The sequence below is a fragment of the Vulgatibacter sp. genome (assembly GCF_041687135.1).
Lineage (GTDB): Bacteria > Myxococcota > Myxococcia > Myxococcales > Vulgatibacteraceae > JAWLCN01.
The window spans coordinates 114,545-172,215 of the sequence record NZ_JAWLCN010000009.1 but is presented as its reverse complement, the minus strand read 5'-3'; the positions used below and the strand labels follow the sequence as shown (position 1 = coordinate 172,215).

At 72.0% G+C, this 57,671-nt stretch carries 41 protein-coding genes and 1 pseudogene (1 of these 42 cut by a window edge); 16 read left to right on the top strand and 26 right to left on the bottom strand.

All coding sequences use genetic code 11. The annotated features are described in order from the left end of the window. Positions 1-50 precede the first annotated feature (50 nt). Positions 51-1,502, top strand: a complete 1,452-nt coding sequence (locus ACESMR_RS18815; protein ID WP_373048653.1) for a hypothetical protein — start codon at positions 51-53, stop codon at positions 1,500-1,502. 51 nt (positions 1,503-1,553) lie between these two features. Here ACESMR_RS18815 and ACESMR_RS18810 read toward each other — a convergent pair whose 3' ends face one another. Then, positions 1,554-3,059, bottom strand: coding sequence for a carboxypeptidase M32 (locus ACESMR_RS18810; protein WP_373048652.1), 1,506 nt, complete (start codon positions 3,057-3,059; stop codon positions 1,554-1,556). A 154-nt stretch (positions 3,060-3,213) separates the two neighbouring features. On the opposite strand from ACESMR_RS18810, the gene ACESMR_RS18805 reads away from it, so the two are divergent. Further along, positions 3,214-5,682: a hypothetical protein gene (locus tag ACESMR_RS18805; RefSeq protein WP_373048651.1), complete on the top strand. Its 2,469-nt coding sequence runs from the start codon at positions 3,214-3,216 to the stop codon at positions 5,680-5,682. A gap of 77 nt (positions 5,683-5,759) precedes the next feature. On the opposite strand, the gene ACESMR_RS18800 is transcribed toward ACESMR_RS18805, so the two are convergent. Beyond that, a complete protein-coding gene (locus ACESMR_RS18800; RefSeq protein ID WP_373048650.1) occupies positions 5,760-6,734 on the bottom strand; it encodes an FKBP-type peptidyl-prolyl cis-trans isomerase in 975 nt (324 codons plus the stop codon). Positions 6,735-6,855: 121 nt separating this feature from the next. Between ACESMR_RS18800 and ACESMR_RS18795 the strand changes: the two genes are divergently transcribed. After that, the gene (locus ACESMR_RS18795) at positions 6,856-7,683 is read left to right on the top strand and encodes a flagellar motor protein MotB (protein ID WP_373048649.1); all 828 of its coding nucleotides are present in this window, start codon (positions 6,856-6,858) and stop codon (positions 7,681-7,683) included. Between the two features lie 51 nt (positions 7,684-7,734). On the opposite strand, the gene ACESMR_RS18790 is transcribed toward ACESMR_RS18795, so the two are convergent. Continuing rightward, the gene (locus tag ACESMR_RS18790) at positions 7,735-8,355 is read right to left on the bottom strand and encodes a hypothetical protein (RefSeq protein ID WP_373048648.1); all 621 of its coding nucleotides are present in this window, start codon (positions 8,353-8,355) and stop codon (positions 7,735-7,737) included. 20 nt (positions 8,356-8,375) lie between these two features. Then, a complete protein-coding gene (locus ACESMR_RS18785; RefSeq protein WP_373048647.1) occupies positions 8,376-9,563 on the bottom strand; it encodes a sigma-54 interaction domain-containing protein in 1,188 nt (395 codons plus the stop codon). Positions 9,564-9,750: 187 nt separating this feature from the next. Between ACESMR_RS18785 and ACESMR_RS18780 the strand changes: the two genes are divergently transcribed. The 3 genes from ACESMR_RS18780 to mobB are packed head-to-tail and all read left to right on the top strand — an operon-like array spanning position 9,751 to position 13,183. Continuing rightward, entirely contained in the window at positions 9,751-10,737 is a 987-nt protein-coding gene (locus ACESMR_RS18780; RefSeq protein WP_373048646.1) for a diaminopimelate dehydrogenase, read from the top strand. Between the two features lie 41 nt (positions 10,738-10,778). Continuing rightward, the gene (gene bla / locus ACESMR_RS18775) at positions 10,779-11,549 is read left to right on the top strand and encodes a subclass B1 metallo-beta-lactamase (protein ID WP_373048645.1); all 771 of its coding nucleotides are present in this window, start codon (positions 10,779-10,781) and stop codon (positions 11,547-11,549) included. Next, entirely contained in the window at positions 11,546-13,183 is a 1,638-nt protein-coding gene (mobB, locus tag ACESMR_RS18770; protein ID WP_373048644.1) for a molybdopterin-guanine dinucleotide biosynthesis protein B, read from the top strand. Before bla ends, mobB begins: the two co-directional genes overlap by 4 nt. 28 nt (positions 13,184-13,211) lie before the next feature. On the opposite strand, the gene ACESMR_RS18765 is transcribed toward mobB, so the two are convergent. Then, positions 13,212-13,865, bottom strand: coding sequence for a transposase (locus tag ACESMR_RS18765; RefSeq protein ID WP_373048643.1), 654 nt, complete (start codon positions 13,863-13,865; stop codon positions 13,212-13,214). A 404-nt stretch (positions 13,866-14,269) separates the two neighbouring features. Continuing rightward, positions 14,270-16,570 (bottom strand): FdhF/YdeP family oxidoreductase, encoded by a 2,301-nt coding sequence (locus tag ACESMR_RS18760; protein ID WP_373048642.1) that lies wholly within the window; start codon positions 16,568-16,570, stop codon positions 14,270-14,272. Positions 16,571-16,696: 126 nt separating this feature from the next. On the opposite strand from ACESMR_RS18760, the pseudogene fdhD reads away from it, so the two are divergent. Continuing rightward, positions 16,697-17,545 (top strand): annotated as a pseudogene (gene fdhD / locus ACESMR_RS18755) (formate dehydrogenase accessory sulfurtransferase FdhD); the annotation flags it as partial. Positions 17,546-18,365: 820 nt separating this feature from the next. Beyond that, on the top strand, positions 18,366-18,935 hold the full coding sequence (locus tag ACESMR_RS18750) for a molybdenum cofactor guanylyltransferase (RefSeq protein ID WP_373048641.1): 570 nt from the start codon (positions 18,366-18,368) through the stop codon (positions 18,933-18,935). Here the strand turns inward: ACESMR_RS18750 and ACESMR_RS18745 are convergent, their stop codons facing one another. From ACESMR_RS18745 to ACESMR_RS18735, 3 genes are all read right to left on the bottom strand, one after another. Further along, entirely contained in the window at positions 18,936-19,907 is a 972-nt protein-coding gene (locus tag ACESMR_RS18745; RefSeq protein WP_373048640.1) for a hypothetical protein, read from the bottom strand. Positions 19,908-19,938: 31 nt separating this feature from the next. Continuing rightward, entirely contained in the window at positions 19,939-22,257 is a 2,319-nt protein-coding gene (locus ACESMR_RS18740) for a DUF4215 domain-containing protein (protein WP_373048639.1), read from the bottom strand. 287 nt (positions 22,258-22,544) lie between these two features. Further along, a complete protein-coding gene (locus ACESMR_RS18735) occupies positions 22,545-24,395 on the bottom strand; it encodes an OPT family oligopeptide transporter (protein ID WP_373048638.1) in 1,851 nt (616 codons plus the stop codon). 163 nt (positions 24,396-24,558) lie between these two features. Here ACESMR_RS18735 and ACESMR_RS18730 point away from each other — a divergent pair, with 163 nt between their 5' ends. The 3 genes from ACESMR_RS18730 to ACESMR_RS18720 all read left to right on the top strand — a co-directional run bounded on the left by ACESMR_RS18730 (position 24,559) and on the right by ACESMR_RS18720 (position 27,558). Then, positions 24,559-25,428 (top strand): ChaN family lipoprotein, encoded by an 870-nt coding sequence (locus tag ACESMR_RS18730; RefSeq protein WP_373048637.1) that lies wholly within the window; start codon positions 24,559-24,561, stop codon positions 25,426-25,428. Further along, positions 25,428-26,675, top strand: coding sequence for an NAD(P)/FAD-dependent oxidoreductase (locus ACESMR_RS18725; RefSeq protein ID WP_373048636.1), 1,248 nt, complete (start codon positions 25,428-25,430; stop codon positions 26,673-26,675). Before ACESMR_RS18730 ends, ACESMR_RS18725 begins: the two co-directional genes overlap by 1 nt. A 205-nt stretch (positions 26,676-26,880) precedes the next feature. Further along, entirely contained in the window at positions 26,881-27,558 is a 678-nt protein-coding gene (locus ACESMR_RS18720) for a DUF2461 domain-containing protein (protein WP_373048635.1), read from the top strand. Positions 27,559-27,619: 61 nt separating this feature from the next. Here ACESMR_RS18720 and ACESMR_RS18715 read toward each other — a convergent pair whose 3' ends face one another. From ACESMR_RS18715 to ACESMR_RS18680, 8 genes are all read right to left on the bottom strand, one after another. Then, positions 27,620-28,330, bottom strand: coding sequence for a transposase (locus ACESMR_RS18715; protein WP_373048634.1), 711 nt, complete (start codon positions 28,328-28,330; stop codon positions 27,620-27,622). Positions 28,331-28,547: 217 nt separating this feature from the next. Continuing rightward, a complete protein-coding gene (locus ACESMR_RS18710) occupies positions 28,548-30,581 on the bottom strand; it encodes a CRTAC1 family protein (RefSeq protein ID WP_373048633.1) in 2,034 nt (677 codons plus the stop codon). Between the two features lie 117 nt (positions 30,582-30,698). Then, a complete protein-coding gene (locus ACESMR_RS18705) occupies positions 30,699-31,649 on the bottom strand; it encodes a hypothetical protein (protein ID WP_373048632.1) in 951 nt (316 codons plus the stop codon). A gap of 185 nt (positions 31,650-31,834) precedes the next feature. Next, the gene (locus tag ACESMR_RS18700) at positions 31,835-32,743 is read right to left on the bottom strand and encodes a hypothetical protein (protein WP_373048631.1); all 909 of its coding nucleotides are present in this window, start codon (positions 32,741-32,743) and stop codon (positions 31,835-31,837) included. Then, positions 32,740-34,251 carry a caspase domain-containing protein gene (locus tag ACESMR_RS18695; RefSeq protein ID WP_373048630.1) on the bottom strand — a complete coding sequence of 504 codons (1,512 nt, stop codon included), beginning with the start codon at positions 34,249-34,251 and terminating at the stop codon, positions 32,740-32,742. Before ACESMR_RS18695 ends, ACESMR_RS18700 begins: the two co-directional genes overlap by 4 nt. Beyond that, a complete protein-coding gene (locus ACESMR_RS18690; RefSeq protein WP_373048629.1) occupies positions 34,248-35,015 on the bottom strand; it encodes a hypothetical protein in 768 nt (255 codons plus the stop codon). Before ACESMR_RS18690 ends, ACESMR_RS18695 begins: the two co-directional genes overlap by 4 nt. Beyond that, the gene (locus ACESMR_RS18685; RefSeq protein WP_373048628.1) at positions 35,012-35,509 is read right to left on the bottom strand and encodes an RNA polymerase sigma factor; all 498 of its coding nucleotides are present in this window, start codon (positions 35,507-35,509) and stop codon (positions 35,012-35,014) included. Before ACESMR_RS18685 ends, ACESMR_RS18690 begins: the two co-directional genes overlap by 4 nt. 86 nt (positions 35,510-35,595) lie before the next feature. After that, positions 35,596-37,620 carry an AAA family ATPase gene (locus ACESMR_RS18680; RefSeq protein ID WP_373048627.1) on the bottom strand — a complete coding sequence of 675 codons (2,025 nt, stop codon included), beginning with the start codon at positions 37,618-37,620 and terminating at the stop codon, positions 35,596-35,598. A gap of 106 nt (positions 37,621-37,726) precedes the next feature. Here ACESMR_RS18680 and ACESMR_RS18675 point away from each other — a divergent pair, with 106 nt between their 5' ends. Together ACESMR_RS18675 and ACESMR_RS18670 are read left to right on the top strand one after the other, a co-directional pair. Further along, on the top strand, positions 37,727-38,848 hold the full coding sequence (locus ACESMR_RS18675) for a hypothetical protein (RefSeq protein ID WP_373048626.1): 1,122 nt from the start codon (positions 37,727-37,729) through the stop codon (positions 38,846-38,848). A gap of 86 nt (positions 38,849-38,934) precedes the next feature. Then, positions 38,935-39,525 (top strand): hypothetical protein, encoded by a 591-nt coding sequence (locus ACESMR_RS18670; protein ID WP_373048625.1) that lies wholly within the window; start codon positions 38,935-38,937, stop codon positions 39,523-39,525. A gap of 74 nt (positions 39,526-39,599) precedes the next feature. On the opposite strand, the gene ACESMR_RS18665 is transcribed toward ACESMR_RS18670, so the two are convergent. The 7 genes from ACESMR_RS18665 to ACESMR_RS18635 form a co-directional block, all read right to left on the bottom strand. Further along, the gene (locus ACESMR_RS18665; protein WP_373048624.1) at positions 39,600-39,995 is read right to left on the bottom strand and encodes a nuclear transport factor 2 family protein; all 396 of its coding nucleotides are present in this window, start codon (positions 39,993-39,995) and stop codon (positions 39,600-39,602) included. Between the two features lie 31 nt (positions 39,996-40,026). Next, positions 40,027-40,656, bottom strand: coding sequence for a hypothetical protein (locus ACESMR_RS18660; protein ID WP_373048623.1), 630 nt, complete (start codon positions 40,654-40,656; stop codon positions 40,027-40,029). A gap of 80 nt (positions 40,657-40,736) precedes the next feature. Next, on the bottom strand, positions 40,737-41,627 hold the full coding sequence (locus ACESMR_RS18655; protein ID WP_373048622.1) for a hypothetical protein: 891 nt from the start codon (positions 41,625-41,627) through the stop codon (positions 40,737-40,739). A 28-nt stretch (positions 41,628-41,655) separates the two neighbouring features. Beyond that, positions 41,656-43,677 carry a choice-of-anchor D domain-containing protein gene (locus tag ACESMR_RS18650; RefSeq protein ID WP_373048621.1) on the bottom strand — a complete coding sequence of 674 codons (2,022 nt, stop codon included), beginning with the start codon at positions 43,675-43,677 and terminating at the stop codon, positions 41,656-41,658. A gap of 73 nt (positions 43,678-43,750) precedes the next feature. After that, entirely contained in the window at positions 43,751-44,908 is a 1,158-nt protein-coding gene (locus ACESMR_RS18645; protein ID WP_373048620.1) for a hypothetical protein, read from the bottom strand. Between the two features lie 89 nt (positions 44,909-44,997). Then, a complete protein-coding gene (locus tag ACESMR_RS18640; protein ID WP_373048619.1) occupies positions 44,998-47,163 on the bottom strand; it encodes a DUF4215 domain-containing protein in 2,166 nt (721 codons plus the stop codon). A gap of 14 nt (positions 47,164-47,177) precedes the next feature. After that, entirely contained in the window at positions 47,178-50,171 is a 2,994-nt protein-coding gene (locus ACESMR_RS18635; protein ID WP_373048618.1) for a choice-of-anchor D domain-containing protein, read from the bottom strand. A 173-nt stretch (positions 50,172-50,344) separates the two neighbouring features. Between ACESMR_RS18635 and ACESMR_RS18630 the strand changes: the two genes are divergently transcribed. Further along, positions 50,345-53,035, top strand: coding sequence for a sigma 54-interacting transcriptional regulator (locus tag ACESMR_RS18630; RefSeq protein ID WP_373048617.1), 2,691 nt, complete (start codon positions 50,345-50,347; stop codon positions 53,033-53,035). 1 nt (position 53,036) lies between these two features. Here ACESMR_RS18630 and uvsE read toward each other — a convergent pair whose 3' ends face one another. Continuing rightward, entirely contained in the window at positions 53,037-53,969 is a 933-nt protein-coding gene (gene uvsE, locus ACESMR_RS18625; protein ID WP_373048616.1) for a UV DNA damage repair endonuclease UvsE, read from the bottom strand. 67 nt (positions 53,970-54,036) lie between these two features. Between uvsE and ACESMR_RS18620 the strand changes: the two genes are divergently transcribed. Next, positions 54,037-55,098 (top strand): hypothetical protein, encoded by a 1,062-nt coding sequence (locus ACESMR_RS18620; RefSeq protein WP_373048615.1) that lies wholly within the window; start codon positions 54,037-54,039, stop codon positions 55,096-55,098. 63 nt (positions 55,099-55,161) lie between these two features. Here ACESMR_RS18620 and ACESMR_RS18615 read toward each other — a convergent pair whose 3' ends face one another. Then, positions 55,162-55,884, bottom strand: coding sequence for a transposase (locus tag ACESMR_RS18615; RefSeq protein WP_373048614.1), 723 nt, complete (start codon positions 55,882-55,884; stop codon positions 55,162-55,164). Positions 55,885-56,371: 487 nt separating this feature from the next. On the opposite strand from ACESMR_RS18615, the gene ACESMR_RS18610 reads away from it, so the two are divergent. Continuing rightward, positions 56,372-57,671 carry the 5' portion of an MASE1 domain-containing protein gene (locus ACESMR_RS18610; protein ID WP_373048613.1) on the top strand. The gene runs 689 nt beyond the window's last position, so only the first 1,300 of its 1,989 coding nucleotides appear in the window; the start codon lies at positions 56,372-56,374; the stop codon falls past the right edge of the window.

Sequence of the window (57,671 nt, the reverse complement as noted above, 5' to 3'; positions counted from 1 at the left end):
CTTGCTCGCTGCGGGCCGAGTCCCGGCGCCCATGCCGGGAGGAGGCAACCATGCAGCACCTCAAGCCCGCCCGCGCGCTCCTGCCGCTCGCTCTGGCCCTCGGCGCCTGCGGTGAAGAGGCCCCGAGCCCGCTCGACGCCCGCACCGCGGCGCTCACCGCAGACGCCAACTTCCGGCGGGTCGCGGTGGAGCTGGCGGACTCCGCAGCCTTCCTCGCCGAATCCCGCACCTTCGGCGGCCTGGCAGGCTGCGACGAGGCCCCCGCGCTGGACGTACCCACCGAGCCCTGCGAGCCCCTCGACCCCGAGGCGACCGCAGCGGCCCTCGCCGACTTCCTCTCCACCCGGATCTTCACCCAGGCCAACGTCGAGGCGGAGAGTGGCACCAGCGTCACCTTCCGTCTCCGCCCCGAGGTGGTCTGCGACGCAGGCGACGCTGCCTGCGCCGACCTCCTGACCGAGCTGCCGGTGCGCCTGCAGGTCACCTCCGACGAACCCGGCGATCTCGACGTCGCCGTCCTCGTCGGCGAGCCGGCGGTCCACCCCCTCGACATCGGCCTCCACCAGGACGAGCTCGAGGTGCAGGCCGACCTCGCGGCGATCCGCGCCCTCCTGCTCCAGCTCGGCGCCCCGGCGGAGGAGCTCCCGGCGGTGATGGAGGGGCGCGTCGCCCTCGGGATCGCCCGCCATGCAGCCGGCGATTTCACCGCGAGCCTCTCCGTCCTCGAGCGGGTGGCGGTGCACAGCGCCCTCGGCGGCCCCTGGCAGTTCGAGCTGGCTGCGGCGCTGCCCGCTGCCGCCGCACGGATCGACGCGGCCTCCCGGCAGATCTCGGTGCGACTCGGCCTCGCGGCGCTCTCGCTCCGCGGCCCCCTCGAATTCTTCTTCGGCGAGGAGGAGGCGGCGTGCGATCTGCCCGACTGCTCCACCTTCGCCGTGGCGCCGCCGGAAGGAACCGTCGGCCTGCACCTCGCCGGCCTCACCGGCGAGACCGTATTCGAGAGCCTCGGCGGCGACGTAGACGTGCTCCGCTTCCGCTCCATCGGCCTCGGGAACGACACCTCGGTCCTCGACATGGACGGCGCGCCGATCCTCACCGTGGACCTCAACCCGCTGGCGGGCAGGGCCTTCGATCTGGTGGCGACCGCAGACGATCACGGGACCGAGCTGCAATTCGCCCCCTCCTTCGACCTCGGCCTGGGCTTCTACTTCGCCAACGCCGCCGATCAGATCGAGGTGCCCGACTGGGCGCTGGAGGAGATGCTTCACATCCGCGTCGACGGCGCTGCGGCGCCGCGGATCCGCCTCATCGAAGAGGCTTCTGCCGCCGAGGGCACGCAGCGCGTACTCGCCCAGGTGCTCGACGGCGCCCTCACCCTCGCATCCGATTCGCTCGCCACGGTGCAGGTCGAGGCGGGGATGTGCCTGCTCAGCCTGCCGGTGGACGAGACCATGCCCGAGCATCCCTTCACCGGGCTCGAGGCAGGCAGCTGCGTGCAGTAGATCGATCGAGAAGCGGGCGCCGGCAGGAAGTGCCGGCGCCCGTCTTCTTTTTCAGAGCGCGACGCCGTAGAGCGCGCCGTACTTCGCTTCGAGGTAGCGCAGGAACGGCGCCGCCGAGAGCTTCTCGCCGGTGGCCCTGGCGACGATCTCCTCCGCATCCCAGCGATGCCCGACGCCGTGGACCTTCTCCGCGAGCCAGTCACGCACCGCGTGCAGGCGCCCCGCCTCGATCACCTGCGCGACCCCGCCAAGATCACGCTCGAGCCGCTCGTGGAGAATCGCCGCGTAGAGGTTGCCGAGGGTGTAGGTCGGGAAGTAGCCGAACTCCGCCCAGGCCCAGTGGATGTCCTGGAGCACGCCCTCACGATCGCCCTTCGGCTCGATGCCGACGTCCTTGCGCATCCGCTCGTTCCAGGCGGCGGGCAGGTCCGCAACCGTCAGGTCGCCGCGGAGCAGCGCCAGCTCGAGCTGGAAGCGGAGCAGGATGTGGAGGTTGTAGGTGACCTCGTCGGCCTCGACGCGGATGGGCGAGCGCTCCACCCGGTTCACCGCAGCGTAGATCGCCTCGGGGGAGACGCCCTCCAGCTGCGCCGGGAAGAGCCGCCGCAGCGCCGGCAGCTGCCTGCGCCAGAAGGGCAGGGAGCGGCCGATCATGTTCTCCCAGAGCCGCGACTGCGACTCGTGCAGGCCCATCGAGGCGGCGCTGCCCACCGGCGTGCGCACGTGCGCCCGGGGGAGGTTCTGCTCGTAGAGGCCGTGGCCGCCCTCGTGGATCGTGGAGAAGAAGGCCTGGAAGGGATTCTCCTCGGTGAGCCGGGTGGTGAGGCGCACGTCGTCGACGTGGATCCCGTCGGTGAAGGGATGGGTGCTGCGGTCCTGCCTGCCCCGGGTGAGATCGAAGCCCATCTCCTCGAGCAGCCCGATGGTGAAATCCCACTGCGCGTCGACGGGGAAGCGCTGGCTGGCGTAGTTCCAGCGCGCGGGCTGCGGCGCAGCGGTGATCGTCTCGACGATCGGCACCAGGGCCTTCTCCAGCTCGGCGAAGAGGGGCTCGAGGCGGCTCACCCGCATCCCCGGCTCGTGACCCTCGAGCAGGGCGTCGTAGCGCTCGCCCGCATGCCCGATCGCGTCGGCCTGCGCGCGGCGCAGCTCCACCAGCCGCTCGAGGTGGGGCTGGAAGATCGAGAAGCGCTCCTCCGCGCGGGCCGCCCGCCAGGCCTCCACCGCCCGGGACTGCGCCTGTGCCAGCTCGCGCACCAGCGCAGGCGGCACCTTCACCGCCCGGTCGCGCTCGCGCCCGAGGTTGCGCACCATCGCCGCGCGATCCTCGTCGAGGCCGCCGTCCGCGGCGGCGGCGACGAGCAGCTCGCCGAGCCTGGGATCCACCACCCGCTCGTGGATCAGCGCCTGCATCGCGGCGAGCTGCGCCGCGCGTCCGTCGGCGCTCCGCTGCGGCATGAAGGTCTCCTGATCCCAGGTGAGGAGACCGACCACGCCGCCGAAATCGCGCAATTCGCCCATCCGGCGCAACAGCTCGTCCCAGGCCACCTGCTCCATGAAAGCTCCTTCACTCGGGTTGCTGCCCGAAGGGCCGTCGAAGCCCGCTGGGCATGAGGACCTCACCCGATAGCACGCCGGCGCCAGCAAGGCATGGAAGCTGACCGGGTTCGGGGTAGACTCCCGCCCATCGTTCGACACCAAGGAGCCCCGCATGAACCGCCACGCGTTCCTGCCCGCGCTGCTGCTCCTCGCCGGAGGCTGCAGCGAAGCAGGCGAGGATGCGCCCGCCCGCACGCCGCACCAGCTGGTGTGCCCGGGCCCCGTCGTCGTCGACGCCTTCGTCCTGGAGGAGGGCAGCGCCGTCCTCACCTGCGACGTGGAGTGGGGCACCGCGGAACGGCCGCTGGCCCTGATCGGGGTCGAGGCGGAGGGTCCCTTCAGCGCGACGCTGATCGGCGCCGGCGAGGGAGGCGGTCCCCTGGTCGAGGTGAAATACCGGCCGATCGAGGGCGGCACCCACCAGGGCCTGCTCCGCGTTCACTACGGCAGCGCCGGCAGGGTCTTCGTGGCGGAGAGCGCCCTCGAGGGAAAGGCACAGGACCTGCCCGCGTTCTGGGACGACGAGCCGCTCCCCGGCCTCTGCCGCGCGGAGGGCGAGGCGCCGCTCCTCGACCAGGCCCTCGCGCTCACCGGGCTCAACCGCGACACGTTCACATGGAACGTCGACCTGAAGGCGATCGAGATCCTGGACGATCCCTTCCGCCTCTCCTGGTTCGACGAGCTCCGCGCCTCGCCTGCACGGGCGGGCTGCTTCGAGGGCCAGGTGGCAGGCGGCATCGACCACGCCGTGCGGCAGCAGCACAAGGTCGCCGGCGCGATCCGCCAGGCGGCGGCGCTCCTCGATCGGATCCCCGACTACGGCGAGCCGCTCCGCCGCGGCAGCTTCGACGAGGCCCTCGCCGCGCTCTGCGCGCAGACGAGCTGCGAGGAGGCGACCGGCGAGCTGCCGGCGGACCTGCGCTACGCGCTGGCGCCGATCCTCTTCGCCATCACCGAAGGGCTCGAGGCCCGGGCGCAGATGGACGCGGAGCTCACCGACACCGCCCCCGCGTTCTGGCACCTGAGCGGCGGCAACCACAACCTCGGCTCCCGCCCCGTTCCCGACGCGCTCGACGAGGAATCCCGCGCCTATCTCCTCGGCGAGAACGGCCGCAAGGCGCTCTACCGGGCGGCGGCGAAGATCGCCTTCGCGGTGGAGAACGCGCCCTGGTTCCGCTTCGAGGGGCGCGAAGGGATCCGCTTCGATCTGCGCACCGGCGCCGGCTGGATCCGCGTGCGGGATGCGGCAGGCGAGACCTACGCCGACGACGGCGAGGCGCAGCTCCTCTTCCTCGATCTCGGCGGAGACGACGTCCACCTCGATCCGATCGCCGCCAACCGCAGCGCCGAGAACGCGGTGAGCCTCGCCATCGATCTCGCCGGCGACGATCGCTACGGCTACGAGCCGGTGGCCAACCCCAACGACCGCGAGGGGCTCCTCCCCAGCGACGAGGGCGGCAGGTCCCGGGCAGGCGCCTCGGCTTCCCATGTCTCGCGGCAGGGCGGCGCCCGCAACGGCATCGCGATGCTCTTCGATCTCGGCCTCGGCTCCGATCGCTACGAATCGCTGCGGGCGAGCCAGGGCTACGCGCACCTGGGCGTGGGCGTGCTCTACGACGGCGGCGGCAACGACGTCTACCTGGGCGAGGCGCTGGTGCAGGGCGCCGCGCAATTCGGCATCGGTCTCGCCATCGACGACGGCAGCGGCGCCGATGAATACACGGCCTTCAGCCTCGCGCAGGGCTTCGGCTACGTCGGGGGTGCCGGCTTCCTCTTCGACGGCGGCGGCCCCGACCGCTACCGCTGCGACAACGGCGATCCCGCCCACGGCGGCATCCCCGGCGTCTACCCGTCGCCGCAGCTCCCCGAGACCGGCAACACCTCGATGTGCCAGGGCGCCGGCTTCGGCCTGCGGCAGGACGCGCGGGAGCTCTTCCTCTCGGGGGGCCTCGGCGTGCTCCGGGACCGGGACGGCGACGACGTCTACGAGGCCTCGGTCTTCGCCCAGGGCACCGGCTATTGGCAGGGCACCGGGCTCCTCTCGGACGGCGCCGGCGCCGACACCTACGACGCCTTCTGGTACGTGCAGGGCGGCGCCGCCCACTTCGCCGTGGGGATCCTCGCGGACGGCGGCCCGCTGGGCGACGTCTTCTCCGGCAGGCTCCCGACCCGCAACATGAGCCACGGCGCAGGCCACGACTTCAGCACCGGCGTGCTCATCAACGATCAGGGCGACGACGTCTACCACTTCGGCACGCTCGCCGGCGGCGCCTCCAACTGCAACGGCATGGGGCTCTTCGTCGACAACGCCGGCGACGACACCTACGTGGCGAGCAGCGACTACGGCTCGGGCATGGGCAACGTCAGCGGCGAGTGCATCGACACCAGGCCGGAGCCGGTGAGCATCGGCGTGATGATCGACGCCGGCGGCAGCGACACCTACGACTACCCGGCGAGCAGCTTCCCGATCCCGAGCGACGGGGGCACCTGGGGCCACGCGCGCAACGATCTGTCCTCGGAGCACGGGGCCGGCCTCGATGCGGAAGGCGAGAGCGGCGTGCATCCCGAAACGCTGCTCTGATCGAAGGGCGCCGACGCAAAAAGGCCCGCGCTGCTCGAAGCGGCGCGGGCCTTTTTCGTCCTGCGTTGCGCTGCCGATTACTTCGGCGCGGGCGCCTTGGGCTTGGTGGTGCCCGCGGGAGGCGGCGCCGAGGGCTGCGGGCGCGGGCTCGGGGTGCTCGGCGCCACGATGTCGAGGAGCTCGACGTCGAAGACGAGCATGCCCTGCGGCGCGCCGGGGCGGCCCTTGTAGGCGAGCTCCTCGGGGATCCAGATCCGGGCCTTCTCGCCCTTCACCATCTCCTGCAGCGCCTGGGTCCAGCCGGGGATCACCGCGCCGAGGGGGAAGGTGGCGGGGCGGCCGCGGACCACCGAGCTGTCGAACATCTTCCCGTCGGTGGTCCAGCCCGTGTAGTGGACCTCGACCTTGTCGGTGGCCTTGGGCTTCTGGGTGCCGGTGCCCTTCTGCAGCGTCTTGATCGCCACGCCGGAGGGGAGCTTGCGCGCGTCCCTGGGCGGCGCCTTCACGTCCTCGGGTGCGGGGATCGGCTTGGGCGCTTCCTTGATCGCGACGAGTTCCACGTCGAAGACCAGCGTGCCCTGCGGACCGGGGCGGCCCTTGTAGGCGAGCTCCTCGGGGATCCAGAAGCGGCGCTTCTCGCCCACGGTCATCAGCTGCAGGCCCTCGGTCCAGCCGGGGATGACGCGGTTGAGCGGGAAGTTCGCGGGCTGGCCGCGGGTGACCGAGCTGTCGAACATCTTCCCGTCGGTGGTCCAGCCCGTGTAGTGCACGGTGACCACGTCCTCGGGGCCGGGCTTCTTGTCGCCGGTGCCGGGCTGCAGGACCTTCGACGCGAGACCGGACTCGGTCTTCTGCGCGTCGGCGGGCGCCGCGGCGACGTCGGGCGGCGCCGGCAGCTCCTTCGGCTGCTGCGCCTCCGCGCCTGCGGTGGGGGTCGCCTTCTCCGGCTGCTGCTGCTCTGCAGCAGGAGCGGTCTCGGCGGGCTTGTTTTCGTTGCAGGCGGTGACGAAGAGTGCCAGCGCCACTGCGGTCAGGATGCGGATCTGGTTCATGGCCGGCGACGAGAGCACAACCGGATCGGAGCGTCAAAAGATCCGTCTGTTGGACAATTTTTATTTTACGTCCTAGCTTTCGTCGTCGGGCGGAAGCGGGGGGCCGCCAGGAGGACGAACGATGACGAAGACGTGGATGCTGCTTCCCCTCGTACTCGCCGCGGGCTGCGTGTCGCAGGGCAAGTACGACGAGCTGCAGAAGAACTTCGACGAGCAGGCGGCGACGCTGCAGGAGCGCGAGGCGCGGATCGTCTCCCTCGAGGAGGCCCTCGCTGCCGAGGAGCGCAAGAGCGCCGAGCAGGCGAAGACCATCGAGCAGCTCCAGGGGCAGCTCGCGTCGCTGCAGCGCGATCAGGCCAACCTGCTCAAGGATCGCGCGAGCCTCGCCGCCTCGGTGGAGGAGATGCAGGACGCCCTCGCCGAGGCCAACCGTCGCAAGGCCGAGGCGGACGCGCGCATCGCCGAGTACCGCAACCTCCTCGCCCGCTTCCAGCCGCTCATCGACGCCGGCAAGCTCCGGGTGAAGATCGTCGACGGCCGCATGGTGGTGGAGCTGCCCACCGACGTGCTCTTCGCCTCGGGCTCCGCGCGCCTCGCGCAGGAGGGCCAGCAGGCGGTGGCGGAGGTGAGCCGCGTGCTCGCCGAGATCCCCGACCGGCAGTTCATGGTCGAGGGGCACACGGACGACGTGCCGATCAAGACCGCGCAGTACCCGTCGAACTGGGAGCTCGCTGCGGCGCGCGCGATCACCGTGGCCAAGACGATGATCGACGCGGGCATGCAGCCCGAGCGCCTCAGCGCTGCGAGCTTCGGCGAGTTCAAGCCGGCGCAGTCGAACGAGTCGAAGGAAGGCCGCACCGCGAACCGGCGGATCGAGATCGTGGTGGTGCCGGATCTCTCCAGCCTCCCCGGCTTCGAGGAGCTGCAGCGGGCAGCGGGCGAGAGCTGATCGTGGGTCCGGGCAGGGCGTGAAGGCTGCGCCCTGCCCTGCTTTGGCGCCTCAGGTGATCGCGCGGATCTGCACCAGATCGGCAGGGGGATCGAGGAGCGCCTCGCGCACCAGCCCCTGCCAGCGCTCCACGAAGGCGCGGTGCTCCTCGGGGCTGGCCTCGCCGGCGAGGAGCCGGGGCAGGAGGAGCGGCGAGGGGCCGGCGCCCTGCAATTTCTCCGGGTGGTAGGTGGCGAGGATCGCGCCGCGCCCGTCGAGGCGGCGCAGCTCGAAGCCGTTGGCGACGAAGCGATCCGGCGCGAAGCGGAGCAGGCCGCGCCTGCGGTGCGCGCCCCAGAGGCCGCCGAAACCCGCCTCGCCCTCCGCGCCGGCGATGGCGCCGATCACCATCGCCATCGGACCGAAGGCCAGCTCCTCCGGCGCCCCCAGGGCGACCACCTCCACCGCGCCGCGCACGGGAAGGCCGCCCTCGAAGAGCGCCGGGAGCGCACGGGCGGCGATGGCCCACGCGCCTGCGACTGCGAGGCAGGAGTGGCCGGCGAGGCGCACGCAATCCTCGTAGCGGTATTCGAAGACGGCGCCGGGCTGCACCACGCCGAGGAGCTCCGCGAGCGGGTCGCTCATCCGCAGCGGCGCCACGCTGTCGAAGAAGGGCAAGGCAAACGAGGTCATCGTCGGCTCCGGGAAAGCGGTCAGTCCTGCCGCCCGGTTCGGTTGCAAGCGCCGCGCCCACCCTTGAGCCAGCGCCACAGCGTGTTGCGCCCCACGCCGAGGAGGCGGGCGGCGGCGGCGCGGTTCCCGTCGCAAGCATCGACGGCTGCGCGGACGTGGGCGCGGACCACGTCGTCGAGGGGCGCGGTCGGCTCGAAGGCGTCGAGGTGGTGCTGCGACCGCTGCTGCTGCTGCTGCTGCTGCTGCTGCGGGACGAGCACGGGCTGGGGCAAGGCGATCGTCTGCACCGGCGGCGGGGCGGGACGGTCCTCGGGGCGGCCTGCGCCGATCCACAGGGGATCGATGGCAGCCTCGCGCTGCGGCGGCGGGGGTGGCGCGTGGGCGGCGCCCGCTGCGACCTCGGGGGGCAGATCCCCCGGCATCACCAGCGCGCCCTCGGCGAGGACGGCGCCGTGGCGGACGGCGTTGCGCAGCTCGCGGACATTGCCGGGCCAGGGCCAGGCGGCGAGCGCGACCTCCGCCTCGGCGGAGAAGCGCAGCCCCTCGCGCTCGGTGGCGAGGAAGGCCCGGGCCATGGGGAGCACGTCCTCGCGGCGGGCGCGGAGCGGCGGCAGCTCGAGGGAGAAGACCTTGAGGCGGTAGTAGAGATCCTCGCGGAATTGCTTTTTCGCCACCAGCTCGGGGAGGTTGCAGTTGGTGGCGGCGATGATCCGCACGTCGACGAGGACCGACTCGTTCTCGCCGACCCTTCGCACCTCGCCCTCCTGCAGGGCGCGGAGCAGCTTGGCCTGCAGGCCAGCGGGGAGCTCGCCGATCTCGTCGAGGAAGAGCGTGCCGCCGTGGGCCTCCTCGAAGAGGCCGCGGCGGGCGCCGGCTGCGCCGGAGAAGGCGCCGCGGGCGTGGCCGAAGAGCTCGCTCTCGAGGAGATCGGGCGGGAGCGCGGCGCAGTTGATGGCAACGAAGCGTTTCGTGGCGCGGGCGCTGGCGTCGTGGATGGCGCGGGCGACCACCTCCTTGCCGGTGCCGCTCTCGCCGGCGAGGAGGACGCCTGCGTCGGTGGGGGCGATCCGGGCCACCCGCCGCAGCACCTGCTGCATGCTGGGGCTCTCGGCGACGATCCGGATGGCGTTGCGGCCGAAGGTGAGATCCTGCGAGAGGCCGCAGACCGTGCAGAGGCCGTCGTCCATCGTCGGGAGTGCTTCGGGCATGGCGTTCCTCCTCGCGCAGCTTCGCGCACCGGGGGAGTAACCCCGCTCCGTGCTGGAACAAGTCCCCAGTTCCATTCGGGAGCGCTCGGGGCTCCACCCTCCGGGCGGGCGAGCAGGGGGCGGGCCGCGCCGGGAGGCGGCGCTCGTGATAGGGAGAGCCCCGGAACCCCGAGAAGAAGGTGTGTGGATGAGCGAAGCGATCAGGATCGGAATCGTCGGCTACGGGAACCTCGGACGCGGCGTCGAGCAGGCCCTCGCGCAGAACCCCGACATGCGGCTGGAGGGGATCTTCACCCGCCGTGCGCCCGCGTCGATCGCCCCGCTGCAGGCAGGCACGAAGGTCCACCGGATGGAGGCGCTCGACGGCCTGCGCGACGCCATCGACGTCCTCGTCCTCTGCGGCGGCTCCCGCGACGACCTGCCGGTGCAGGCGCCGGCGCTGGCTTCCCGCTTCTGCGTCGTCGACAGCTTCGACACCCACGCGCGGATCCCCGAGCATTTCGCCGCCGTCGACGCCGCCGCCCGCGGGGGCGGGACGACCGCGGTGATCGCAGTGGGCTGGGATCCGGGCCTCTTCTCCCTCGGCCGCCTCTACGGCGAGGCCTTCCTCCCCGCAGGCGCCACCCACACCTTCTGGGGCCCGGGCCTGAGCCAGGGCCACTCGGACGCGATCCGGCGCGTGCCGGGGGTGAAGATGGGCGTGCAGTACACCCTGCCCGCAGAGGCGGCGATGGAGCGGGTGCGCGCCGGCGAGCGGCCGTCGTTCGTCACCCGGGAGATGCACACCCGCGCCTGTTACGTCGTCCTCGAGGAGGGCGCGGATCCCAGCGAGGTGGAGCGCGCGATCCAGACGATGCCCCACTACTTCGCCGACTACGACACCACGGTGGCCTTCATCGACGAGGAGGAGTTCCGCCGGTCGCACGGGAAGATGCCGCACGGCGGCTTCGTGATCCGCACCGGGGAGACGGGGCAGCAGAGCAAGCAGCTCTTCGAGCTCCGCCTCGCCCTCGACAGCAACCCGGAGTTCACGGCGAGCGTGCTCGTGGCCTACGCCCGCGCCTGCCACCGGCTGCGCCAGCGCGGCGAGGTGGGCGCGAAGACGGTCTTCGACATCGCGCCGGGGCTGCTCTCGCCGCGGGAGCCTGCCGAGCTGCGGCGGGAGATGCTCTGAAGAACTTCGCAGGAGCCAGAACGATGGGACGGAACGATCGAATGAAGTGTGTTGGGCTCATCGCCTTCGCGCTGCTGCTCGCCGCCTGCGCCGGCAGCAACGCGGCGCGGGTGGCGCCTGCCGTCGAGCACGTCGACCTCGGCGACGACCTCGAGCTGCGCGAGCTCGCGGACGGTCTGTGGCTCCACGTGTCGTCGAAGGAGATGCCCGGCTACGGCAAGGTGCCGTCGAATGGCCTGGTGGTGCTCGGGCCCGACGGCGCGCTCCTCGTCGACACGCCGTGGACGCCTTCGCAGACGCAGGCGCTGGTCGCGTGGATCGAGCAGGTGCAGCGGAGCCGGCTGGTGGACGTGGTCGTCACCCACGCGCACGAGGACCGGACGGGCGGCGTCGCGGCGCTCGCCGACGAGGTGCGCATCCACGCTCTCGCGGAGACCGCGGCGCTCTCCGCCGGGCTCGGCAGGCCGTTCACGCCGGTGGAGCTGCCGCCTACTGCGTCGCTCGATCTGGCGGGCGGGAAGATCGAGACCTTCTTCCCCGGCGCAGGCCACGCCCCCGACAACATCGTGGTGTGGCTGCCCGAGCGGCAGCTGCTCTTCGGCGGCTGCTTCGTGAAGGCGGGCGCCGCCGGCAACCTTGGCAACGTGGCGGACGCGGATCTGGCCAGCTGGGGCGGCGCGGTGGAGCGGGTGCGGGAGCGTTACCCGGATGCCGACGTGGTGGTGCCGGGGCACGGTCCCCTGGGCGGCCCTGAGCTGCTGGTCCACACCGGCGCGCTGATCGAGGCTGCCGGCGGGGAGCAGGCGCGTTGATCCGCTACGACGAGGCCCTGGCGCGGATCCGCACGGGCATCGCACCGCTGGAGGCGGTGGAGCTGCCGCCGCTCCGCGCCCTCGGCTGCCATCTCGCCGCGCCGCTGGTGGCGCCCGTGGCGCTGCCGCCCTGCGACGACAGCGCGATGGACGGCTTCGCGATCCGGGCCGCGTCGTGTGTTGGGGCGTCCCGGGAGGCGCCAGCCCTGCTGCCGATCGGCGACGGGGCGGAGCCGATCGCCACCGGGGATCCGCTGCCTGCGTGGGCGGACGCGGTGGCGCCGATCGAGTGGGTGCGGATCGAGGGGGAGCGGATCGCCGTGCTCCGGGCGGTGGAGCCCGGGGCGAACGTCCGGCGCCGCGGGGAGGACGTGGAGCCTGGGGACGTGGTGGCGCCTGCAGGGGCGCGGGTGGATGCGGGGATCGTGCTCGCCGCTGCATCGCTGGGGCTCGCGCGGATTCGCGTGGTGCGGCGGGTGCGGGTGGCGGTGCTGCCGGTCGGGCACCACCTGGCGGCGGGGCGCCCCGACGCCACGGGGCCTGCGGTGGTGGCGGCGGTGCGGGCGTGGGGGGCGCTGGCGCGGCTGCTGCCGCCGGCGACCGGCGATGTTTGCGCCGTGGCGGAGCGGATCGAGTCCGCGCTGCGCTCGGCCGATCTGCTGATCACCGCGGGGGCCGCGTCGGTGGGCGAGAGCGACGTGGTGCCTGCAACGGTGGAGCGCATGGGCGCGGAGCTGCTCTTCCACGGCGTGTCGATCAAGCCGGGCAAGCCCATCGGCGTGGCGCGGCACGAGGGGCGCACGCTGCTGCTCGTGCCCGGCAGCCCCACCGCGGCGCTCGCTGGGCTGGAGGGGATCGGACGGCAGGTGCACGCGTGCCTCGCGGGGGATCCCGTCGGCGTGGCGCCGGTGGCGACACGGCTCGGCGCGCCGCTCGACCGCCGCAAGGGCAAGACCGGCCTGCTCCGCGGCAAGGTGCACGCTGCTGGCGGTGGCCTGGTCTTCACCGCAGCGAAGAAGCAGGGCCCCGCGCAGATCGCGGCGGTGGCGGGCACCAACGCCCTCGCGGTGATCCCGCCGGATGTCGAAGCGATCGATGCGGGCAACGACCTGCCCGTCCTTCTCCTCGATCGCCCCGAGGTCAGGGCGGAGGCGGCACGCGTCGTCGCCGTGTGCGGCTACTCCGGCGCGGGAAAGACCTGGGTGGTGGAGCAGCTCGTCGCCCGCCTCACCGCACGCGGCCTGCGCGTGGCCACCGTGAAACACGACGGCTGCGGAGGAGCCACCGAGGAGTCGGACTCCGACACGGCCAAGCACCGCGCCGCCGGCGCCTTCGCCACCACCCTCGTCGACGACGCCGGGACGGTGGTGCGCAGCGGCCCCCTGCCCCTCGCGCGGATCGCCGCCGATCACCTGGCACGCGGCGCCGATCTCGTGATCGCCGAGGGCTTCAAGACCGACCGTGCCGTGCCGAAGATCGAGGTCGCCGCCCGGGGGCGAGAGCGCGTGCACGCGGCCCCGCTGCTCGCGTACGCGACGGACGGAGAGCCGGAGATGAGTGCGCCCAGCTTCGCGCCCGACGCGGCGGGAATGGACGCCCTCGCGCAGCTGATCCTCGAGCGCACCGGCTTCTAGCGGCGCGTCCACCACCGCCGCGCCGCGATCAAAACGGGACGTCGAGGGCAGCGCGTGGCGCCGGCGCTCTCGTCCACCCCACCCGCAGCAGCCAGGTCCGCGGCGCCTCGAGACCCGGGCGATCCTGCCCGGGCCCGGCAGCGAAGGGATCGGCTGCCGGCAGCGTGATCCAGAGGCCCATGCGCTCCGCGTGTTTGCGCGAGTTGCCCAGCACGTAGGCGATCGCGTGCCGCACTTCGCGTGGCGTCTTCAGCAGCCGCGACCAGAAGCGATCGGCAAAGACCTTCCCGGTGCGCTTCGCCAGCCGGTTGATGGCGCGGGCGAGACGAATGCAGAGTCCCTGCATGCCGCGGGAGAGCGCGCTGCCGTTCTCGGCCTCGACAATGAGGTGCAGGTGGTTCCCCTGCACCGAATAGTGGGTGACGCGAAAGTCGTCCCGCCGTGCTGCAGCCGCCTCGAAGGCCTTCTCCACCGCAGCGAACGCCTTTCGGCGCTGGAGATCCGGCAGCCCTCGCTGCAGACGAAGGCCCACGTGCACCGGCTCGCGCCCGTTCACGTGGCTGCGCGCCAGGTGCGAGACGCCGGCGCGCTCGCCCTTCGGCTTCCGCCCCGCCCCATCACGCTTGCCACCCCGGAACCTGTAGGGCAGCTCGCCCTGCTCCGGCTCGCGTTCCTTGCCCATGCGCCGCCCCCCTTCGTTTGAATTAGCATATATCCGTGCTGGGACCATTTCCACGCCCCGGAAGGGACCAAGAAGCATGGGTCCAAACCGGGTACATCTCTGACGCTTCGGACCAGGGACACGCCTGACACTCGTCTTCGCTGGCCGGGTCCCGACGGAGCTGATCGATTCACTCGTCGTGGCGGTCGGGCAGAGCTCGCCGTCCAGAAAGGCGCCGGCGGCTCTCGGGTGCGAAGCCGCGTAGCGCGCGACGCGGCACGTCGCCCGTATTTCCCGGGGCCAGCGTTGCTGTGCGCGATGGACAAGCGCCCCGGCGCAAGTTGGAGCCAGGCAAGGGGAGCCGCACCGACGCCCAGGTGCGTCGGTGGAGCAGCGAGGCGAAGAAGGCGGGCGCCGGCGTGAGGCTACGCCGCCTCGTCCGGTGCGCCGCGCTTCGGCGCAGGAGCGAGGGCGCCCACCTTGTCGATCCGCACCCAGGCGTTGTAGTCGGGGACGCCGGAGCCGGGATCGACCACGCGGTCGCCGATGAGGACGTTGGCCTCGGGCCAGTGGGCCTGCAGGGAGCCGGGGGCGATCTCGGCGAGGAAGACGCGGCCCTGCATCTCGCCGTGCGCCGAGCGGAGCACGATGGGCTCGTCGGCGCGGAGGCCGAGGCGGCGCGCGTCCTCCGGGGCGACGAAGACGTGGTCGCGCGCGGCGCCGGTGAGCGCGTCGACGTCCTTCTGCACCATCGAGTTGAACTGCTTGCCGCGGCGGGTGCCGAGGAAGAAGGCGCCCTCGGGTCGCTCGAAGCTGGGCGGCGCGATCTTCACGAAGCGGGCCTTGCCGCCTGGGAGCGGGAAGACGCCGCCCGGGGCGAGGTGGGGGCCGCCCCACTGGAATTGGTCGCCCTGCTTCGATAGCCCGGCGATCTCCGCGTAGGCGGGGATGGTGGCGGCGATGTCGCGACGGATGGCGGCGGCATCCGTGAAGGCGAGCTGCTCTGCGCGCTCGGGCGCGATGGCGCGGGCGAGCTCCACCACCGGCCACCACTCCTCCTTCGCCTCGGGGATCTCGTGGCCCGGCACATGGGGCGAGAAGATGACCCGCCGCTCGGTGGTGGTCTCGGTGATGCCGCCGCGGTGCTCGTAGCGGGTCCGCGCCGGCAGCACGTAGACCACCTCCGCCGGGTCCACGAGCATCTGCTTCGTGAGCACGATGTCCTGGTGGATGCGCACCGGCACCCTGGCCAGCGCCTCCTCCACCCGCTGCGGCTGGGGCATGGTCTCGAGGAAGTTGCCGCCGATGGTGAAGAAGGCCTCGAGGCCGCCGCGGGCTGCCGCCTCGATCATCGCCACCGTGTCCATGCCGACGCGATCCGGCGGGCGGAAGCCCCACAGCCCCTCGAGCCTGTCGGCCTCCTCGGGCGTCACGGCCTTGCTGCCGGGGAAGGCGGTGGCGTAGGCGCCCATCTCCGCGCCGCCCTGCACGCCGGAGTGGCCGCGGATCGGCATCAGCCCGCACTTCTCGCGGCCGATGAAATTCTTGAGGAGCCCCACGCCGAGCAGCGCCTGCACCGTGGCGGTGCCGTGGGCGTGCTGGGTGAGGCCCATGCTCCAGACGAAGACGCCGGTCTTCGCCGGGCCGAGCACCGAGAGGAGCAGCTCCACGTCGGCGGCGCTCGCCCCGCTCTGCCGCACCAGATCGTCGAAGGAGAAGCCGTCGAGGTGGGCCCTCCACTCGTCGAAATTCTCGACCCGCTCGGCGAGGAAGGCGTGGTCGATCTGGCCGCGCTCGATCAGGCGCTTCTGCACCGCGAGGAGGAGCGCGAGATCACCGCCAGGCGAGACACGCACGTGTTTGTCGGCGATCCGCGAGCCAAGCACCGCCGAGTCGAGGTTCGAGGGGACCCAATATTTGTTGAGCCCCGGCTCCTCGTAGGTGTTGACGCTGATCACCACCGTGCCGCGCTTCTTCGCCTCGAGCAGATATTTGAGCGAGACCGGCTGGTCGTTGGCCACGTTGGAGCCGAAGAGCACGATGACGTCGGTGCCGTACCAATCCTTGTAGGAGCAGGTGCTGGCGGAGAGCCCGAGCATGCTCTTCATCGCGGTGGTGGAGGGGCTGTGGCAGAGCCGCGCGGCGTTCTCGACGTGGGGTGAGCCGAGGAAGCGCCACGCCTTCTGCGCCGCGTAGTAGACCTCGTTCCCGATGCCGCGGGAGGTGAGGTAGAGCGCCAGCCGATCGGGATCGACGCCACGCAGGCGCGCCCCCAGCTCGGAGAGGGCCTCCTCCCAGCCGATGGCGGTGAAGCCCGCCTCGCCCTTGCGGCGGCGGAGCACCTTCGGGATCCGGCCGAGATCCCGCAGCTCCCTGCTGTCGAGCCGGCGCAAGCCGTCGACGTCGCCAGCAAGCGCCGCGTCGAAGGCATCCATCGTGTTGAGCTTGAGGAGGTTGAGGCGCACCAGGCACAGGTGGGTGCCGTCGATGGTCCAGTCGGAGAGGCCGCTTGTGCCCAGGGCGCAGCCGTCGCAGACGCCGCGGGAGAGTACCTTCCAGGCGTAGTACGGATGGCGCCGGTTCTCCCAGGCGATCCGGAACATCTCGCGGAAATGCTGCGGCTTCTGCTGGCCGAGGCCGAAAGGCACGAGGCCCGCGGGCCGGCGATCGGCGCGGAGCGGAACGAGGCCCGTGCCCCCGGACGGAGCGAGTTCCTTGTTTTTCATGTGGCAGCGAGCGTAGCCCGCGGTGGAAACCACAGCAACGAGCGCTTCCACCTGCTGCGGAGGCGGTACATCATCCGATATCGTCGTGGTAGGCAGAGGTAGGAGTTCCCCGGGGGCGAAGACGCGGTGAAGCGGCCGATCGATCCAGCAGGCGTGGCACGCCGGAAGGTGGAGCGGATCGGGGAGCGTCCCGGCGGCGCCACCGACGAGCTCGACGCCGTGGTGGCCGAGGAGCCGCTGGAGATCCGCGTCGACGGCGAGACCATCGGCGTCACCATGCGGACCCCCGGCGACGACGCCCGCCTCGCCCTCGGCTTCCTCTTCGGCGAGGGGATCATCTCCTCCCTGCAGGACGTGGGGACGGTGAGCCATTGCGGCAGGCCCGGCCAGGACGGCTGGGGCAACGTGATGGAGGTCCGCTCCGGTCCCGGGGTGAGCCTCGACGCCGACCGGATCCTCGAGGGGCGGCGCTTCGTCCCCACCTCGTCGGCCTGCGGCGTCTGCGGCAGGCAGACCATCGACGATCTCATCGCCCGCTGCGGCACCCTCGAGGGCGGCGCCGTGCTGCAGGCCGATCTGGTGCTGCGTGCGGTGGACCGCATGCGCGCCGCGCAGATCCGCTTCGAGCGCACCGGCGGCCTCCACGCCGCGGCGGCCTTCGATGCCGCTGGCGAGATGCTCTGCTGCCACGAGGACGTGGGGCGGCACAACGCGGTGGACAAGGTGGTGGGCGAGCTCCTGCGCTTCGGCCTCGTGGGCGCGGAGCGGCGGGGCAGCCCGCCGGCGCTGCTGGTGGTGAGCGGCAGAGCCGGCTTCGAGATCGTGCAGAAGGCGGCGGTGGCGAAGATCCCGATCGTCGCCTCGGTCTCGGCGACCACCTCGCTGGCGATCGATCTCGCCCAGTCCACCGGGCTCACCCTGGCCGGCTTCGCCCGCAACGGTTCGCTCAACGTCTACACACACCCGTGGCGGATCACCGCCGGCGACGGCCGCGGCAGGTTGCGCGCGGTGCCCGACGTGACGACGCCGGGGCCTGGTCCGGCGCAGCAAAGCGGCGCCACCGGCGGGACGATCCCGGGCAGCGGCAGGGATGGCGGCACCAGCGCCAGGCTCGGCGGCTACGCCACGGGCAGCCGCGTTGCTGCGGCGGGCGGCTACACCCGCGGCTTCTCGATGGCGGCGCAGGCGGCGCCGCTGCTCCACCCCGACGTCGACGAGACCGTCGCCTGGTTCGACCTGGACGATCCCGAGCTCTTCTCGCCGCCCCAGCCCGGCCCGGTAGCCGAGGACGAGGAGCGGCGCCGTCTCCTCGAGGCGATGCGGCAGGCCGAGGAGCGCAAACTGCACGAGGCGGTCCGCAGGGACGAGGAGGCGCGTTTGCGCTACCACGCGGAGAAGCCGCTCGCCGTGCAGGATGCGGCAGCGGAGGCCGACGAGGCTGCGGCACGGGAGCGGCGGCGGAGCCTCGCTGCGGAGCTCGTCGCCAGGACCGATCGGATGATCGCCCAGCGCCGTGCGGCAGGCAGGCGGATGGCGCCGGAGGACGGCGACGAGGCGCTCTCGTTCGACGGGGGCGGGATCCGCGAGGAGGTCGAGGAGATCCGCGCCGGTGCGGACGCCCTCGAGGCGGCGCTGCAGCGCTGGAGCGAGCCGCCCCCGAAGCCGAGGCCTGCCGCTCCCCAGCGCCCTGCGGACGTTGCGCCTGCCGACCAGAAGCCGGTTTTGATCGACGATCGCGATCCCGGCAACCCTTCGCTGGTCTTCTGGCCCGGTGGCAACGGCTGGAGCACCGGCCGTGTCCGTTAGGCCGGTCGCCGGACTCTTCGTCGGCGGCGGCTCCACACGCATGGGCGGCGCGCCGAAGGGGCTGCTCGTTGCACCCGGGGGCGGAACGATCCTCGGGCGGCTCGTGCGGATCTGCACGGAGGCCAAGCTCGAGCCGGTGCTGGTCGGTCGCAACGAGGCGGTGGAGGCGGCGTTTCCCGCCCTGCAGGCCCTCGACGATCGACCGGGCGGGATCGGGCCGATCGGCGGCCTCGCTGCCCTGCTCCACCACGCAGGCGACGAGGCTTTTCTGCTCGCGTGTGATCTGCCGGCGATCGAGGCAGCGCTGATCCACCGGCTTCGCGCGCACGCGCCCGGCGCAGCCGTGGTGGCGCCGCGCGATCCGGAAGGCCGCTGGCAGCCCTTCTTCTCGCGCTGGCGGGCAGGCGTGATGCGCGACCCTGTCGACGCAGCGATCGCCGGCGGTGAGCGCTCGATGCAGCGGCTCCTCTCGGCCCACGCCGCGGAGCTGCCGCTCTCGGGCGAGGCGTGGCGCAAACTCCGCGACTGGGACACGCCGGGCGACGTCGCCGCCGGCTGATCAGCGCTTCTTGCGAAGCCGCGCCGCCCGGGCCTCTGCTGCGTCGAGCCGCTTCCGCAGCCCCGCTTCCGCGCGCTCCGCCTCGGCCAGCGCACGCGCTGCATCCTCTGCAGCGGAGGCAGCTTCGGATAACTTCTCCCGCAGCCGCTCCAGCGTGCGCGCCGCCGCCTCGACCTCGGCTTCCGTGCGCTCGTGGCGCTGCTGCGCCTGCTCCGCATGCCGCTGCGCCTGCGTCGTCTGCCGGGAGGCCACCGCCGCTTCGGTGCGCAGCGCCCGCGCCTCGCGCTCCGCTTCGTGCACCTCGTCCCGCCGCGCCTCGGCAGCGGAAGCCTTGCGCAGCGTCTCGGACTTCGCCTTCGTCGTAGGCTCCACGGCCGGAGCCTCCGCCCGCTTCTGCTTCCCGGGCGCACGCTTCTCCGACGCCTGCCGCAGCGCGCCGCCCTCGATCCCCAGCGCGGCGAAGGCCTGCTCGAATCCGCCCGGCTCGATCTCCGCGGTGAGCGTCCCGCGACGCAGCCGCTCCCGCTCCTCGTCCGAGGCCCCCGCCGCAGCACGCAGGTTCGCCCGCACGCGTTCGAGGTTGGTCTCGCTCGCGGCGTGGCCACCTGCCTCCAGGATCGCCGCCGCCCGCTCGGTGAGCCTCGCCACCAGCTTGCGATCGCTCTCCCGCGCCGCGCGGAACGCCTCGGGGTCCGAGGCCTGCGCCACCCGCAGCGTCTCCCCCGCCTCGAGGAAGCGCTCCACCTCGGCGCGGTGGCGCCGGGCCAGCTGGTTGAGCGCCCAGAGCGCGACGGTGGGCTTGCGGCGCGAAGCGATCGCCTTCGCCCCCGCCGCATCGCCGCCTGCTTTGAGCGACTTCGCCAGCGCGTTGCGCGTGGCGACGAAGTCCTCGAGCGGCGCCCCGTAGAGCTCGCCTTCCGCCTCCTCGAGTGCCGGGGCCGCCGCCGGGTCGCCGCTGCGCCGCTTGGTCATCCGGACAGCTTACGCACGACTTCGGAACCGCTCACCGCGCGTCTGCGGAGATGAGGTAGCCAAGTGCCGTGTCGTTCACGATCAGGCCGTTCCAGGTGCGGATCGGAGAGTTGGTGGTGACCTCGATGTAGACCGTGCCGTCCGTCGGGGCAGTCCAGCTGACACGTGAGCAGAGGTCGTCGACCGAGATGTCGTCGTTCTCAGCGAGAAGAGCGCCCGTCGTGTCCAGGAGGCGGATGTGCGTGTCGGCTTCGAAAAGGCAGCTGCCATCGAACCGGTTGCGGGTCCAGACGTCGTAGGTGACACCTTGCGCCGCCGGGAAACTCCACATGTCGACGTTGACCGCGGGCAGGAAAGGGAGCGAACCACGACCGATCTGGTTCACCTCCAACGCATGGGCGGACGCAAGCGAGTCATTGGGTTCCAGCTCTCGCACCCCCTCGAACAAGCAGGTAGACGAGCAGCCGTCGCCGTCGAGCAGGTTGCCGTCATCGCACTGCTCCAGCATCTCATGCACGCCGTCGCCACAGATCGCGGGGGCGGCAGCAAGCGCGAACCAGCCCCATTCGTCATCGACCGCCGAATGCCCGTCGACGACAAGGTAGACGACCTGGCCTGCCACCATCTGGAGGTAGATATATTCCTGCGCGTTGAGTCGGTCGCGCGGAACGGTGTTGTACAAGTTGCTGCATGCCAGCTCGGGAGCGGTCTGGCCACACGCGCCGTCCCAAATGAAGAGAGACGCATCAAAGTTGCCGGCCAGCCAGAAACTGTACTCGCCCGTCGAAGGCGCTTCGAAACGTGCGACCCCATCACGTGCTGCCGTCGAAGCGCAGCTCCCCGAGAAGTCCGGCCAGAATCGACGAGTACTGCCTCGCCAAACCCTGACACCGGGTTCCTCCTCGGCAAGGAGCTGCATGTCGACCGCATCGCTGCAGTTGTCCCCCTCCCACCGGCACACCGGGCTGCAGCCGTCACCCGCGACGACGTTCCCGTCGTCGCACTGCTCCCAGCCTTCGATCACCCCGTCGTTGCAATGGACCTGCTTGGCGGTGACCCGGAAGTCGCCGACGCTCGGCACACCTTCCGGTAGCGTCGCCAGGCCGGTGATCGCGAAGTAGGCGGACTCGCCCGCATCGAGCTCCACCTCGATGCCCTCCCCTCCGCCGGCGCCCTCCTCGTTCATGCAGCGCAGCGCGTCGGTGCCGCCGCAAGCGCCCCGCCAGCCGAAGAAGACCACGTCCCAGGCGGCCTCCACCTCGACGTAGTAGCGGCCGTCGGCAGGCGCGGTGAACGAGACGACGGAATCGGGGACGCCGGTCGTCTCCGCGCAGGTGGCGCCGTAGTCGAAGAGCCGTCCCGTCGTCGTGCCGTCCACCGCCCACTCACCCGTCACCGGATCGAGAACGAGTGCCCAGGGGCTGCCGCAGTGGTCCCCCTCGATGAAGCAGTTGTCGTCGCACCCATCGCCCAACACGAGGTTGCCGTCGTCGCAGTCCTCCTCGCCGTCCTGGAAGCCGTCCCCGCAGGTGGCATAGCGACAGGCGCTCGTGTCGAACTCGCAAGAGGAGCTGCAGGCGAGCGAGCCTCCGTCGAAGCCGAGGTCGACACACGACTGCAGCAATGCCCCGTCGCAGGCCTCTCCCTGCTGCACGACGCCGTTGCCGCAGTGCGGGCATTCGGGGAGCATCGAGCAGTCGGAGTCCTCACAATCCACCCGGCCGTCGCGATCCTCGTCCTCTCCCGATCCGCAGATCTCCGGGTCGCCGCACATACTCGTGTCGAAGGTGCATGTGTCGGTGCAGCCGACGTAGCCGAGCGAGTATCCGAACTGTGAGCAGCGTCCGTCGTTGTCCGAGCCGTCGCACTCCTCGCTCTGCTGGTTGACGCGGCCATCACCGCAGTGCGGGCAAGAAGCGGTCGTCGCGCAGTCCGGGTCGTCGCAATCGACGAGCCCATCGCCGTCCTCATCGCGGCCCGAATCGCATTCCTCGGTGCTCGTGCAGGCGCTCGTGTCGTACTCGCACGCCTCGGAGCAGCCCAGGCTGCCACCCTCGAAGTCCAGCGATGCGCAGGTCTCGCCTGCGAGGTCGGCGCCGTCGCACGCTTCGGCGCCTTCGACCACCCCGTCGCCGCAGTAAGCGAGGGCACCGCCTGCGCCGCCAGCCCCACCCGAACCGCCCGTGCCGCCGGCACCGCCAGCGGAGCTGCCTCCCGTGCCTCCGCCGCCCCCTGCACCACCTCCGCCAGCTCCGCCGGTTGCGGTCGCCGGGGGCTGACGGCGTTCCTCCCAGCAAGCGGTGACGAGGAGCGAGGCGGTCAGGCCCAGAAGAATGGCGATGCGCTTCACGGCGGCCTCCCTTGCAGCAGTCCGCGGCACTCCACCGAAAGGCCACCGACGACGTCGCCGGTCCGGCAGCGTGGCTGACGCGTTGCGGGTCGGTGTCCCCGTGCCAAGGGCGAGCGCAGGATGAGTACGAGTCGCGTTCGACAGCTGCACACGCCCAGTCCGCGTGACCACGCACGGTGAGTGCGTCTCTCCACCGACAGGGAGGAGACGGTTCGCCACCCAACACGTAAAACGCCCCCGCCCCCAGCAGAGGGGACGAGGGCGCAACTCGCGAAGCGAGCACTCGCTTACGGGAAGAGCATCTTCTGCAGCGCCACACCCACACCCGCCAGCGACTCGCCGGCGATGAGGCCCGAGGCGATGATCACGAGGAAGCGCGCCGTCCACGAGGGCGCCACGCGGCCGAGCACCAGCGAGATCGCGCCGCCGAGGAACATCGCGATGGAGTAGTAGGCCGGGATGACGAAGGCGAGGCCGAGGCTCGCGGGGCTGGGCACCCAGGTGCGGATCCCCTTGGGCAGCACCTTCTCGAGGATGGCGAGCACGATGCCCGCCGCGCCTGCGATCGCCATGGCGGGCACCACGCCCTGGGGCATCGCCTCGATCCCCTTCATGAAGACCTCGGCCACCGCCTTCCACGCAGCCGCTGCGGGCGCCGGCCACTCCTCGGTGAGGAGCTGGTTCTTCGGATCGGGGATGAGGACCAGGTAGGCGGCGGAGCCCACCACCGCGCCGCCGAGGGCGCCGAGGAGCTGCGCCGCAGCCTGGAGCCTGGCGGTGGCGCCGAGGATGTGGCCGCACTTCATGTCGTGGAGCAGGTCGGCGCACTGGCTCGCGGCGCCGCCGGTGACGTTCGCGGACATGAGGTTCGCAGCGGGCTGGCCGGGGGCGATCACGCCGAACATCAGCTGGGTGACCTTGCCCATCGCGCCCACCGGCGTGATCGAGGTCTCGCCGGAGACGCGGCCCGCCACCACGGCGAGGCCGAAGGTGAGGAGCACACCGAGCGCCGCCACGAAGACTGCGATGTCGAAGAGCACGACCTGGAGGAGAACCGAGGCGACCAGCGCCACGGCGAGGCCGCCGAGGAACCAGGTGCGGCTCACCTCGCCGGTGTCCTTCTTCTCGGCGCCGGCGTCCTTCACCTTCCCCGCGCCGCGGATGCCGTTCCAGATCGAGCGCCAGGAGAAGGCGAACGAGGTGAGCGAGGCGGTGACCATCATCGCCACGCCGGGCCAGAGCAGCCACTGGAGGAGCGGCCCGGACCACATCGCGTCCGCGGCGCCCGACTTCGCCCAGCCGTTGTCGATGACCACGGTGGCGAGCCAGCCCCAGCCCACCACCGCGCCCAACAGCAGCGAGGCGCCGGCGCGGAAGCCGATGATGCCGCCGACGCCGATCATCAGCAGCGACGGCTCGAGGGCGAAGGTGAGATTGTAGAGGCTCGCCTTGGCGCCGCTCGCCAGCGACACCGCGCCGGGCATCGCCAGCTTGGGGATGGCGACGAGGCTCTCCACCACCTTGAGCACCGCGGCGAGGATGCCCGAGCCCACCAGCGTCTTGACGCGGGTCATCGCCTCCTTGCCCTTGGCGTACATCTCGTTGAGCGTCTGCGCCGAGGCGATGCCGCTGGGGAAGGGGAGCTTGTCCACCTCGATCATCTGCTTGCGCAGGCCCACCGCCACGGTGATGCCGACGAGGCAGACCGAGAAGCACCAGATCGCCAGCAGCGGATAGGAGAGCGTCTCGCCGGTGAGCATGGTGAGCGCCGGGATCGGCGCGACCAGGCCCGCGGAGGAGATCGACGCAGCCGAGGAGGCCGCGGTCTGGTTGATGTTGTTCTCGAGGATCCCGAACTGCGGCGCGCCGGTGGCCTTGCGGGTGAGGCCGAAGAAACCGAAGGCGAGCAGCGCCGCGGTGATCGACATGTTGAAGCCCCAGCCGATCTTGAGGCCGCTGTAGATGTTGCACAGCGAGAGCGCCGAGCCGATCACCATGCCACTGGCGATGGCGCGGAAGGTGAGCTCCCGCACCGGCGTGGCCACCTGCGGGACCGCCGCCAAACCGGGCGCGGCGATCCCTTCGACCGGGGTCTTCTCCTCGAGCTGCTCTGCTTCCGTCCGCTTGCCAGTCGTCACGGCCATTCCCCTCGGGCCGCCGTTGCAGCCCGTCTACGGCGCCCTCGATCCCGGGCGGCTGGTTGCGTGGAGAGGCGAAAATCACCCGTGTAGGGGCGGTCTGTAAAGCAGAAGCGGCCCCTCCGGCGAGCGGCCACCTGCCCCCGTGGCTATGCTCGGGGCCATGCGCCTGCTCGCCTCTCTCCTCCTGTCCGCCCTCTTCCTCACCGCCTGTGCAGGTCCCGGCGGGACCGCGCGAAAGCTCGAACCCGCGGCGGAGCTGGAGCCGGGCACGCTCCTCACCCCTGCAGGCGAGGCCCTCGGGCCCGATCAACTCGCCGCAGCTGTAGCGGACGCACGCTACGTACTCGTGGGAGAGGGCCACGATTCCGCCTGCGACCACCGGGTGCAGGCAGCGATCGTGCGAGCGCTCTCTGCCCGCGCGCCGGTGGTGGGGCTCGAGATGGTCTCCACCGAGCGCCAGGACGTGCTCGACCGCTTCCACGCCGGCGAGGTAACGGTCGAAGAGCTCGACGGCGCCCTCGGCTGGGAAAAGAAGTGGGGCGTGCCCTTCGCCCTCTACCGGCCAATCTTCGACGAGGCCGCGGCGGCACAGCTGCCCGTCGCCGCCCTGAACGTGCCGGCGGAGGTGGTCCGCCAGGTGAGCCGCGAGGGAGAGAGCGCCCTGCCCCCCGAGGTGCCGGCGCTCCTGCCCCCGCCGCCCGAGCAGGAGGAGATGCTGCGCACCGCCTACGAATCCCACGCCCACGGCGCCCAGCCGTCCGAGGAGGGCTTCGCCCGCTTCCTCCGGGTGCAGTCGCTCTGGGATACGGCGATGGCCGGCGCGGCGAAGACGTGGAGCCGCAGGCTCGATCGCCCCGTGGTGGTGCTGGCGGGCGCCGGCCACGTGTCGCACGGATGGGGGATCGGCCACCGCCTCGCGCAGCTCGATCCCGGGGCGGGAATCGTCGAGGTCGTTCCCTGGCGCGGCGCCGAGGCGATCGATCCGGCCGCAGGTGATTTCTTCTTCTACTGCCCGCGCGAGGAGCGGTGATGGCGAGCGGCGAGGTGATCGTGGTGGGCGCAGGGGTCTCGGGGCTCTGCTGCGCCCTCTGGCTCCAGGAGCACGGCGTGCGTCCGCTGGTGCTCGAGGCCTCGGACGGCGTCGGCGGGCGCGCGCGCACCGACGAGCACGAGGGCTTCCTCCTCGACCGCGGCTTCCAGGTGCTGCTCACCGCCTACCCCGAGGTGCGGCGGGTGCTCAACTACGATGCCCTCGATCTGCGCGCCTTCTACCCGGGCGCCAAGGTCCACGCCGAGGGCGAGTTCTTCCGCGTGGCCGATCCCTTTCGCCGGCCGGTGGGCGGGCTCGTCACCCTGCTCACGCCGGTGGGATCGCTGGCCGACAAGCTGCGTGTGGGCAGGCTCCGCCTCGAGGTGATGCGCGACTCGGTGGAGGAGACGCTGCGCGCGCCGGACGAGAGCACCGCGTGGTTCCTCGCCTCGCGCGGCTTCTCGCCGCGGATGGTGGAGCGCTTCTTCCGGCCCTTCTTCGGCGGCGTCTTCCTCGAGGACGAGCTCTCCACTTCCGCGCGCCTCTTCCGCTTCCTCTACAAGATGTTCGGCGAGGGGAAGATCGCCCTGCCCAACCGCGGCATGGGGCAGATCCCGGTGCAGCTCGCGCGGCGCCTCCAGGACGGCGGGATCCGCCTCGGCGCGCTGGTGCGCGAGGTGCGCGACGGCGGCGTGGTGCTGGAGAGCGGCGAGGAGCTGCGCGCGAATGCGGTGGTGGTAGCCACCGAGGCGCCGGTAGCAGGCCGGCTGCTGGGAAGGCAAATCCCTGCTGCGGCCCACGGCACCACCTGTCTCTATTTTTCCGCGCCGGAGCCGCCGGAGCGGGAGCCGATCCTGCTCCTCGAGGGCGAGGGCCGCGGGCCGGTGAACAACGTGGCGGTGCCGAGCCAGGTGGCGCCGGGCTACGCGCCGAAGGGCGAGGCGCTGATCGCGGCCACGGTGCTCGGCGTGCCGCGCGCGGCCGACGCCGAGCTGGAGCAAGCGGTGCGCACCCAGCTCACCGGCTGGTTCGGCACGGCGGTGCGCGGGTGGCGCCATCTGCGGACCTACCGCATCCCCTACGCCCTGCCCGCCCAGCCCCCGGGAGCGCTCGAGCCGGTGGAGAAGCCGGTGCACGTGCGCGGCCGCATCTTCACCTGCGGCGACCACCGCGGCACCGCCTCGCTCAACGGCGCCATGCTCGCCGGCAGGCGCGCGGCGGAGGCGGTGCTCCAGGCGATCGGCTGAGACCCCACGGGTCTCAAACGCAAAGGCGTCTTGCGCGCGCAGCGCGCCACGTTGTCCGCTGGCCCGGCGCCAGCGGGGCGAGTGGGCAACGTACAAGGGATCCGCGAATCTGCCAGCGTCGTGACGCGTGGCCGGATAGCGGCACGGCATGGTTGAATCGGTTCCCTCCCCCGACCGGTGTCGGAGGCCTGGAGCCGAGGTGGCCATGTTTCCCGCGGATGGCGTGCAGTTGCTCAAAGAGCTCACCGAGAAGAACGACAAGCGCTTCTTCGAGGCCAACAAGGCGCGGTACGAAAACACGGTGAAGCTGCCGATGGCGGCCATCGTGGAGTCGCTGAACGCCAAGCTGGAGGGGTTTGCGCCGGCGTACGTGACGCCGCCGAAGAAGGCCATGCCGCGCATCCACCGGGACACGCGCTTCAGCGCGGACAAGTCGCCGTACAAGACGGAGGCCGCTGCGATCTTCCCGTGCCAGGGGAAGGAGAAGCAGGAGGCGGCGGGCTACTTCTTCCGCGTGACGACGACCGGCGCAGATTTGCTCGGGGGCGTCTACATGCCCGGCCCCGAGCAACTCGCGCGGATCCGGGCAGCGATCGCTGCGAAGCCGGCGGCGTTCCGCAAGCTGATCGGGGGCAAGAAGCTGCAGGATCTCTTCGGGCCAATGCAGGGCGAGAAGCTCGTGCGGGTGCCGAAGGGCTTCGATGCCGACCACCCTGCGGCCGAGCTGCTCAAGCACAAGCAGTTCTACTTCGCCACGTCGCTGCCACTCGAGGTGGCGACGAGCAACGAGCTCGTGCCGGAAGTGGCCGCTCGGTTCAAGGTGCTGGCACCCTTCGTCCAGTGGCTCGACGCCGCCCTCGGCAACGACGCCGCTGCTCGATGATTGCTCCGTATCCGTCGCGCGACGCATTCGACCGGGTTGCCCCGTCGCGGAGCTGCGCTCGCTATGCCGGGAACGCGAATGCCGGCACGCCGCGGCGAGGTTTCGCACGGCGCCAGCCCTGCTCGAGGAGCCAGCTCTTCGGCTTGGTGACGGGCGGGCTGCCGTCGTCGAAGGTCCGCCACCACGCGGCGTCGTCGGCCAGCTGCAAGTGGGACGCGGCGAATCGGTCGGGGCCTGGGGCGGTGCTGCGCCCCTGCCGCTCCGCATGGATGCGTGCGTTGCCCAGAACGTAGTCGATGGCGTTGCGTGCCTCGGTGGGTGAGCCGAGTGCATGCGCGTGAAAACGATCGGCGAAGACCTTCCCGGCGCGGCCCATCAGCTTGTTGAGGCCCCGGGCGATCCGTACGCCGAGTCCCTGCATCGCGGTGGAGAGGGCGGGCGCGCCGCTCGCCTCGACGATGAGGTGCAGGTGGTTGCCCTGCACCGAGAAGTGGGTGATGCGCGCGCCGAAGCGCTCGACGGCGGGGCGGAAGGCGCGCAGCAGGCGCCGGAAACCGCGCTTGCTGCGCATGTTCCAGACGTGGTCGAGCACCCGCCAGGTGACCAGCACGGGATGGTCGTCGCCGAGCTGCGGGCGGGTGCGGTGCTTCACCTGCGGCAGCGGCGCGATCCGCTTCCGCCCTGCCCGCTTTCGCTCGCCGCCGTGACCGAAGCGCTTCTTCAGCGGCAGCGGCAACTGGCCCTTCTTTCCTCTGCTGTGCCTGGAACCCATCTTCCGCCCCCACGGTCGATTGGGCATAGATTCTCACAGCGGTCGAGCCGCAGATAGACCCCGGCCGAGTCACCAATTCGGGCAGTTTTTGCTGGGTTTTTCGCCGTTCTTCTCGGCGGGGGCTGAAGCCCGAAGAAGGAAACGCCGTGCACGGGGGAAGCGTGCACGGCGTTGTGTTCGTCCTTCGCGGCCGTCGTTGGCCAGCGGCGCTGTTTTCCTACTCCGCCTGCGGCTGGGCGCCCTGCGCCACGTGGTAGCGGTAGCCGCTCTGCACGGTGAATCGCTGCTGGGTGCGGGCCGCGTCAGGCCAGGTGATGGTCACCTCGGCCTCACAGGCGTCGGCGAGGCCGAAGTGGAGGGCCAGGTCGTGCTGGATGCCGTAGTGGCCGTGGCCGCCGCCGATCTCCTGGGTCTGGACGACGTCGCCGGCGCGGACCTCGACGCGGGCGCCGATGGCGGAGCGGTTGGTGCCCTCGCCGCCTTCGAGGCGGAGCTGGATCCAGTTGCCGTCCTGGCCGAGCAGGTTTTCGAAGTAGCGGACGTTGGCGGTCTCGTAGCACTGATCGTCGCAGCGGCTGCGGGAGTGGCCGACGACCACGTCGAGGTCGCCGTCGCGGTCGAAGTCGCCCACCGCGATGCCGTGGCTCGCCTTGCTGTCGATGCCGTCGGCAGGCGTCACCAGGTCGAAGGTGCCGGCCTCGTTCTGGCGGAAGAGCAGGCCGCGGGTGCCGCCGTAGTCGCTCGAGCCGATGTAGACGTCGGGGCGGCCGTCGTTGTCGAAGTCGAAGACGGCGGCGGTCATGTCGCCGTCGTTCCAGTCGACGCGGCTCGTGTGATCACGCAGGAGGCCGGTGGCCTCGTTGCCCGGGCGCGTGAACTTCACCTCGGCGGCGCCGTCGCCGAAGAGGAGCTCGCTCGGATCGCTCGAGCTGCCCACGTCCCAGTGCACGATCTCGGTGGTGAGCAGATCCATCTTGCCGTCGTTGTTCACGTCGGCGCAGACGGTGGTTCCGGAGTTGCCGCCGAGGCGGAAGAGCTCGCGGTCGTAGGTGTGGTTCCAGCGCAGCCCCTGGTCGGTGGTGCAGGCGATCTTCTCGGGCTCGGGGACGCCGCTGCAGCCCGGGTCGCTGGGATGGAACTGGCACCAGCAGCGCGCCGACTCATTGTCGGTCCAGTCCTGCCGATCGTCGAAGGCGTAGCCCGAGGCGATCGAATGGTTGGTGTAGGCCACCTCGCCAGCGAGCCAGAGATGGTTGGGGGCGCGGCCGTAGGAGGCGGCAAGGAGCTCGGACCTGCCGTCGTCGTTCAAATCGCAGGCAGCCACCGACCAGGCGTTGCTGTGGCCGCGGGCCTCGTTGAGCACGGTGGCGTTGCTCCAGGGCCTGGTGCGCAGCCCCATCTCTTCGGTGATCTCGGCGAAGGTGCCGTCGCCGTTGCCGCGGTAGAGCTGGTCCTGCTGCGGCTCGCCGCCGGAGGAGCCGTTGCCCACCCAGAGATCGACGATGCCGTCGCGATCGATGTCGACGAAGGCGGCCCCGGAGCGGGCTGCCGCCTCGCCCTCCCTGCGCACCGCGTTCTCGGCGGGGCCGAGGGAGAAGGTGCCGCTGCCGTCGTTGAGCAGGATCTCGGTGCTCTCTGGGTGGAGCGCCGCGGGATCGCCGTTGGAGATGCCGGTGAAGGCGTCGAGATCGCCGTCGTTGTCCACGTCGGCGAAGACGACGATCTCGCCGGGCCTGCCCAGCTCGCCGCCCTGCCGCGGCGTCACCAGCCCCGAGGCCCGGGTCACGTCCTCGAAGCTGCCGTCGCCCTTGTTGCGCAGCAGCCACGTGGCACGGGCACCGCCCTCGGCGAAGTCGTCGGAGGCGAGGCCCACCTTGCGCACCGAGAGATCGAGGAAGCCGTCGCCGTCGATGTCGGCGGCGGAGATGCGCGTGCCGAGAACACCTTCAAGGCCGCGCTCGAGGCCGACCTCGCGGAAGCTGGCGCTGCCGGGGACGAAGGAGGTGCCGGGCGTGCAGCGGTTCTCCAGCGTCGGTCTGCAGGCGCCCGCCACAGGGTCGCAGGTGGTGCCGACGCTGTCGCAGAGCACCTCGCCGCAGAGGCACATGCCGGAGTCCGGCTGGCAGGTGGAGCCGCCGCCGCAGACGACGCCGGCGCAGAGGTCCTGCTTCTCTTCTTCATCCGAGCCGCCGCAAGCAGCGAGAAGGCACACGACCAGCGGCAGGAACCGGGGGGAGCGGAAGTTGGGCATGGGACGATTCTGGCCGGAAGGCCCACCTGCCGCCAAGGGGGGCGGTGCAGGAAAGCTGCACCTGCGATGCCGAAGGGCCTCCGCCGCCGGATGACGGCGGAGGCCCACCTCAGCCGATCATTCGGCGGCGTCGGTGTAGCACTCGTCGTAGGCGCTGCAGCCGCCGATGCACTGGTAGACGGCGTCCGCCTCGGCGGAGCAGTGGGTCTCGATGCAGCTGCCGGTCGGATCCCGATCACAACCGTTGGTGGTCATGCAGCTCTCGAACGCTGCGGTCTGCACGTCGCAGCCTGCCGAGCAGGTGCTGAACGCACGGTCCATGCAGGCCGCGCAGGCCTCGCTCCCCGGGTCGTCGCCACAGACGCCGCCCATGCCGGGGATCTCGCCGCTGCACTCGAGCTCGTCGAGGGGCAGGTCGGCCTCCGAGACGTCGGAGGTCGGGGTGAAGGTCCAGAGCACCACCGGCGTGCTGAAGGGGACGATGGCTGCAGGCCCGAAGCTGCAGATGTCGTACTCGGCGAGGAGGAGCTGGCCGGCGACGACCTCCTGCGGGTTGGAGACAATCTGGCCCAGGGCGGCCTGGTTGTAGATCGTGTCGACGTAGAGGAGCTGGTGCTCCCAGCTGACGCCGAAGACGCGGTCGGGGGCGTCGACGCCGGTATCGTGGAGCGCGACGGCGCCGTCGCCGTTCACGTCCTCGAAGGCGAAGACGCTGCCGAAGGCGAGCCGCAGGTCGGCGTTGCCGTCGTAGTCCACGTCCCAATCCTCGAGCATCGCCGCCGGCGGGTTGGAGAAGACCGGGAGGGAGAACGACGAGGGGTCGTTCCCCGGCAGCGCCGCGACCTCGGTGGCGAAGACCGGCTGCTGGTTCGGATCGTCGAAGCGGGCCCACACCAGGGCCACGCTCGGGTTCTGCAGCCGGGTGCCGTTGCCCACGCTGCCCCGCACTTCACCCTGGAGCTCCGCCACCGGCTCGCCGGACGGCTGGGTCCCATCGTTTTCGCTGCCGCACGCTGCCAGCGCCATCGCCCCCAGCGCCGCCATCGTCTTCCATGCAAACGACTTCATCTGTGCAACCCTCCCTCGGCGCAACCTTGCGCCGTCTGTGTTGCACTGCTTGGACACGCGGCCTCGAAAAGCGGGCAAGCGGTCCCGCGCAAAACGATCGCGGCCGCCCGCACGAGCGAAAGCCCCCTGCGCGACGAATCGCACAGGGGGCTTCGAGGGGTCCAGGCTGCTGGTACGTCAGCAAGTCAGTCGCCGAGTCCCTCGCAGATTGCGCCCATGCCGCAGGTTCCCGTCTGGCAGCTCGTCCACGCCCGGAACACCTCGCCGCAGTGTTCATCCACACAGGCGTCGTAGTCCTCCATGTCCCAGCCGCAATGCTCGGAGGTGCAGGTGAAGAAGGCAGCGTCCTCGTCCTGGCATTCGCGCGCTGCGCATTCGTACTGCAACTCGCCGAAAGCGCAGAGCGGTGCGCTCGGGTCGACGCAATATTCGCAGCTGATGGGTTCCGATCCCTCTTCCTCCTCCCAGGACGAAGGCCAGCGACTCGATGGCGGAAAGAGCCGGATCGACATCGCGGTATCGGCGGGGAGCACGTCGAAGAGATGGCTGCACCCCTGGTACCGGCCGAGACGGAAGCCGCTCGGGAGCCGCCCGCCTCCGAAGACCCAGGACGAGCACGCCGGCTCGATCTGCCCCGCCCCGTAGAGCAGCGGTTCCCAGAGATTTACGCCGAACATCAGGTCCGGTGGCTCGATACCGATCCGACCGGCGCTGTCGAGTTGCTGCTCGACGGCGAACTTCCCATCGCCGTTCACGTCGTCCACGACGATCGCGAGCCCGACCGCATAACGAGCCCCGCCGAGCTCGATGAAGGCATCGGCGGGCGGCGGCTCGAAGAGACTGGTGGTGAAGTCTCCGGGGAACCGTGCCTCGGTGATCGGCGAGAGGGAGGTCACCGCGTTGAACTCCCAGCTCATCGGATCGATCCACACCACGCCGAGATGCGGCCGCAGGATCTTCGAGGTGCCTGCATCGCCGATGATCTGCCCGCGGAGCTCGATCAGCGGCTCACCGGCGTAATCGCCGCTGGCGAGCGGGTCGCCACAGGCGGCGAGCGCGAGCGCAAGCAGCGCGGAAACACGGATCGCTTTCACAGGAAGCTCCCGATGCCGGCGCCGGCGCGCCAGCTCACCGGCGTCTCGCCGGGCAGGAAGTAGGTGAGGAGCGCGCCGTCGCCGCGCAGGAAGAAGGAGCCGCCCAGCGGCACCTCCAGCGCCAGCACCGGCCCGACGTCGGCGCCCCAGGTGCCGCGGTCCGGCGTCTGCGCCTCGTGGAAGCGCTGGTCGAAGCGATCGATCCCCGCCTCCACGCCGACGCCCACGGTGGCGAGGCCGAAGTCGAAGGCGCGCAGGCCCGCCATCGAGAGGCGCAGCTCCCGGGTGTCGATCTCCAGCCGCTCGCTGCGCGTGCTCGAGGTGCCGTAGCCGAAGCGCGTCTCCACGGTGAGGAAGGGCACGTCGAGGCGGAAGCCCACGCCGCCGTAGGTGCTCGTGCCCAGATCGAAGATCGCGCCGCGCACGCCGCCGTGGGCGAAGGTGCTCCACGCCGCCCCGCGATCGGTGCCGCCCTTGCGCACCACCTGCGCGTAGTCGATGCGGCGCAGGCTCTCGAGCTTCAGGGTCGTGGAGGTCGCCTGCTTCACCCGGACCTCGCCCTGCATCAGGTGGTCGCGGGCGCGTTTCGTCACGAAATAGGAGCCGGGTCGCAGCGCGAGCCTGGCGCCGCGGGCCTCGGTGGTCACCTCGGCGACGACGGCGCCGTGTTGCCCGCCCTGGCTCACCAGGTAGGAACCTGCTTCCGGGAAAGTGAGCAGCCCCACCGCCCTGTCGGCGTGGGCGGGCCTGGTGAGCACCAGGTCGTCGCGCCCGCCGAGATCGAAGCGGTAGGTCGGGTGCTGCGGCCCCGCCACGGTGGAGGCTGAGGCGACCAGGGTGCGCTCGGAGGCGTAGGAGAAGGCCTCCGCCAGCGTGACCTTGCCGTCGCCGTCGTGGTCCGCGGCGCCGAGGAGCGCGGAGGCGAGGTAGTGGGTGAAAATCGAGGCGCCGTACTCGTCGGACTCCTGCGAATCCTCACCGGCGGCGCTCGAGGTGAGGATCGCCACACCCTCCGCCGCGGAGGCCTTGTCGAAGGCGATCTGGAAACCGGGCGCAGCGTGGCCGCCCTTGATCCGGGTGATGGCGCCGGAGCGGCAGGCGTCGATCACCAGCACCCGCTGCTTCGCCGGTGAGCCCGAGACGAGCTCCTTGAGCTCGCTCATGTCGAAGCGGCTGCCGGCGAGGTGGAGCGCATCGGCGCTGCCGTGGCCCGAGTAGTAGACGAAGAGGAGCGCCTCGCCGCGCTCGGCGCGGACGCGGGCGTTCAGGCCGATGAGCGCGCGCCGCACGTTCTCCGCGTCCACCTGGGTGAGGAGGAGCACGTCGGAGGCCTCGAAGCCGCCGACGTCGCGGAGGATGCGGGCCATGCGCTCCGCGTCGGACTCGGCGTAGCGGAGGCGGACCTCGTTGGGCTCGCCGGCGTTGGCGCCGATCACCAGGGCGAAGCGACGCGCCGCCGAAGCGGGCAGCGCGGCGAAGACGAGGAGCAGGAGGACGACGAGTCTCATCGACGCTCCACCTTCCGGATCAGCACCGAGGACTGCCTGCAATCCGGCACCGCGAGATCGACCACCGCCGCCGGATCCCCGCCTGCAGCGGCGAGGGCGCGCTTACCGGCGTCGACGAGCTTCTCGGTGGCGACGGGGCCGTCGCAGAAGACCGCGACGATCCGCTCGGCGCCCAGGGTCTCGTCGAGGACGATGCTGCCCGGCAGCACCTGCTCGCCGGCGGGAAGCGAGGCCCCCTGCACGTAGGGCGTGACCACCTGCGCGCTGTCGACGCCGACGATCGCCACCCAGGCCTCCTCGGGCGCGCTCACCTCGAAGCGGATCGCGTCGCCGGGCGCCAGCGGATCGCCGGGGAGCACCCGCTCCACGTTGCCGTCCTGGGTGCGGGCGATGAGCTCCAGGGCGCCGCCGCCCTTGCTGCGGTAGCCCATCTCCTCGTTCTTCGGGAGCACCACCACCAGCACCACCGCCGCAGCGGCAGCCACCGCGCCCATGATCGAGGCGAAGGGGATCCGCCGTGCGGGCGCCTTCGCCTTGCGGGCGGCCTGCGCCGCGAGGCCCTGCACGAAGATCTCCTCGTCGAAGCGCTCGGCGTCCGCCTCGAAGGAAGCCTTCCTGCCAGCGCACCGGCTGCAGGTGGCGAGGTGCGCCTGCACCTGCATGCCCTCCGGCGTCTCCTCGAGCTCCCCTGCGAGGAAGCGATCGAGGGTGAGATCGGAAACGCAGCCCTCATCCTTGCCGATCACGAAGTCCTCGACATTCACGACGCCACCTCCAACCTGGGCTCTGCAGCAGCACGAGCCACCTTCCGGAACTCATCGAGTCGATTGCCCACGGTGCGACGCGAGGTCTTCACCAGCTGGGCGATCTCGTCGTGGCTCATCTGGTCCACGTAGTAATAGACCGCGATCTCGCGGAGCTCGTCGGGCACCTGCCGCAGGATCGCGGCGAGGGTGACCTTCTGCTCGGCGGTGGCCGGACGGACCGGCTCCTCGTCGACGACGTAGTTCTCGGCGAGGAGCTCGGCCCTGCGGCCTTCGTCCCGGATCCGGTTGAGACAGAGGTTGGTGGTGATCCGGTAGATCCACGTCATCGGCGACGCGTCTCCCCGAAAAGCCCCACCCTCCTGGATCGCCTGGATGAAGACCTCCTGCATCACGTCGCGGGCGGCCTGCTCGTCACGCAGGATCGCCCGGGCGCGGCGCAGGACCGCCGGGCCGTATTTCCGATAGAGCGCTTCGATCGCGGTAGCGTTCATTCATCCTCTTGGACACGCCACGCCGAAGAACCGGCAAAGTGGAGGGATTCCGGGAGGATACACGATCGCCTGCACAGACCGGAAGATCAGGTCACGAAGCGCAGCGCCGCAGGATCGACCCCCTCGCGGCGGAGCTTCTCCGCCTGCACGGGGTGCAGGCTGCCGTCGCGCTTCACCACCCGGTGCTCGTAGACCTCGTGGCCGCGGCGCTTCGCCTCGAGGAGCAGGGGGAAGACGTCCTTCGCCCGGCCCGGATCCCCGGCCCACCGGGCTAGGGTCCCGAAGGTGGCCACCGAGCCTCTGGGGATGTTGCAGGTGAGGCGGGCGAGGTTGGCCGGGGTGAAGGGGTTCGCCGCAGCTGCCCGCGGCGCCGGCACGCCGGCCACGGGCCCGAGGACCTTCGCCCCTGCGAGGAGCCTGCCGAAGGCGGCCCGGGAGACGGGATCGGGGTTGGCCTCGGAGGCGGCCCGCTCCGCCCACGGCTTCGTCGCCAGCACCAGCGCCAGGTAGCGGCCGCGGGTGAGGGCCACGTTGAGGCGCCGGGCCGAGAGGGTCCAGCCGAGGTCCCGGCCCGGCCCGGTGGGCGTGGGCAAAGGCTCGCCGGTGGCGTAGAGGCAGACGGAGGCGGTGGTCCCCTGGAGCCGCTCCACCGTCTCGGCGGTGATCCGCCGGGCCAGCGCCGGATCCCGGAAGAAGGCCTCCTGGAGGCGGGCGACGTGATCGCGCCGGGGCGTGGCCACCGCGTAGGTGAGCGCCCTGCCGCTGTGGGGATCGACGCCGCCGAGGTGGCCATCGAGCGCCGCGAGCAGCGCCGCTGCGAGGCGGGCCTCCTCCTCCGGCGTGCCGCCGTGCAGGACCAGCTGCGCCCCTGCATCCGGCGCCACGGCTGCGGCGAAGGGCCAGCCTGCGAGCGGCAGGAAGCGATCGGCGTTTCCACCTGCAGCGGCTGGCACCGCCTCCATCCTGCCGCCGTAGAAGGCCCGGGAGGCGAAGGCCGCGAGCGGTGCGTTCATGCGGCGGGTCTCGCGGATCGCGTAGCCCGCCCCCGCACGTTCGGCGACCCAGCGCAATCCGTCCGCTGCCGGATGGTCGACCGCTTCCTCGGCACGGGCCACCGGCGGCAGCTGCTGCGGATCGCCCACCACGATCGCCTCGTCGGCGAGCCCCACCGCAGCGAGGATCGAGGGGAGCGCGAGCTGCGAGGCTTCGTCAACGATCACCACGTCCCACCCGCCGGGCGGCTCGCGGCGCCAGCTCGCCGCCACCTTGGCGGCGGTGACGAGCAGCGTGTTCTTGCGGAGCCCCTCGCCCCGGGGCAGATCCGCCCGGTGCCTGCAGCCGCGGGGCACCGCCTCGGGGAAACGCTCGCGGTAGAGCGGCGCCGGATCGCCGCGGCCCTTCGCCGCGAGCATCGCCTCCGCCACCTGCTGCAGCGCCCGGTGGGTGAAGGCCACCACCAGCACCGACTGCCCCTTGCGCTGCCGCCGCAGGGCGAGCTCGGCGATGAGCCAGGTCTTGCCGGAGCCCGGCGGCCCCTGCACCACGTGCACGCCCTTGCGCGGCGTGGCCAGCGCGGAGAGCACCTCCGCCTGCGGGAGCCACTGCGGGGCGAAGGGCTTCGGATGCGCCCCGGCGAGGGCCGCCACCGCGCTGCTCCGGCCCATCTTGCCGGCGGCGTCGACCAGCGCCTCGTGGGGCTCGAGGTGCGGGGCGGGGTCGAGGACGAGCACCCGCTCGCCTGCCTCCACCTCGAGGTTGCCGACGAGCTGGAGCTTCTCCTTCTCCCGCCGCCTGCAGCGCAGGGGGCCCTTCGCCATCCGGCCCTTCGCCGCCTTCGCCAGCTCGGCCAGGGTCTCCCCCTTGCCGGCGGGCACCACCCGGAGGTGATCGCCGTCCCGCACCCGGGCGGGCCCCGCGAGCTTCAGGTCGACCTCACCGCCTTCGCAGCGGAGCACCTCGGCCCAGGCCGCGTCGCCGCCTGCGACGAGCTCCGCCACCGACCGGGCGTGGAGCACCCGCTCCGCCTTCCGCTCCGCCTCGATCTCGGCCTCGAGGTAGGTCGACAACAGCCCTTCGAGTCCCGCCTTGCGCCCCACTGCCAGCTCCTCCACCGGACGTACGTGGGCGTCTGTAGCCCAGGCAGGCGATCGATGCGAGGGGGTCGCTGCCCCTGCCGGGCGGCAGCGCCCAGCGCCGAGCCGATGCATGGTGCCGTGCATGAGGCATCTGGCATGGCTCGCCCTCCTGCTCCTTCCCCTCCCCGCCCTGGCGGCGGAGCTGCTCGGCGGCGATCAGGTCTTCGTCCCGGCGGACCGGGTGATCGACGACGACCTCTACGTGGCGGGGGGCCAGGTGCGGATCGCCGGCACGATCAAGGGCGATCTCGTCGTCGCCGGCGGCGAGGTGATCGTCGAAGGCACGGTCGAGGGCGATCTGCTCGCTGCAGCGGGAACGCTCGAGGTCCGTGGGCAGGTCGGCCGCACCATCCGGGCCGCCTCCAGCGAGCTCAACCTCCACGCACCCGTTGGCGCCGACGTGGTGGTCGCCGCCAACGAGATCGACCTCGCCCCCGCGGCGCGGATCGGCAGGGATCTCCTCGCTGCTGCGAGCGAGATCCGGCTCGCCGCCCCGGTGGCGCGGCGGGCCTGGCTCGCTGCCGGCGAGGCGAGCCTCGGCGGCGACATCGGCGGCGACGTGAAGGCGACGGTGGCCGAGCTCGAGGTGGGCCCCGTCTCCATCGCCGGCGATCTCGTCGTCCCCGAGGACGCGGAGGCACGCATCTCCCCCGACGCCCGGATCGAGGGCGAGGTGATCCGCAGCGAGCCGGTGGCGAAGGAGCCGGGGCCCGTCGCCGTCGCCTTCTTCCTCCTCCGCGTCCTGGTGGGCATGTGGGTGCTCGGCGCGCTCTTCACCCTCGCGGCGCCGCGGTGGAGCGAGCGCGCCGCAGCGCTGCAGCTCGAGCGCCCGGGCAAGACCGCCCTCACCGGCATCGGTGCGCTCCTCCTCGCGCCGCTCGCTGCAGCGCTCGTCTTCGGCCTCGGCCTCCTCGTCGGCGGGTGGTGGATCGGCCTCATCCTCTTGGCCCTCTACCTGATCGCCCTCGCCCTCGCGGTGCCGCTGGCAGCCCGGGCGATCGGCAGGTGGATCGCCGGGCGGACGGGCAGGCAGGCGTGGGCCTGGCCGATCCGGCTGCTCGTCGGCCTGCTCGTCCTCGTCGTGCTCTTCGCCGTTCCGGTCCTCGGCGGGCTGGTCGCCCTGATCGCCGTCCTCTTCGGCCTCGGGGGCCTGATCCTCGGGTGTCGCCGGCGGGAGGCGGTGCCTGCTGCCCCGCTCGGATAGCGACCCGTTCGGCAGGCCATCGGGAAGCGACGTCCTCACGTTGTGGGAATCCGGCGCTGCGGCGCACCACATCGGAGGAGACTCACATGGGACGGAAATGGATGGGCGTCGTGGCGGCGGCAGCGGTTCTGGTCGCCGGGAGCGCCGGCGCGGTGGAGCAGCAGGCGAAGCCGGGCCAGCAGCCCCAGGCCCAGCAGAAGTCGCCGGATCAGCAGGCGCCGACGGCGCCGCAGGGGAGCGAGGCCGAGCAGCAGGAACCCCTCGAGCCGATCCTCGTGCAGGGCTTCGTCAAAAGCGTCGGCAAGGAGCAGATGACCCTCACCGCCCCTGGGGCGCCGGTGGATCTGCCCTTGAGCCTCCACGAGGAGACCCGCTTCATCCAGGGCGAGAAGGACGTGAAGCAGGCCGACGTGAAGGAGGGCCAGCTGGTGCGGGCGGCGCTTCTGCCCATGGGTGACGACCTGGTGGCGCTGGTGGTCGAGGTGGTGCCAGAGGAGCCGCAGGCTGCCCCCGGCCAGGAGCAGCCTTCCGCCCCCGGCGGTGAGGGGGGCCTGCAGGGCGAGGAGCCGCCGAGCGAGCCGGCGCCGATCACGCCGAGCCCCTCGCGCCCCTCGCCGGCGGAGCCGACGCCGAGCGCGCCCTCGGCGCCGGAGAGCGGCGACACCACCGAGCTCTGATCGAATCCCGATGCAGGATCGAGGGCGGCCCAGCCACCGGTGGCGGGCCGCTCTCGTGCGCTGCGACGCTGGCGTTACGCGTGCCTGCCGTAGAGCTGGTGCCCGAGGTGCCGCGGGTCGAAATAGGCGTGGAAGCGCTTCACCCGATCGCCGTCGAACTCGAGGATGCTCACCCCGTCGTAGGCGAAGGTGCTGCCGTCCGGCGAGGTCCCCTCGGCGCGCCACTCCAGCGCGACGCGGCCCTCCGACTCGATTCGGTTGCGGAAGTTCGAGCGGATCTCGCTGAAGCTCCCGCGGTACTCCCGCCAGAAGCGCCGGACGTCGTCCCGTCCGCGGAAGAGGTGGTGCGAAGCGGCGTTGCTCAAGGTGCAGTCGTCCGAAAAGATCTCGACCAGCGGCTCGACGTCGCCCTGCCCTTCCAGCCGGTGCAACGCCTCGATGAACCGCTGTGCCACGTCCCTCGTCGCCATCCGGATCCCCCTGCGCCGCGCCTGCGGCGTTTCAGAATTGCGCCCCGAAGAGCGCGCTGAAGATCAGCCGGTCGGCGCCACGGGCGCTCACCGGCACCAGGTCGTTGTCGAAGACGAAATTCCACGCAGCGCGGGCGCCCACCATCAGGTGCGCCTCGCCGGGATCCTCGTCCTCCGCGCTGGAGAAGTGGTAGTCGAGCCCGAGGGCGATGGGCAGCAGCAGCAGCGTGTCGTCGGCGACCGCGCTGCGCACGTTGGCCTCCTCCACCACGTCGACCGCGGTGATGCCGAAGCCTGCCAGCGCGTAGGGCTCGAAGCGCTCCAGCCTGGGGCTGAATTTGAGCGCGGCCTGCCCGCCGTTCTCGAAGACCGAGAGATCCACGGGCGAGTCGATCGAGACCGTCTCGTAGAGGGCACCCTGGTAGGAGAGCTCGAACGCCCAGAGGTGCCAGGGCTCGATGCTCACCACCACGCCGTAGGCGAGGCCCGTCCCGAGGAAATCACTGGCGGCGCCGGGGTAGACCAGCACCCCGACCAGCGCCTGTGCCTCGACACCGCGATCCTCGCGCTGGTACCAGGGCTCGACGGTGGGCACCTGCGCCACCGCCTCGAGAGGGGTCGCCGCCAGGGCCGCCAGGATCGGAAAGAGAGCGCGCCGCACCACTGCCTCCTGCTCCCCGGAGGGTAGGCAGGCGGCAGCGGTTGATCAGCCGCCAGTCGGGGGCGTCCGCCGGGCCGGCGTCAGGGCGCCTGCATCGTGGTGGCGTAGACGTGGTCCTCGTCGTTGACGAAGGGACCGGGCACCACGCGGATCCCGTCGGCGCAGCCCACGGCGATGACGCTGCCCTGCGGCTCGCCGCTGGTGTCGCGCCTGCCGCCGAAGAAGGCGAGCTCGGCGAGGAGCGGCGTCGACTCGTCATTCACGGGGATGGAGCGGGCCTGTGCGGGGATCTGCTCGTTGGGCGTGGGCACGTCACCGGTCGAGCGGCGCAGGACGTTCCAGCTGCCGTCGTAGCGATCGGGCGCCGCGAGGATCGTCTCGCAGTCGAGAAGCTCGCCGGTGTTGGTGATCGGGTGGTAGACGCGGATCGCGTACGACTTGATGCTCGACACCGGCATCGTCACCGGGTTGCTCTGGCCGAAGACCTTGATCTCGCCACGCTCGATCGTGCCGCCGCCGCCGCGCACACCGGCGTCTACGCACCCGTCGAGGGTGCAGATCTCGTCGATGTCGCCCTCGACGTCGAACTCGCAATCGGGGACCTGCGCGCAGACGGGCTCCGGCGTGCTGCCACCGGCGCCACCGCTGCCTGCGGAACCGCCCGCTCCACCGGCGCCGCCGCTGCCGCCGGCGCCCGCCGTGCCGCCGGTGCCGCCCACGCCGCCGCTACCGCCGACGCCGCCGGTACCGCCCGCACCGCCGCCGGTGCCACCGGTGCCGCTCTCGCATGCACACGCGGACCAGCTGCCATCGGTGCAGCTCCGCGTCCCGGTGCTGCCGTCCGTGCAGGTGCAGCTCTCGGTGCCGACACAGGGCTGCTGGCCCGCAGGCTCATCGGCGGGCTCGCTTCCGCAAGCGGCAAACCCCAGCAGCAATCCACCGGCGACGAGGCCGATCCCGAACACGCGCATCGATGTCCCTCCCGAAGGGAAGGGAGAATCACCGCAGCTCGCCTGCTTGTCCAGCTACAGCCCTGAATCCGCACTGTTGCTTGTAGGTAATGGTGAGAACTTCTCCGCCATGGGGCCGGTGGCCCCGGTGGAAGACCACCGAGGGAACGAAGTTGGCCTCGAAGCTCCACACCGGCGTGCCGTCCTCCGCCTGCGGCTCGATCTCCTCGCCGTCGAGGGCCACCGCGATCTCGCCGGAGGACCAGCGGATCTGCCCGTCACCGTCGGTGTCCGCGGGCCAGGCCGAGAGGTTCCAGGTGGAGGGCACCGGCGCCACCGGCGGCGGCGTCGGCCGATCGAGCGTGGCGGCGCAGAGCGGCCACGTGCTCCCGCCGAAGCGCGCCGCCACCTCGGTGGCGGGATCCGCGACGGCGTCCTCGCACCAATCGGGAAGCAGCGTCCAGGTCTGCACCGAGACGTCCTCGAGGGCCCGCGCGCTCGGCCGCAGGCTGGCGAAGCGGTCCCCCCAGGTCGCGGCAGCATCCGGGGAGACGTCGCCGCTGGCGCCGACGAAAAAGACGAGGAGGTAGGAGCCGTCCCGGAGGAAGCCCGCGTTGCCGTCGTTCGGCTCCGGGTGCACGGGATCGTCGGCCATCTCCGCCAGCTCGTCGAGGGCACGCCAGGCGTTGGCGAGGCCGGTGGCGGCGGCGGGATCCTGGCAGCTCTCCTGCGCGAGCAGCGCCGCGAGGGACGCAGGCGCATCGGGCGTCTCCCGCTCGATGATCCGCGGCCCGCTACCGTCGAACGGGAGCAGCCTGCCGTCGGCGGCGTTCTCGCAGCCGGGGGCGCTGGACGAGGAGACGGTGGTGACGCCGATGTGGAAATCGTGGCCGTCGAGACGCTCGAGGATCCGGTCGGCGAGGGTCGCGAGTTTGCCTCGGTGGGGCGCCATCGCGGTGGTGTCGTCCACCACCACCAGCACGTCGATAGCCTGCGGCACCATCGGCAGGAACGTCTCGATCCGCGTCTCCATGTCGGCTTCCGACACTTCGAGGCCAAGGGGCACCTCGAGAAGGAAGCCCTCGTCGAAGGAGAGCTGCAACGTCCCCTCGTAGCGCCCCGGCGACCCGGCCCAGGCGACGATGCGCGCCTCCTCCGTGCCCCCTGCTTCGAGGACGGTCCCCTGCTCCGGCAGGCGGCTGGCACCAAAGGCGAAGCTCTCCTGCTGGAGGGCGAAGAATCCGACCGTGAGGTCGTGGCCGCAATCGTTGCGGATGCTGAGCACGCGCTCCTGCCCCGCGTCGCAGAGCGACTGGGTGTCGAATTCGATCGCCTCCGGTTCGACCGAGACGCAGTTGACGATGCCGCTGCCGCGCAGCTCGACCTGGTGGGCGCTGCCGGCGATCCGCAACTCGAGCGTCCCGGTGGTCGGATCCGCGTCCGCCGGCGTGAACTCCACCGGCACCGAGAGCTTCGCCCCGGGCAGGAGGGTGCTCGGCGGGAGGGAGACGGCGAAAGGCGCGCCGCTCACCTCCGCCGCCTCGAGGGCGCAGAGCCCCTCCCCGACGTTCTCCACGGTGACGTGCCGCACCCAGGTGCGCTCAGCCTGCAGCGCGCCAAAATCGAGGGTGGAGGGGGAGACCGCGGCCCTGCAGGCCACGCCCTCGGCCCGCAGGCGCAGGTCGATCCTGCCGCCCTCCCAGGCGAGCCGCGCCACCGCCTCGCTCCGCCCCTCGGCGGCGACGTCGGCGAAGAAGGTCAGCTCGAGGCTCTCGCCAGCCTCCACCGTGGCGGGGGCGACGAGGTCGGCGGAGAAGAGGCCGGTGAGCCGCGGCGGCTCCACCACCACCGCCTTCCTGCCGGCGTTGCGGAGGACGAGGGTCCTGCTGCGCCTGGTGCCCAGGGTGACCCTGCCGAACTCGACGAGGGCGTCGAGGCCGTCGTCGGGCAGGGCGCCGGAGACCAGCTCCAGCCTCCCGGCGCCGCTCCCTGCGGTCCCGCCCTTCTCCCCGTCGCTGCCGGAGCAGGCGGCGAGGACGAAAACGAGGATGGCGACGACGAGCTGCTGCATCTCCCCTCCGAAGCGCCGGCGCTGCCGGCGGTCGGCCCCATCCTGCCCCAGCGGCGGCGGGGGGGACAGTCCCTCACGCGGTAGCGGGGAGGGGCAGCGGCTCGGGGCGGAGGGCGGCAGCGAGGAAGGCGACGCCGGCGAGGGCAATGCCGGCGCCGCCGGCGGTGGCGAGCCAGAGGCCCGGCAGCGCGAGGGCGCCGAGGCCGACGATGCCCCCGCCGGCCAGGGCCAGGCCCGCGCCCATGGTGGCGAGGCCCAGGTTGTGGAGGGAGGTGGCGAGGGCAGCGACCCTGCCCCTGGCGGCGAGGAGGAGCATCGCCAGCCCGAGGCTGACGAAGCCGACCAGCAGCACGTGGAGGTAGAGGATGGCGAGGTGCCGGGACTGGAGCGCCGCCTCGGCGAGGCCCAGGGCGCCGGCCCCTTCCATCGCCGCCTGGAGGCCGAACCAGAAGGCGAGCCAGCGGGTCCTGGGCGAGGCGCGCCAGAGGTTGAAGCAGCCGATCGCTGCCGGGACGAGGAGTGCCAGCGCGGCGATCTTCGCCACCAGGCCGAGCACGCCCTCGCCGCCACCGGGGACGCCCAGCGGGAAGGTGAGCCAGGCGAAGGGGATGGTGAGGCGGAGCTGGAGGCGGAGCAGCCGCTCGTCGAGGCGGATGTCGATCCGCGGCCCCAGCCAGGCGAGGAGCCCGAAGATCGAGAGGACGAAGAACCAGGCGAAGTCGTGGAGGAAGGCGAAGACCGCGAGCTTGCCCGGCAGCGGATCGGAGATGCCGAGGGCGAGGATCACCACCCGGGCCCACGCGCCGGCGGTGGCGAGGAGGACGTAGAACATGCCGGCGCGGAGGAAGGCGAGATCGATCCCCTGCTGCCCACGGGCCCTGCGCCAGAAGACGACCACCGCAGCGGCCCAGACGAGGAGGGCGATGGTGGAGACGACGATGCCGGGGAGCGCGTAGCCGGAGTGGAGGAAGGCGACGAAGGTCGCCGCCGAGACGACGGCGATGGCGTGGAGGATGCCACCGGCGAGGCGGTCGCTGGCGCCGACGCGGCGGAAGGCGAGGGCGAAGATCCCGAGGCCCACCCAGCCGAAGTAGAGCGTGTGCGAGTGGGCGTGGACCGCGTTGCCGAAGTCGATCCCGGCGAAGGGCGCCACGAAGAAGAAGCGCAGCGCCAGCCCGAGCGCCAGGGCGACTACGTAGAAGACGAAGGGAGCGACGAGAAAGCGCATCATGGGACCCGAAGGTCCTCTAACACCGGCCGCGCCCCACGCAACCCGCCCCGACGCGGGCGGGCCCCCGGGGGAGCCCGCCCACATGCTGCTCAGTTGCAGGGTCCGCCAGCAGGCGGGCAGGTGAAGCCCGCCTCGACGGCGCAGCTGGCGCTGCACCCGTCGCCGTCGCTGGAGTTCCCGTCGTCGCAGGCCTCGCTCCCGGTGCCCACGCCGTCGCCGCAGAGATGGGCCTCGGTGGTGACCGCCACGGTCCACGGCCCGATGTGGTGGGCGTTGGAGAAGGGGGTGGCGACCAGGACCAGGGTCTCGCCGGCGCCGACGCGCACCCGCTCCACCTGGCTCTGCCCGGTGCCCATGTAGTCGTCGTTGCCGGCGAGGCAGCCGCTGGTGGGCAGCGTGGGATCGAAGGGAGCGAGGTGGGCGAAGAGGTAGCCGTCGCCGTTGCTCCAGGTCGCGGTGGCGGTGATCGGCAGCGCCTCGGTGCCGCCGTTGCTCACGGTGATCAGGTCGTAGGGGTAGTCGGCGACATTGCCGACGTCGGTGCAGTCGAAGTTGGGGCGGGCCCAGATCGGATCGCCCGCGTCGATCGAGCCGGCGAAGGTGAGGTTGCCGCCCACCGGTGCGAGCTCCAGGGTGCAGGTCGAGGTGCAGCCGTCGCCGCTGGTGGTGTTGCCGTCGTCGCAGCTCTCCGTCCCGTCGACGTTGCCGTCGCCGCAGACGATCGGATGGCAGGACTGGCCCGGGAGGCAGCCCCAGCCCGGCTCCACCACGCAGCTGCTGGAGCAGCCATCGAGGTCGGCGGTGTTCGCGTCGTCGCAGGCCTCGCTGCCATCGACGAATCCGTCGCCGCAGGTGATCACCCGGCAGGCGCCGCCTTCCGGCGGGCAGGCGTGGCCCGCCTCGATCCAGAAGCAGTCGGCGCTGCAGCCGTCGCCGTCCGTCTCGTTGCCGTCGTCGCAATTCTCGCCGCGGCCCACGGTGCCGTCCCCGCAGACCACCTCGTGGCAGGACGAGCCCGGGGTCGGACATTCCCAACCCGGCTCCAGCGAGCAGAAGGTGTTGCAGCCGTCGGCGCCGAAGAAGTTGCCGTCGTCGCACTGCTCGGCGTACTCGAGCACGCCGTTGCCGCAGACGGGACGGGAGACGGTAAGGGTGAAGGGGCCCGACTGGCCGCCGCCGCGGGCATCGGCGCCGTCGACCACGACGTAGACCGTGTCGCCTGCGGCGAGGGTGACCTGGAGGTTCTCGCCGCCGCCGGGGCCGTACCAGTCGGTGCAGCCGGCGGCCGATGCGGCGGGACCGCAGCCGTTGCTCCAGATGTAGAGGACCGCGTCGAAGTCCGGGGCGACGAGATCGAAGACGTAGTTGCCCGCGTCCGCAGCGGTGAAGGCCGCCACCAGGTCGTTGTCCATCGGCGAGCTGCAGAAGGCGTTGTCGTAGTCGGCGCCGGCGCTGCTGGTGTCGGCGCTCCAGCTCCAAGTCAGCGTGGCCGGGTCGAAGGCCTGGGGCCCGATGATCCAGGGCGCGTCGCAGTCGTCGCCTTCGAAGCGGCAGTCGGGGCTGCAGCCGTCGCCGCCCTCGACGTTGCCGTCGTCGCAACCTTCCTTGCCCTCGACCACGCCGTCGCCGCAGATCACCGCGTCGCTGCAGTCGGCGGAGCAGGCGTCGCCGTCCTCCCGGTTGCCGTCGTCGCAGATCTCGCCCGCATCGACGAGGCCGTCACCGCAGCTCTCGCTGCCGAGGCAGTCGGCCCTGCAGCCGTCGCCTGGGTCGGTGTTTCCGTCGTCGCAGGCTTCGCCGGGATCGACGAAGCCGTTGCCGCAGATCTCGATCCGGCTGCAATCCGCGCTGCAGCCGTCTCCGGCGACGACGTTGCCGTCGTCGCACGCCTCGCCGGGATCGACGAAGCCGTCGCCACACGCGGCCTCGAGCTCGCAGCTGCTCGAGCAGCCGTCGCCGTCGTCGGTGTTGCCGTCGTCGCAGGCCTCGCCGCGCTCGCGCACGTCGTTGCCGCAGACCGCCTCGGCGCCGCCCGCACCGCCCTGGCCCCCGGCGCCGCCCTCGCCTGCCGTGCCGCCGGCCCCGCCGACGCCACCGGCACCGCCGGAGCCACCCGTGCCACCGGCACCGCCGCTGCCACCGACGCCGCCGCTCCCCCCGCTGCCGCCATGCGCCTGCTCCACCCCCGGCTCCTCCGCGCCACACGCCGCCACCAGTACCGCCGCGGCAATCGCCGCCCACCGCATCCGCATCATCGCTTTCCCCTCCTTCACAGGCAGGCCATCCGGTACTGCACTTCGACCAGGTCACCTGGCTCCGGCCGGGCCTGCGGCAGGAAGACCACCTGGTTGCGTTCCACGTCGTAGGACCAGCGCGCCTGCGGCACGACGGTGCCGCCCACCCGCACGTCGAGCTCGGCCTCGTCGATGGTCCCGTCGCCGTTCTCGTCGGCGGGCAGCCCGCGCAACGGAAAGCGGTCGCGGGTGGCGAAGGCGCCGGTGCCGATCGCCTGGAGCGTCGAGACCCAGTCGCTGGTGCAGATGTCCTGGGCCACGCCGCCGGCGCGCCGCACCACGTCGAGGTAGCGGGTGCCGATGGCGGCGACCTGATCGCAGCCCTCGACCATGCCGACGATCGCGTGGGCAGAGACTCGCGACGGGTCGAAATCCTTGAGGCCGAGGAGCAGCTGGAAGAAGGCGCCGCCCGCGCCTACCGAGTGGTCGTCGTCGTCGGAGACGAAGATCACCGAGAGCGACGCCTCCTCGCGGAGGAAGCCGAGGTTGCCGTCGTTCGGGTGCACGTGGCGCGGATCGTCGGCGTTGTCGATCACCGGCGACGAGAGCGCCCGGGTGGCGGCCTCGAGGCCCATCTCCGAGCCGTGGCAGGTTCCGACCTGGGTGTTGAACGCGTAGTGCGCCGCGAGGTCGGGCGTCGAGGGCGTGAGGATCCGCGGGTGCGAGTTGTCGACGGGATAGAGCCTGCCGTCCTCGCCGCCGTCCACGCCGCCGGGGCAGCCGCCGCCTTCGCTGGCGAGGCCGGTGGTGGTGACGCCGATCTGGAAGTCGGTGCCCTGGGTCTGCGCCCAGTCGAGCAGCGCGGGCAGGTTGTCGGCGAGGGCCTGCTGCTCGCCAGCCATCGAACCCGAGTTGTCGATCACGAGGAGCACGTCGACGGCGTTGTCGTTCTCCTGGATCCAGCTGTCGATCTGGTCGGCGTCGTGGGCCGCATGGCCAACGAGCGGCAGGGTGAAGGCGGTGGCGCTCTCGTCGGTGCGAACCCGGAGCAGGTGCTCGAACGTGCCTTCCGCCTGCGGCGCGAAGTTCGCGGTCAGCCGCAGCACGTCGCCGGCGAGGAGCTGCGCCGGCAGCGCAGCCTGCGCGACGGTGAAGGGCGTGCCGGCGTCGAGCGCGACCGACTCGACGGTGACGGCGCCGGGGCAGGCGTTGACGAGCTGCACCTCCCGTGCGACCGAGCTGCAGCCCGGCGTGAGCGTGCCGAAGTCGAGGCGCTCGGGGACCATGCGCAGGCAACCCTCCATGCCGGCGCCGCGGAGCGGCACGCTGCGGTTCGGCTGCGCCGGGTCGGAGGCGACCAGATCGAGGCTGCCCTCCACGGCGCTGCGTCCCGCGGTGAAGCGGACCGGAAGGAGGAGGCGCTCGCCGCTTTCCAGCGTGATCGCGTCGCGCGGATCGCCGTCGAGGGCGAAGCCCTCGCCCTGCACCGCCACGTCGCGGAGCAGGCAGGGGCCGCGGCCGACGTTGTGGAGCACGGTCCGCAGCGTCGCCTCGCTGCCAGGCGGACGCAGGCCGAAGTCGAGGGCAACGGGATCGATCTGGAGGCTGCAGGGGAGCAGGTCGAGCGCCTCGCCGGTGATCGGCACCGCCAGCGTCCGGGGCTCGTTGGTCTCGATCTGCAGCTCGCCTGCGTCGATCCCCTCGTCGAAGGGCGACCAGGTGATCGCCACGGTGAAGGCGGCGCCCACGGGATAGCCGGCGGGATCGATGCCGCCGACGACCGCTGCGGTGAAGGGCTCGGTGCTCGTTCCCACCGAGCGCACGTGGAGGTCGTCCTCCTCGGTGCCCGGCACCGCGACGCCGACGTTGCTGCAGAGGAGGTGGCGGACCAGCGGCACGTCGATGGCGCTCTTGCCGAAGTCGACGGCGCCGGGGTTGCAGGCGAGGACCGGCCCGCCGGCGAAACCGCGGAGGCAGACCTCGACCTCCGGGTTGCGGGGATCGTCGGTCCCGATGCGCAGGGTGCCGTCGCGCCTGCCCAGCTCGCTAGGCGCGAAGCGGACGGTGATCGGCTGCTCGTTCTCCGCAGCGGCGGTGTCGGGATCGTCCGCCGGGATCGTGAAGGGCGCAGTGGCGCCGACGATGGCGTAATCGGCGGCGGCGAGCGCGAGGGAGTCGATCGCGAGGGGCGCGCTGCCGAGGTTCCGGAGCAGGAGCGCCTGCTCCACCACCGCGTCCGGGGCGACGAAGCCGAAATCGATGCAGCCCTGCGGCTCCAGCGCGAACGCGGCCTGGTTGCCGGTCATCGCCAGGGAGAGATGCGCCGTGGTGCTGGCGCCGTCGAGGATGGCGAGCGTCGCCTCGTGGCGGCCGAGGCGCTGCGGCACGCCGAGGACGACGAAGCTGCCGCTGGCGCCGGGGGCGAGCAGGAGCGGATCCTCCTCGAAGCTCCGTTCGTGATCGAAGGCGCCGGCGTCCGGCCCTTCGGGTGTCTGGACGTGGAGACGCGCCTCGACGGTCGAGTGGTTGGTGCAGGTGACGGTGCGCTCGACGCGCTCGCCGACCACCGCGTTGCCGAGGTCGACGACGCGGGGCTCGCAGGCCACTGCGGCGGCGACGCCCTCGCCGCGGAAGAGGAGCTCGAAGCTCCCGCCGTTCGACACCAGTTGGCGGCGGGCCTGCACCGGGCCCGGGCGCAGCGGCGCGAAGCCGACCTGCAGCTCCACCTCCCCGCCGATGGGCAGCGCCGCAGGAAGCTGCTTCGCGGAGAAGGGCGCCTCGAGCGCGAAGGGCTGCAGCTCGAGGGGCGCGGTCCCCTCGTTGCGGAGCCGGACGATGCGCTCGCCGGTGCGGCCCACCGCCACGGCGCCGAGATCGACGAGCAGTTCCGTACCCGCTGGCGTCGCCCCGCCTGTGACGACGAGCTTCGGCGCGAGGCCGGTGGTGGGGCGGTCGCCGCACGAGCAGGCGTTGACCACTGCGGAGAGGAGCAGCAGGAGCGCCAGGAGGCGCGAGCGGGTATCGAGCATGTGCGGCAGCTGGCAAGGGATGGGCCAGTGCCAGCGCCGCCCCTTTTGGTCGAGCACCAGGCCGTCGTAGCTACGCGCGGTGGGGATTTGCTCCCCATCTCCCCCTCAGCGAACCGTGGAGGTAGATACGCGCCGCCCCTCTGCGCCAGAATCGCCGCCGATTGGGGGGATTGATGGACTTTGGACCTGACGAGATCCGCCGGCTGCGGGGCAAGCGCAGCAGGCCCCGCTTTGCCGCGCTGCTGGGCGTTTCGCCCAACACCGTCTACCGCTGGGAGCTGCCCGCCGGCAGCCCGCACCACCTGCGCCCCTCGAGCGGCGCGGTGGAGGCGCTGCTCCGCGTCGCCGGCGCCGAGGAGGAGGCGGCTCCCGCTCCCGCCACGGCCTTCGAGCCGGGTCCCGCCCTCCGCGCAGCCTGGGAGGCGGTGCAGGGCGCCCGCTACGAGGAGGCGCATCGGCTCCTGGGCGGCGCCACCGACGATCCCCTCGCCGCCGCCCTCCTCGCCAGGGCGCGGCTCCTGGGCGCAGGCCAGGCGGAGGGCGCCCTCGCCACCCTCGCGCCGTGGATCGATCCCGCCAGCCGCGAGGTGCTGCCGCTGCAGGTCCGCGCGCCGCTCACCCTCTGGCTCGGCGCCGCCCTCGGCTGGTGCGACGGCGCCTCCCACGACAGGGCCCGCTCCCTCGCCCTGCTCCACGCCGCGCGATCGGAATTCTCCCGGCTCGACGACGGCGCGGGGCTCTTCTGGGCGGAGCTCTGCATTGGCCTGCTCCACTTCAATCTGATCGAGCTCGACGAGGCCCGCCGCCACCTCGGCGCCAGCCTCACCCAGCACCTCGGCAACGAGAGCGGCGCCATCGCGATCTGGCGCCACGAGGCAGCCGGACACCTCGCCCGCCTCGAGGGCGATTTCCGCCGCTCGGCCCTCGAGCACGGCAAGGCGCTCCACGTCGCGGGCAGGCTGGCCGACGCCTACGGCACCGCCCGGGCGCTCTCGTACATCTGCGAGCGGCGCGTCGAGGCGGGGGATCCCGTCCGCGAGGCGATCGCCGCAGGCGAGGAGGCGCTGGGGCTCTTCGCCGCCCTCGGCGACCCCCTCGAGCACGCGCAGGTCTCCCTGCTCCGCGGCCTCGGCGAGTGCTGGCTCGGCACGGGGCATTTCGACGAGATCCGCAGCGTGCTCGGCGGCGCCGTTTCGCGCCTCGAGGCGGCGGGCGCCTCGCCCTATACCGTGCGCGAGATCCTCGGCCGCTCCGCCTTCCGGCAGGGCCTGCTCGGCGAGGCGCGGGAGCACCTCGCCGCGATCCGCTCCTTCGGCGGCTCGATGGGACGCCACTTCGGCCTCGCCCTCGCCGATCAGCTCGAGGCGGAGATCCTCACCGCGGAGGGCGCGCCGCACGCAGCGGCGCAGGCCTGGACCAGGGCCCGTGGCAGCGCAGACCTCATCGGCAGCATCGGGCTCGGCGGCGACGCGGAGATCGGGCGAACCGAGGCGCTCCTCGCCGCGGCGGATCTCGAAGGGGCTCGCGGCGCCCTCGCTGCAGCGGAGCGCACGCTGGCGCAGGTCCGCTCGCCCTATCTCCACGCCCGCCTCGACAGGGCCCGGGCGCGGCTGCTCCACGCCGAGGGGCGCCATGCAGCGGCCCGTGCGCAGCTCGCCCTCGCCCGCGATGCCCTCGAGCGCTGCGGCGATCCCTTCGAGGCGCGGCGCTCCGACGAGCTCCTCGCCTCCTGGCCGGAAGCTGCGGAGGACGGCGCCACCAGCCTCCCCGGCACCACCGTGGAGCGGATCGCCGCCGCCTCGAGCGGCGGCGCGGCGCAGGTCCTCGCCGAGCTCGCCGCCAGCCTCTCGGAGGCGCTCCCCGGCGCCGGCGTCGGGATCTTCAACCTCGCCGGCGAGAGCCTGGCCCACGCGGGCAAGGTCGCGGTGCAGCCGCCGCTGGGCGGCGTGCCCTTCGGCGACAGGCTCGGCCACCGCTACCAGCTCGGCATCGAGGGGGCGCCGCCGCCGGTGTGGCTGCGCTCGCTCCTCGCCGTCGCCGAGCTCGCCCTCGAGGCGGCGCAGCTCCGCGAGGGCGCGAGCGTGGCGCCGCGGCCGGTGGGCGCCGACGATCCGTTCGCGGCGATCGTGAGCGGGAGCGGCGCGATGCGCGAGCTCCTCGAGCGCATCCGCAAGCTGCGCACCTCGAGCGTGAGCGTACTCGTGCAGGGCGAGAGCGGCGTCGGCAAGGAGCTCATCGCCCGGGCGATCCACGAGGTGAGCGGGCGCACCGGCAAGCTGGTCAGCGTCAATTGCGCTGCGGTGCCGGCGCCGATCTTCGAGGCGCAGCTCTTCGGCCACAAGCGCGGCACCTTCACCGGCGCCGATCGCGACGCGCCGGGTTTCGTGCGCACGGCCGAGGGTGGCACGCTCTTCCTCGACGAGGTGGGCGAGCTGCCGATGGCGCTACAGCCCAAGCTGCTGCGCTTCCTCCAGGAGGGCGAGATCCATCCGGTGGGGGCCGAAGCGCCGATCCGCGTCGACGTTCGGGTGATCTCCGCCACCAACCGCAACCTCGAGGAGCTGGTGCGGCAGGGCCGCTTTCGCGAGGATCTCTACTACCGCATCCACGTGGTGCCGATCCTCGTGCCGCCGCTGCGGGAGCGGCTCGAGGACGTGCCGCTGCTCGCGTCGCATTTCCTCCGGCAGCTCTGCGGCCCCGCCGCCCCGCGGATCGCCGAGGACGCGCTCGCGGCGCTCATCCACCACCCCTGGCCCGGCAACGTGCGGCAGCTCCGCAACGAGCTCGAGCGGATCGTGGCGCTGCACGGGGTGCCCGAGGTGATCGGCAGGGAGATGCTCACGCCGCAGCTCCTTGGCGCTTGAATCAGGGGGCCGGGGCTTCGGCCTCGGCCTCCGGCGGTGTCGCCCCCTTGCCGGCGAGGCGCCGCAGCGCGAAGAGCGCGCGGTCCTTCTCCTTCGCCTCGAGCATGAAATCCGCCGGCTCCTCGAGGGCGTCGAGCACGTCGTACCAATCGGCGGCGGAGATGAAGTCGGCGTGGGCGCCGGGCTTGCCGCCTGCCTTCTGCGAGGCGAGGTGGTATTTCGGCCGCAGCCCGATCGCGCGCCAGCTCTGCGCCGAGAGGCGGAAGAGCTCGCGGGTGGTGAGGGGCGGCTCGCTGCCCTTCACGTTGTTGTGGAGGTTGTCGGCGAGGAAGGGGAGCCGGTGGGCCTGCGCCAGCGGGTGGACCTCCCGCGCCGTCCACACCCTGCAGTCGTGCTCGATGGCGATGCGGCGTCTGGCGTCGTCCGGCATCTCGCGGAGGAAACGGTCCGCGCTGCCCAGCGCCGTCTGCCGATCCGGCGCGGCGCCGCCGAGGTGGAGCACCACCCTGCCGTGGCCGTCCTGGCCGAGGAGATCGAGCACGCGGGTGGCGTAGCGCAGCTCCTCCACCGCGTTGGCGCGGACCTCGGCGCGGGCCGAGGCGAGCGAGGCGCCAGCAGGCGAGGGGTGCAGGGAGAGGCGCTGCCCCGAACGCTCGGCGACGGCGGCGCAGCGATCGAAGCCGCGGCGGAAGGTCTTCCACCATTGCAGGCGGTTCACCGGATGGGAGGCGAAGGGCACGAGGGCCGAGGTGATCCGGTAGACCTCGATGCCGTAGGCCTCGTTGAAGAGGAGGATCCGCTCGAGCTCCTCGAGGTTCTGCTCGATCAGCGCCTCGAGCCGCTCGGGCGTCGCGTTGGCGAGGCGCGTGGTGTGGCTCGCGCCGATCCCCAGGGTGAGGCAGTTGGCCACGTAGCCGAGTCGGTAGGCGTCCATCGCCGTTCACGGTGGGGCGTCGCGGCGCGGGGTGCACGCTGGCGGGAGCATGGCGAGATCGACGGCCATGGACGCGAACTGGCCCGCTCCTCCCGCGGCGATCGAGGCGGCCCGCGCCTTCCTGCGTGGTGCGGCGGCGGGCAGCCCCGTTGTCGTCCCCGACGGCGACGTGGACGGCCTCAGCTCGGGGCTCATCGCCTGCCGCACCCTCGAGCGCCTCGGCGCAAAGCCGGTGGTGATCCACCCGGGCAAGGGAGAGCACGTGCACACCGGGGCAGTGCGCGAGCGGATCCGCGCCGAGGCGCCGGACGCCGTGCTCGTCTTCGACCAGGGGAGCCGCGGCCTGCCCATCGACGCCGGGGCGAAGGCGCTGGTGGTCGACCACCACCAGCCGGTGCGCGGCCTGCCGCCGGATGCCGTGATCGCCAGCTCCTTCGGCCACGAGCCGGTGGCCAATACCTCGTGGCTCACCTTCGCCATCTGTGACGGCGTGGCCGACTGTCGTGACCTGGCGTGGCTGGCGATCCTGGGGACGGTGGGCGACCTCGGCACCGAGTCGCAGATCCCCGGGGCGAAGGAGCTGCTGCGGCGGGTGGGCGTCACCGCGGTGCGGGAGGCGGTGGCGCTGCTCAACGCGCCGCGAAGGCACGGCGCTCACGACGTGGCGGCGGCGTGGTCGGTGCTCGCTGCGGCGACGGGCCCCGCCGACATCGCGAAGGGGCGCGTCCCCGGCGTCGAGCTGCTGCAGCGCTACCGGGCGGAGGTGCGGGCCGAGGTCGATCGCTGCGCGAAGACGCGGCCCATCGTCGCGGGCCAGGTGGCGCTGCTGGCCTTCCGATCGCCGGCGAAGGTCCACCCGCTGGTGGCGGCGCGGTGGACGCGGCGCTTTCCCGACGCGATCGTCATCGCCGCCAACTACGGCTACCTGCCCGGCCGCGTGAACTTCGTGCTGCGGAGCGCGGCGCCGATTGATCTGCTCGCCTGGCTCCACGGCCTGGGCGTGCCGCTCCCCGGCGACGCAGGCTACGGCCATGCCCGCGCCACCGGCGGCAGCCTGCCCGTCGATCGCTTCGAGGAGCTGCTCGCCGCAGCCGGCGTGGGTGCGGCGCCGGCGGGCTTGTCGGTGTGAGGCGCGTCGGCGACGTCTGCCGCGCATGCTGGACATCGAGCCTGGTCGCGGCTCGTGCGCTGGCTATGCAGGAAACGCGAACGTCGGCGCGGCACGCCTCGGCCTGGCGCGCCGCCAGCCCGTCTCCAGCAGCCAGCTCACGGGCGGCGCCACCGGTGGGCTCCCGTCGTCGAAGGTGCGCCACCACGCCGTTTCGTCGCCGAGCTGCTCGTGCGAGACGGCGAAGCGATCCACGTAGCGCGAGACGGGCCGCCCCTGCCGCTGGGCATGGATGCGCGTGTTGCCGAGCACGTAGTCGATCGCGTTGCGGGCCTCGGTCGGCGAGCCGAGCGCATGGCCATGGAAACGATCCGCGAAGACCTTCCCCGCGCGCCCCATCAGCCGGTTGAGGCCACGCGCGATCCGCACCCCGAGCCCCTGCATCGCGCTCGAGAGCGCCTGTGCCCCGCTCGCCTCGACGATCAGATGCAGGTGGTTGCCCTGCACCGAGAAGTGGGTGATCCGCGCCCCGAAGCGCTCCACCGCAGGCCGGAAGGCGCGGAGCAATACGCGGAAGCTCCGCTTCGACTGCATGCTCCAGACGTGGTCGAGCACCCGCCACGTGACGAGCACCGGATGGTCTTCCCCCAGCACGGGCCGCCGGCGGTGCTTCACCTGCGGCCGCGGCGCGACGCGTTTGCGCCCCGCCCCTTTCCGCTCCCCGCCGTGCGTGAAGCGCTTCTGCAGCGGCAGGTCCTGCTGGCCCTTCTTCCTGCTGCGCCGCTTCTTTCCCAGAACCCGTGCCATCACCGCCCCCACGGTTGAATGGGCATAGAATCCCACAGCGGCTGATCGGTGAGTAGACCCCAGCTGGGTCAGCACAGGGTCCAAACCGGATAGATCAGTGACAGATCAGCCGAGGCCCGATCGGTTGGACGTGACCCATCGGCCCACCGAGAACCGTGACACTCCGATTCTCAGGCCCACAGACTTCCGTGACACTGCGGGGAGCAGAGATGCCGCGAAGGAACGGCAGGGCGCGCCGGCGCATGCTGGTCCAGACCCGTGGTTGCCCCCGCCAGGCGTGGCGCTCACCGGTGGCGTCACGACATTCACCGCGGCGCGCGCCAGCGCCACCGCATCCGCGGTGACGTTGCGTAAAGCGAGGGAGCGCCGCCGCAGCGAATCCTCGGCATACGAAGCGCCGCCACGCACGCCGAACGAGGGCCCGCCTGCCTCCCGGCCACCCCTGTGCACGCGCAGAGCACAGCCTTTTCCGCTACAACTGCACGCGATGCGGCTCGACCTTGCCGGGCTCCCGATCCAGCTGCTGCGCGGCCTCTTCGTCACCCTTCTCTACGTGCTGGGGGCGCGGCTCGGCCTTGCCATCGCCGCCGTCACCGAGCAGGCGAGCCCAGTCTGGATCCCCACCGGCGTCGCAATCTGGGCGACCTTCCGCTTCGGCCCGCGGATCCTGCCCTTCGTCTTCCTGGGCGGGCTGATCGGCTCTCTGAGCAGCGGCTCGCCGCTCCCTCCATCGCTCTTCATCGGCGCGGGCAACACCCTCGAGGCCTGGCTCGCGGCCACCCTCCTCCGCCGCCACGAATTCCGCGAGAACCTCGCCCGCGTCCGCGACGTGCTCGTCCTCTGGCTCGCAGGCGGCGTCGCTGCCGCTGGCGCCTCGGCCCTGATCGGCGTCGGCAGCCTCCTCGCCTTCGAGCGCACCACCCTCGCGCTGGCGCCGAAGGCCCTCTGGGTCTGGTGGCTCGGCGACGCGATGGGCGCGCTGGTGGTGGCGCCCTTCCTCTTCGCCTTCCTCCCCGCCGCCCGCGCCGGCCACTTCCGGGGCAAGGGGAAGGAGCTCCTCTCCCTCACCCTCACCCTGGTGGCGGTCTGCCTCGTCGTCTTCGGCAGGGCCTTCGCCGGCGAGGAACCGGTCTTCTCCCAGGGCTTTCTCCTCTTCCCGGTGGCGGTCTGGGCGGCGCTGCGTTTCGGACCGCCGGGCGCCGCATTCGCCACCTGCGCGATGTCGACCCTCACCGTGCTCGCCACCGCGATCGGCCGCGGCCCCTTCGTGGCGCAGGTCGCCCTCGAGGGCGTGGTGGTGCTCCAGCTCTTCGTCGCGGTCCTCGCCCTGACGGCGCTCCTCCTCGCGGCGGTCTCCACGCAGCGGCAGGTCGCCGAGCAGCAGCTCGTCGCCTCCGAGCGCCTCGTCTCGGTGGGCATCCTCGCCGCGGGCGTGGGCCACGAGATCAACAACCCGCTCACCTTCGTGATCTCCAACCTCGAGCTCCTCGAGCGCGAGCTGCCCCGCGGCAACGAGCGCGCCAGGGAGATGCTGCGCGACGCGCAGTTCGGCGCCGACCGGGTGCGCGGCATCGTCGGCGACCTCCGCGTCTTCGGCAGGGACAACGCCACGCTCGACGAGGCGGTCTCCCTCGACGCGGTGGTCGGCTCCGCGATCCGCCTCGCCGGCCGGGAGGTGGCGAGCAGGGGCAGGCTCACCAGTGACCTCGGCGATCCGCCGCCCGTCGCGGGAAGCCAGGCGCAGCTCGGGCAGGTGGTGTTGAACCTCCTCCTCAACGCGGCGCAGG

What these genes read in the sequence shown, in the direction of transcription:
- ACESMR_RS18810 (WP_373048652.1), bottom strand. Translation starts at nt 3,059, where the DNA reads ATGGAGCAGGTGGCCTGGGACGAGCTGTTGCGCCGGATGGGCGAATTG.
- bla (WP_373048645.1), top strand. Translation starts at nt 10,779, where the DNA reads ATGAAGTGTGTTGGGCTCATCGCCTTCGCGCTGCTGCTCGCCGCCTGC.
- ACESMR_RS18800 (WP_373048650.1), bottom strand. Translation starts at nt 6,734, where the DNA reads ATGAACCAGATCCGCATCCTGACCGCAGTGGCGCTGGCACTCTTCGTC.
- ACESMR_RS18745 (WP_373048640.1), bottom strand. Translation starts at nt 19,907, where the DNA reads ATGACCAAGCGGCGCAGCGGCGACCCGGCGGCGGCCCCGGCACTCGAG.
- ACESMR_RS18790 (WP_373048648.1), bottom strand. Translation starts at nt 8,355, where the DNA reads ATGACCTCGTTTGCCTTGCCCTTCTTCGACAGCGTGGCGCCGCTGCGG.
- ACESMR_RS18675 (WP_373048626.1), top strand. Translation starts at nt 37,727, where the DNA reads ATGAGGCATCTGGCATGGCTCGCCCTCCTGCTCCTTCCCCTCCCCGCC.
- ACESMR_RS18785 (WP_373048647.1), bottom strand. Translation starts at nt 9,563, where the DNA reads ATGCCCGAAGCACTCCCGACGATGGACGACGGCCTCTGCACGGTCTGC.
- ACESMR_RS18725 (WP_373048636.1), top strand. Translation starts at nt 25,428, where the DNA reads ATGGCGAGCGGCGAGGTGATCGTGGTGGGCGCAGGGGTCTCGGGGCTC.
- ACESMR_RS18615 (WP_373048614.1), bottom strand. Translation starts at nt 55,884, where the DNA reads ATGGCACGGGTTCTGGGAAAGAAGCGGCGCAGCAGGAAGAAGGGCCAG.
- ACESMR_RS18720 (WP_373048635.1), top strand. Translation starts at nt 26,881, where the DNA reads ATGTTTCCCGCGGATGGCGTGCAGTTGCTCAAAGAGCTCACCGAGAAG.
- ACESMR_RS18685 (WP_373048628.1), bottom strand. Translation starts at nt 35,509, where the DNA reads ATGAACGCTACCGCGATCGAAGCGCTCTATCGGAAATACGGCCCGGCG.
- ACESMR_RS18665 (WP_373048624.1), bottom strand. Translation starts at nt 39,995, where the DNA reads ATGGCGACGAGGGACGTGGCACAGCGGTTCATCGAGGCGTTGCACCGG.
- ACESMR_RS18805 (WP_373048651.1), top strand. Translation starts at nt 3,214, where the DNA reads ATGAACCGCCACGCGTTCCTGCCCGCGCTGCTGCTCCTCGCCGGAGGC.
- ACESMR_RS18650 (WP_373048621.1), bottom strand. Translation starts at nt 43,677, where the DNA reads ATGCAGCAGCTCGTCGTCGCCATCCTCGTTTTCGTCCTCGCCGCCTGC.
- ACESMR_RS18765 (WP_373048643.1), bottom strand. Translation starts at nt 13,865, where the DNA reads ATGGGCAAGGAACGCGAGCCGGAGCAGGGCGAGCTGCCCTACAGGTTC.
- ACESMR_RS18645 (WP_373048620.1), bottom strand. Translation starts at nt 44,908, where the DNA reads ATGATGCGCTTTCTCGTCGCTCCCTTCGTCTTCTACGTAGTCGCCCTG.
- ACESMR_RS18635 (WP_373048618.1), bottom strand. Translation starts at nt 50,171, where the DNA reads ATGCTCGATACCCGCTCGCGCCTCCTGGCGCTCCTGCTGCTCCTCTCC.
- ACESMR_RS18705 (WP_373048632.1), bottom strand. Translation starts at nt 31,649, where the DNA reads ATGAAGTCGTTTGCATGGAAGACGATGGCGGCGCTGGGGGCGATGGCG.
- ACESMR_RS18760 (WP_373048642.1), bottom strand. Translation starts at nt 16,570, where the DNA reads ATGAAAAACAAGGAACTCGCTCCGTCCGGGGGCACGGGCCTCGTTCCG.
- ACESMR_RS18640 (WP_373048619.1), bottom strand. Translation starts at nt 47,163, where the DNA reads ATGATGCGGATGCGGTGGGCGGCGATTGCCGCGGCGGTACTGGTGGCG.
- ACESMR_RS18780 (WP_373048646.1), top strand. Translation starts at nt 9,751, where the DNA reads ATGAGCGAAGCGATCAGGATCGGAATCGTCGGCTACGGGAACCTCGGA.
- ACESMR_RS18620 (WP_373048615.1), top strand. Translation starts at nt 54,037, where the DNA reads ATGGACGCGAACTGGCCCGCTCCTCCCGCGGCGATCGAGGCGGCCCGC.
- ACESMR_RS18730 (WP_373048637.1), top strand. Translation starts at nt 24,559, where the DNA reads ATGCGCCTGCTCGCCTCTCTCCTCCTGTCCGCCCTCTTCCTCACCGCC.
- ACESMR_RS18695 (WP_373048630.1), bottom strand. Translation starts at nt 34,251, where the DNA reads ATGAGACTCGTCGTCCTCCTGCTCCTCGTCTTCGCCGCGCTGCCCGCT.
- ACESMR_RS18715 (WP_373048634.1), bottom strand. Translation starts at nt 28,330, where the DNA reads ATGGGTTCCAGGCACAGCAGAGGAAAGAAGGGCCAGTTGCCGCTGCCG.
- ACESMR_RS18630 (WP_373048617.1), top strand. Translation starts at nt 50,345, where the DNA reads ATGGACTTTGGACCTGACGAGATCCGCCGGCTGCGGGGCAAGCGCAGC.
- ACESMR_RS18670 (WP_373048625.1), top strand. Translation starts at nt 38,935, where the DNA reads ATGGGACGGAAATGGATGGGCGTCGTGGCGGCGGCAGCGGTTCTGGTC.
- uvsE (WP_373048616.1), bottom strand. Translation starts at nt 53,969, where the DNA reads ATGGACGCCTACCGACTCGGCTACGTGGCCAACTGCCTCACCCTGGGG.
- ACESMR_RS18655 (WP_373048622.1), bottom strand. Translation starts at nt 41,627, where the DNA reads ATGCGCGTGTTCGGGATCGGCCTCGTCGCCGGTGGATTGCTGCTGGGG.
- ACESMR_RS18815 (WP_373048653.1), top strand. Translation starts at nt 51, where the DNA reads ATGCAGCACCTCAAGCCCGCCCGCGCGCTCCTGCCGCTCGCTCTGGCC.
- ACESMR_RS18710 (WP_373048633.1), bottom strand. Translation starts at nt 30,581, where the DNA reads ATGCCCAACTTCCGCTCCCCCCGGTTCCTGCCGCTGGTCGTGTGCCTT.
- ACESMR_RS18795 (WP_373048649.1), top strand. Translation starts at nt 6,856, where the DNA reads ATGACGAAGACGTGGATGCTGCTTCCCCTCGTACTCGCCGCGGGCTGC.